The organism is Streptomyces sp. NRRL S-646, assembly GCF_000720765.1.
GTDB lineage: Bacteria > Actinomycetota > Actinomycetes > Streptomycetales > Streptomycetaceae > Streptomyces.
The window spans coordinates 1-57,671 of sequence record NZ_JODC01000030.1; the positions used below are offsets into that span (position 1 = coordinate 1).

A 57,671-nucleotide genomic window follows, 5' to 3' on the forward strand; every position below is an offset into this window, starting at 1 on the left:
GGGGCAGCCTGCCGGTGCGTTGGTGGCCGGGCTATGGCCAACGGTTGCGGGGGCTCACCGGAAGGCGGTCTCGGCCCGGCCCGGGATCTCCGCGAGCGCCACCTGTCTGCGTTCCCGTCGGGAGACCTCGCAGGCCTCGGCGATCCGCAGCGCCTGCAGGGCCTCGCGGCCGTCGCAGGGGTTCGCCCGCTGCCCCAGGACGACCTCGACGAACGCGGCCAGCTCGGCCTCGTAGGCAGGCCCGAAGCGCTCCAGGAAGCCGGACCACGGCTTGTCCGCGGCGGGCGGCCCGGTCGGCTCCGTGGACGCGATCGGCGTACGGTCGTCCAGGCCGACGACGATCTGGTCGAGCTCCCCGGCCAGCTCCATGCGGACGTCGTAGCCGGCGCCGTTCAGCCGCGTCGCCGTGGCCGTGGCGAGGGTGCCGTCGTCGAGCGTGAGCAGCGCGGCACCTGTGTCCACGTCACCCGCCTCCCGGAACATCGGCGGTCCCGCGTCGGACCCGGCCGCGTACACCTCGACGACCTCGTGCCCCGTCACCCAGCGCAGCGCGTCGAAGTCGTGGATCAGCGCGTCCCGGTACAGCCCGCCGGACAGCCGCAGCCACCCGGGCGCGGGAGGAACCTGGTCGGACGTCACCGCCCGTACGGTGTGCAGCCGCCCGAGCCGGCCCGCGAGCACCGCGTCGCGCGCACCCGCGTAGCCCGCGTCGAAGCGGCGCTGGAAGCCCATCTGCAGAATCGTCCCGGCTGCCTCGACCTCGCCGATGGCATGCAGTGTGCCGGGCAGATCCAGCGCAATGGGCTTCTCGCAGAACACCGGGAGCCCCGAACGTGCTGCCCGACCGATCAGTTCGGCGTGGGCCGACGTCGCCGTCGTGATCACCACGGCGTCCACGCCCCACCTGAAGATCTCGTCCACCCCCGGCGCCGCCGTCTCCCCGAGGCGGAGGGCGAGCTCCTGGGCCCGCGCCGGATCCACATCCGTGAGGATCAGCGATCCGACCTCGCGGTTGCGGCTGAGCGTGTTCGCATGAATGGTGCCGATGCGGCCTGTACCGATGACCCCGATGCGCATGAAAACAAAGTGAGGGTTCAGTGCGCACGCTGTCAATGCATATGTCCGGACAATCGAACTACACAACTTCCCGTCAACAACATGTGGAGCTACGCTCGGCCCGTGCCGAAACCAGAAGTGGACCCGACCGCGTCGCTCGAGCTCAGGGTGGACCGGAGCTCTCCCGTGCCGCTGTACTTCCAGCTGTCCCAGCAGCTCGAAGCGGCGATCGAGCACGGAGCGCTCACCCCCGGCAGCCTGCTGGGCAACGAGATCGAGCTGGCCGCACGGCTCGGCCTGTCGCGGCCCACCGTCCGCCAGGCCATCCAGTCGCTCGTCGAGAAGGGTCTCCTGGTGCGCCGCCGCGGTGTGGGCACGCAGGTCGTGCACAGCCAGGTCAAGCGCCCCCTGGAGCTCTCCAGCCTCTACGACGACCTGGAGGCGGCCGGCCAGCGCCCCGCCACCAAGGTGCTCGTCAACACGGTCGTACCCGCGACCGCCGAGGTCGCCGCATCCCTCAACGTCGCCGAGGGCAGCGACGTCCACCGCGTGGAGCGCCTCCGGCTCGCCCACGGTGAGCCGATGGCGTACCTGTGCAACTTCATCCCGCCCGGCCTGCTCGACCTGGACACCGCGCAGCTGGAGGCCACCGGCCTCTACCGCATGATGCGTGCCGCCGGGATCACCTTGCACAGCGCCCGCCAGACGATCGGCGCCCGCGGCGCCAGCGCCGCCGAGGCCGAGCGCCTCGCCGAAGCCGAGGGCGCCCCGCTGCTCACCATGCAGCGCGTCACCTTCGACGACACGGGCCGCGCCGTCGAGTACGGCACCCACACCTACCGGCCGACGCGTTACTCGTTCGAGTTCCAGCTGCTCGTACGGTCCTGAAGATCTGCGTGGGCGGAGTCTGGTTCGTCGCAATGTCAGGACAATTAAGCGGCTGTTCTGCTCGCCTATGAGATGTGACACCGGGTGGATGCGCCCCGCAGGGCGCGCAGAACTGCGCGACCAGGCACAACCCACCCGCTTCCCGGCACACATCGCGTACCCCTCATTGCTCCCCCGCACAGCACCCTCACGCACGGTGAGGCAGAATCGGGCCTTGATGAGCACCTACGGCAACTTCACCGCCCCCATAGGCTCCCGCCGTGCCCCCGCGCTCCGTACGGTCGGCACGAGGGAGCGCCGGTCACACCTGACCGCACCCCGTGTGCCGACGGTCGGCATCGACATCGGCGGCACAAAAGTGATGGCGGGCGTCGTCGACGCCGACGGCAACATCCTGGAGAAGCTCCGCGCGGAGACCCCGGACAAGTCCAAGAGCCCCAAGGTCGTCGAGGACACCATCGTCGAACTCGTCCTGGACCTCTCCGACCGGCACGACGTGCACGCGGTGGGCATCGGCGCGGCCGGCTGGGTCGACGCCGACCGCAACCGCATCCTGTTCGCCCCCCACCTGTCCTGGCGCAACGAGCCCCTCAGGGACCGCCTCGCGGGCCGGCTCGCGGTACCGGTCCTGGTCGACAACGACGCGAACTCCGCCGCCTGGGCCGAGTGGCGCTTCGGCGCCGGCCGCGGCGAGGACCACCTCGTCATGATCACGCTGGGCACCGGTATCGGCGGCGCGATCCTGGAGGACGGCCAGGTCAAGCGCGGCAAGTACGGCGTCGCCGGTGAGTTCGGCCATATGCAGGTCGTGCCCGGCGGCCACCGCTGCCCGTGCGGCAACCGCGGCTGCTGGGAGCAGTACAGCTCCGGCAATGCACTGGTCCGCGAGGCCAAGGAGCTGGCCGCCGCCGACTCGCCGGTGGCGTACGGGATCATCGAGCACGTCAAGGGCAACATCGCCGACATCACCGGCCCGATGATCACCGAGCTGGCCCGCGAGGGCGACGCGATGTGCATCGAACTGCTGCAGGACATCGGGCAGTGGCTCGGCGTCGGCATCGCGAACCTGGCGGCCGCCCTGGACCCGTCCTGCTTCGTCATCGGCGGCGGCGTCTCGGCCGCAGACGACCTGCTGATCGGCCCCGCGCGGGACGCCTTCAAGCGTCAGCTCACCGGCCGCGGCTACCGCCCCGAGGCCCGTATCGCGCGCGCCCAGCTCGGCCCCGAGGCCGGCATGGTCGGCGCCGCCGACCTCGCCCGCCTGGTCGCCCGCCGCTTCCGCCGCGCCAATCGACGCAGGGTCGAGCGGCACGAGCGCTACGAGCGGTACCTGGAGACCCGCCGCTCCACCAGGGACTCCGCATGACCGCCTCGCTGCCGCGCCAGGCCCTGCCCCCGGACGAGCCGCCGAAGCCGGCCGAGGACCGCCGGCACAAGATCCGCCGCAGGGCGCTCACCCTGCTCATCATCGTGCTGCTCATCGGCGTCCCGGCCGGCTATCTGGTGATCTCCGCCAACCAGAGCCGCGACAGCGGCAAGGACAAGGAGGCCAAGTACGCGGCGACCGGCCTGACCAGGGGCTGGCCGTCGAAGGTGCAGCGCCGCCTCTACCAGGTGCCGATGCCGCACCCGTCGGGCAAGGTCGCCAGCTACGAGACGAACAACTGGAAGACCAGCCGCCTCTACGTCCAGTTCCAGACCCCGCTGCGCAACCTCGACGTCTTCCTCCACGACATGGGCGTCACCCGCGCCGACCTGAAGCGGGGCGACATCACCATCAGCGCGCGCGACCAGAAGATCACCGGCTGGGACTTCACCAGCCCGGGCCCCTGGTACGGCCTGGTCCACAAGCAGAAGTCACCCAAGCCCACCCAGTACGTCATGATGAGCCTGGGGAACAGGAACAACCCGTTCTTCTACGTCGTCTCCCGCACCGTTCCGTGACGGGGCGGGCCCCGGGACCGTCACCGGAGCCGATTGTCAGACCCCGCCCGTAGAGTCGAAGACGTCTGATCCGACACACGGGGCGGGAGGTGACAGGTCGTATGAGCGACACGGCTGCGGTGGCCGCGCGAGCGGGGGAGCGGGAGCAGGGCGCGGGGACCTCTGTGCCCGTCCGGCTCGCGGCCGTCTTCCTGCCCGCCCCGCTGCCGCGGGACGGCCGGATCGCCTTCTGGGACCCGGAGGGCGGCCCACTGACCGCCGGGGAGACCGAGCTCACGGTCGTACGACCGCACGGCGCGGGAGTACGGCGCAGGACCGCCCCCGCGCTCTCCATCCCGGTCGGCGAGGCACTGCCCCACCTCGTCCGCGCCCGGCGCGACCCGGCCGCCCACCCCGCCACCGCCTGCTGGGGCGCGGCCGCACTGCACGCGCTGCGGCTCATCGCGCGCGGCCGCCTGCTGCCCGGCCTGACGGCCGACGGCCACGACGCCTGGCGGGCCGGCCCCCTGGACCCGGACGACATCGCGCACATCCGGTCGGTCGCCGCGGCCCTGCCGTACGAGGGCCATGCGGTCCCGCTGCCCGGACCGGGCCCGCTGCGGCTGCCCGAGCCGGAGGCCCTGATGCGCTCCTTCCTGGACGCGGTCGCCGACACCCTGCCGCGCACCCCCGCCGCACCGCACGCCTCCGGCAGGCCCTTCGCCGACCGCCGCCCCCAGCGCCTGCCCGAGGCCCACGACTGGGCCGCCGAGGTCGCCGCCGGCATGGACGCGGGCGTACGCATCTCGCTCCGCCTCGACCTGTCGGCGTACGAGCTGTTCGACCGGGACGAGTCAGTGCGCACCGCGGGCGCGGCGATCGTCCAGGTGCACAGCCTCGCCGACCCCACGCTGATCGCCGACGCGGCGGCCCTGTGGGCGGGCGAGGCGGACGCCGCGTTCGGCCCCCGCGCACGCGTGGACGCGGCCCTCGCCGTGCGGCGCGCGGCCCGGATCTGGCCGCCGCTTGACCGGCTCTCCGAGCAGGACGTGCCCGACGTCCTGGCGCTGTACGACGAGGAGCTGGGCGAACTGCTCGGCGTGGCGGCGACCCGGCTCGCGGCCGCCGGAGTCGCCGTGCACTGGCCCCGGGACCTCGCCCAGGACCTGAGCGCGGCCGCGGTGGTACGGCCCGCGCCGGGCTCCGCGACCGACGGCACCGGCTTCTTCGAGAGCGAGGAACTCCTCCAGTTCCGCTGGCAGTTGGCGCTCGGCGGCGACCCGCTCAGCGAGGCCGAGATGGACGCCCTCGCCGAGGCCCACCGTCCGGTGGTGCGCCTGCGGGACCGCTGGATCCTGGTCGACCCCGCCCTGGTCCGCAAGGCCCGCAAGCGCGAACTGGGCCTGCTCGACCCGGTGGACGCGCTCTCGGTCGCGCTCAGCGGCAGCGCGGAGGTGGACGGCGAGACGGTCGAGGCGGTACCGGTCGGCGCCCTGGCGGCCCTGCGCGACCGTCTGACGGCAGGGGTGCGCCCAGCCGAACCGCCCCCGGGCCTGCGCGCCACCCTCCGCGACTACCAACTGAGGGGCCTGTCCTGGCTGGACCTGATGACTTCCCTCGGCCTGGGCGGCTGCCTCGCCGACGACATGGGGCTCGGCAAGACGATCACCCTCATCGCGCTGCACCTCAAGCGTGCCCGCAGCGAGCCGACCCTGGTCGTCTGCCCGGCCTCGCTGCTGGGCAACTGGCAGCGGGAGATCGCCCGGTTCGCACCCGGCGTCCCCGTCCGCCGCTTCCACGGCCCGGACCGCACCCTGGACGACCTGACCGACGGCTTCGTCCTGACCACCTACGGCACAATGCGCACGACGGCACCGCGACTGGCCGAGCAGCGGTGGGGCATGGTCGTCGCGGACGAGGCGCAGCACGTCAAGAACCCGTACTCGGCGACGGCGAAGGCCCTGCGCACCATCCCGTCCCCGGCGCGTGTGGCCCTCACCGGCACCCCCGTCGAGAACAACCTCTCCGAACTCTGGGCCCTGCTCGACTGGACGACACCCGGACTCCTCGGCCCCCTGAAATCCTTCCGGGCCCGGCACGCGCGCGCCGTGGAGAACGGCGAGGACGAGGAGGCGGTGACCCGCCTGGCCCGTCTGGTCCGTCCCTTCCTCCTGCGCCGCAAGAAGTCCGACCCCGGCATCGTCCCGGAGCTGCCGCCCAAGACGGAGACGGACCACCCGGTGCCGCTCACCCGCGAACAGGCCGCCCTCTACGAAGCGGTGGTGCGCGAGTCCATGCTGGCCATCGAGACCTCGGACGGCATCGCCCGCCGGGGCCTGGTGCTCAAGCTGCTCGGCGCGCTGAAGCAGATCTGCAACCACCCGGCGCTGTATCTCAAGGAGGAGGCCGCCCAGGGCGAACGGCTTCTCGCGCGTTCCGGCAAACTCGCCCTTCTGGACGAGCTGTTGGACACGCTGCTGGCGGAGGACGGTTCGGCACTCGTCTTCACCCAGTACGTGGGAATGGCCCGACTGATCACCGCGCACCTGGCCTCCCGGGCGGTCCCGGTGGACCTGCTCCACGGCGGCACGCCGGTCCCGGAGCGTGAACGGATGGTGGACCGCTTCCAGAGCGGCGCGACCCCCGTACTGGTGCTGTCGTTGAAGGCAGCAGGCACGGGCCTGAACCTCACCCGCGCGGGCCATGTCATCCACTTCGACCGCTGGTGGAACCCGGCGGTCGAGGAACAGGCCACCGACCGTGCCTATCGCATCGGCCAGACCCAGCCGGTCCAGGTGCACCGTCTCATCACCGAGGGCACGGTCGAGGACCGCATCGCCGAAATGCTGGAGTCCAAGCGGGCGTTGGCCGACGCCATCCTCGGCTCCGGCGAGTCGGCCCTCACCGAACTGACCGACCGCGAACTCACCGACCTGGTCACCCTCCGGAGGCCGACATGACCCCGGGCCCGGCCGACGAGGCCCGCCGGGCGCTGAGAGAGGCACGGGAGCACGGCACGGAGAACCGCGAGGGCGGCGCACCGGGGCAGGGGAGGGCCGCTGACGGGAAGCCGGTCGCGGAGAGCGGTGCGGGGGACGAGCCGATGCGGAAGCTGCATCAGCGACCCGAGCAAGTAGAGCCATCCGAGACGCCCGACCCCGGCGAGGCCCGACCCGCAGACGCCGCCCGCGCGGCACTGCGCCGCGCGATCTCGGCAAAGCGCGAAGCGGGCGGCACGGACCGGGCCACGGACGCCGGAACCTCTGGGGCGGCGTCGGGTGGCCCGGGCGGGGACGAATCGGGTGTGGCGTCCGGCGGGAAAGCGAACGCCGAGGGGGCTGCCCGGGCTGCGATCGCCGCGTTGCGCGCTGCGCGGGCGGAGTCGCGGCAGGCTCGGGTGGATGCCGAGCGTGCCGGAGCCGAGGCCCGGCGTCGGCCGCGGCGGGCGGCGGACGGGAGCCGCGGCGAGGCGTCCCGCCGGGCCGCCGGCGTCCAGGGACGGGATCTGGGGGAGTTGCTCGGCGACGCCTTCCGCATGCCTTCCTCAGCGGCCGGGCCGGGACAGAACCAGAACGACGATGACCCTGCACCGAAGAGGAGTTCGGGTTCCCGGACGTCTCCGTCCGTGTCCACACCCACGTCCGGCGAGGGCCCGCAGGCAGCCTGGTCCGCCGAACACCTCGCCGAAGTCCAGCGCCCCGGAACCGCCCACTCCGCCCCGATCCCCTCCTCCGGCGAATCCCCGACCGGCCCCACGGCCCTCCGTCCCCACTCCATGGCCGCCCCCGCCCGCGACAGCGAATTGCGCCGTACCTTCCCCGCATTCCCACCCCGCGCCTCCGGTTTCCCGGCCTCCGCGGCTTCCCCCGTCGACGCCCGCTTCGCGGAGACGTGGTGGGGAAATGCCTGGGTCAGGGCGTTGGAAGAGGGGGCGTTGGACGCCAAGCGGCTCGCGCGTGGCCGTAGTTACGCCCAGCAGGGCCATGTGGACGCCATCACGGTGACGCCCGGACTCGTGCTCGCGTATGTGCAGGGCAGCCGCCCGCGCCCGTACCGCGTGCAGGTGCGGCTGCGCACGCTGGACGACGCCGACTGGGCGCGGTTCCTGGACGCCGCCGCCGAGCGGCCCGGGCACATCGCGGCGCTGCTCGACAAGGAGCTCCCCCAGTCCCTCGTCGACTGCGGAGTGCCGTTGCTGCCGGGCCCGCGCGACCTCGACCCGCACTGCAGCTGCCCCGACCGCGGCCACCCCTGCAAACACGCCGCCGCCCTCTGCTACCAGACGGCACGCCTCCTCGACGCCGACCCCTTCGTACTCCTCCTGCTCCGCGGCCGCGGGGAACGCGAGCTGCTGGACGCCCTCTCCCGCCTGAGCGCCACGCGCGCGGCCCGCGCCGCCCAGGAGCAGGAACCGGCCCCGCTCCCCGGCATGCGCGCGACCGAAGCCCTCCTGCCCCGCCAACTACCGCCGCTCCCGGCCCCGTTGCCTGTCCCGCCGCACCCCGAGCAGCCCCCGGTCTACCCGGCGGCCCCGGGCGGCCCCGACCCCTTCGCGCTGGACCAACTGGCGACCGACGCAGCCGCCCGTGCCCACGCCCTGCTCAGCACGGGTCGTGACCCGGTGGCGGAGCTGACGCTGTGGCAGGACGCCGTCCGGCTCGCCGCCGCCCGTCCCGGCTCCGGCCTCACCGCCGGCACCCGCGCGCTCTACGCCTCGCTCGCCTCGGCCGCCGGCCGCACCACCGCCGAGCTGGCCCGAGCGGTCGCCGCCTGGCGGCAGGGCGGACTCGAAGGCCTCGCCGTCCTCGAGGAACCCTGGGACCCGCCCGCCGGACGCTTCGACCGCGCCCGCCCCCTCCTCCTCGCCGCCGACCTCCCCGCCTTCAGGCCCTGGCGCAACCACCTCACCCACCCCCGCGGCCACGTCCAGCTCCGCCTCGGCCGTGACGGCCTGTGGTACGCCTACGAGTCGGAGCCGGGCCACGACGACTGGTGGCCCCGCGGCACCCCGGACCTCGACCCGGTGGGCGCCCTCACCGGCCTGGGCACACCGAACGACCTCTGAGCGGAGGCGGCACGCGCAGTCGTTCAACTGCGGCCAGGAGTCAGCGGATTGCGCCGGCCGGCAGCGTGTAGTGTCCGGTTGCGTGCTGGCTGAACGACGACACCAACTCATCCTGCAGGTCCTGCGCTCCGGCGGCACCGCCTCGGTGACCGACCTCGCCGAACAGCTTGATGCCAGCGCGGCGACCATCCGCCGTGACCTGCTCAAGCTGGAGACGGACGGGCTGCTCACCCGGGTGCACGGCGGGGCGGTCGTCGAGGAGGACCAACCGGCGTTCAGCGAGGCCGCCGCGGTTCAGGTGGAGGAGAAGGACGCGATCGCCGCCCGTGCGGCAGCAATGATCGAGGACGGCCAGTCGGTCATTCTCGACAGCGGCACGACGGTCCACCGGCTGGCGCTTCAGCTGCGCGGGCGCCGCCTCACCGTGATCACCAACAACCTCGCGGTGTATGACGAGCTCAACGACGACGAGAACATCGACCTGATGTTGCTCGGCGGCATGGTCATCCGGGAATCACGCATGCTGGACGGCTTCATGGCCGAGGACAACCTCCGCCAGGTCCACGCCGACTGGCTGTTCATGGGCGCTTGCGGCCTCCGCCCCGGCGGCCAGGTCATGGACACCACCGTGGCCGAGGTGCCCGCCAGACGAGCCATGATCAACGCCGGCGACAAAGTGGTCCTGTTGGCAGACAGGAGCAAGTTCCCCGGAACCGGCATGGTGAAGATCTGCGGCCCGGAGGACCTGTATGCCCTCGTCACCGACGCATCGGAGGACGACGCGACGTGCATGGCCCTGCGTGAGGCCGGCGTGACCGTGATACCGACGGCTCAGGCCACAGCCGACACCTCACCCAGCGACTTGCACGGCCGGTGAACCGCTCTCCCGTCACAGCGGCCGATGGGACACGGTGAGCAGATAGGTGCCGTAGAAGAGGGAGACGACGGCGAGGGCGGTGAGCAGTATGACGAGGGTGCGCAGGCGGCTGCGCGCCAGATGCCGGGCGAGCGGGAGCAGCAGCGGGAAGGCGGGCAGCAGGAACCTCGGCTTGCTGGTGAAGAAGTGGGCGCCGCCGACGGCCATCACGATGAGGACCGCGCAGTAGGCGAGCAGGGGCAGGGGCATCCTGTTCAGGACGCAGAAGACGAACAGCAGCAGGAAGCCGAGCACGAGCGCGGCGGTCGCATAGACGACGAGGGTGTCGTGCCCGACGATCAGGTGCTTGAACATGCGGGCGGTGTAGCGGCCGAAGTCGAACCGTGAGCCCCACAGACTCTGCACGTGGAAGTAGCCGAGGGGGTCGTGTGTCCGAAGCCCCACCCAGCCTATGTAGCCCAGCCAGCCGAGGGGAGCCACTGCGGCGGCCGCCCAGGCGCGCGGCGCTGTCGGCGCACCGGCGCGGCGCAGCTGCCAGAGATGGATGACGGCGCCGGTGACGACGGCGGCCGCCACTGCGAGGCCGTTGGGACGGCTCAGCCCGGCCAGCACCGCCAGCGTCCCCGCGGTCAGCCAGCGGCGGGTCAGCACCGCGTAGAGCCCCCAGGCGGCGAAGGCGGTCATCAGGGGTTCGGTGTACGCCATCGTCAGGATGATCGCGTGCGGCAGCATCGCCCACAGCGCCACGAGGAGGAGCCCGACGCGTCGTCCGTGCAGCAGCTCGCCGACCGCGTACACGCCCCAGGCCGCCACCAGGGCGGCACTCCATGCGATGAGCAGCGCCACGTTGACCGGGCCGATCGGCAGCACCGTGTCCACTGCGCGGATCAGGCCGGGGAAAAGGGGGAAGAACGCCAGGTCGTTCCAGACGGCGTGACCCCCCTTGGAGTGGACGATCATGCCGTAGCCGTACTGGGAGATATGCCAGTACCAGCGGCCGTCCCATGCCAGGCCGCCCACGGTTCGCGGATGCCTGCCGAGGTGCATCGACCACAAGGTCGCCATGATCACCCCGGTCAGCCGCACGGAGAGGAACAACGTGAGTGCCGGCAGTGCCTTTCCCAACTCGACACGCCACGGCCGCTGCTGAGGCGGTGGATCGAGTCTCGGCGTGAACCGCCGTGTGAGCGCGTTGCTCGTCTTCATGGGGCTGTCGCCCATTTCGACCTCCTTCACTGCCCTGCTTGAGGGAGCGGCCGGAGGCCAGGTTCCATTGATGAGAAATCTCTTACTTCGTGAGAATCAGTGAAATTCTTCGTTAACACGGACGACAACCTTTGGGGCATCTCGCGCATCACATGTGCATGAAAGCCAAGCGCAGTTCGGCGGTCCGTCTGCGAAACCGTCGCCCCTGCCGACGCGGGCGTACGCGACGATCGAGGCTGAATGGCAGCTCAACGTGAGGAGTGTGAGGACTCCTCGTACGGCCAATGCCTGTTCCGGGTCGGCAACACCGGCACTACGTGTGCCCGGTGCCGTTCGGCGTCGCCGCCGGAAGGAGCCAGTTCTTCGAGCTGTGGGTGAAGACGGCCAAGGGGTACGACGGGGCCAAGGGCACGGCGACCGTGCGTCCCGGCCCGGCAGGCCTCGCCCTCCACGACCCGGACGCCTCCAACGACAAGGTCACCTTCACCTTCGGCACCTCGGCCACCCCGACTCATGCGGCACCGTCCGGCGGCATCCTGGCCGCCGCGGGCAGAGACCGCACGCCCCTCATCGCCACCGCGGCCGGCTCTGTCGCTCTGCTGGGCGGTGCGGCACTCGTCGTCCGTCGCCGCCGACGCTCCCCGACGCCCACGCGCCCACCCCTGTCGTAGACGGGCGGGGTTGGCCGAAATCAGCAAAGGATTCGGCCAACCCCGCCCGTTCCAAAAGGAGTTGTACTTCGGATTACGGCCGCTCGGCCGCCAGCAGCGCCGGAAACGCTTCCTGCAGGGCCTCGCGCCACTCGCGGATCGGCTCGATCCCGGCGGCCGCCCACCGGTCGTGGCCGAGGACGCTGTAGGCCGGCCGGGGAGCCGGGCGGACGTACGCGGCGCTGGTGGTGGGGCGGACCCGCTCGGGGTCCGCGCCGAGCAGCCGGAAGATCTCCCGGGTGAGGCCGTACCAGGTGGTCTCGCCGCCGCTGGTGCCGTGGTAGATCCCCGCCGGGGCGGTACCCGCCAGTGCGGAGTGCCCGAGGCGGACCAGCCGGTCGGCGAGGTCGACGGTCCAGGTGGGCTGGCCGCGCTGGTCGTCGACCACGTCGAGGGTGTCCTTGACGCTCTCCAGCTTGATCATCGTGCGGACGAAATTGCCGCCGCCCGCCCCGTACAGCCATGCCGTGCGCACCACGTGGCCCGCGTCCGGCAGTGCGGTCAGTACCGCCTGCTCTCCGGCCAGCTTGGTGCGGCCGTAGGCGCTGCGTGGAGCCGTCGGGTCGTCCTCCGCGTACGGAGAGGCGCCGTCGCCTGCGAAGACGTAGTCCGTGGAGACCTGGAGCAGCTTGGCGCCGGTCTTGGCGCAGGCTGCCGCGAGGTTCCGGGGACCGTCGCCGTTGATGCGCAGCGCCTCGGCCTCCTGCGTCTCCGCGTCGTCGACGGCGGTCCAGGCGGCGCAGTTGACCACCACGTCCGGCTGGTGTTCCGCGACGGCGCCGTACACCGCCTCCGGGTCCGTGATGTCGAGGTCCCCTCGGGTCAGCCCGATGCTCTGCACGTCGTCGCCCGCCAGGCGGGCCAGGAGGTCCTTCCCGAGCATTCCGCCCGCACCGGTGATCAGCCAGGTGGATGTCACAGCGCCGCCCGAGCCTTCAGGGGCTCCCACCAGGCGCGGTTGTCCCGGTACCAGGCGACGGTCTCCGCGAGGCCGGTGGCGAAGTCCTTGCGGGGTTCGTAACCGAGTTCCTCGCGGATCTTCGTGCAGTCGACGGAGTAGCGGCGGTCGTGGCCCTTGCGGTCGGTGACGTACTCGACGCTGGTGTCCCAGTCGGCGCCGCAGGCCTCCAACAACAGCCCGGTGAGCTCCTTGTTGGAGAGTTCGGTGCCGCCGCCGATGTTGTAGACCTCGCCCGGCCGGCCCTTGGTGCGCACCAGCTCGATGCCCTGGACGTGGTCGTCGATGTGCAGCCAGTCGCGGATGTTGCCGCCGTCGCCGTACAACGGGACCTTCTTGCCGTCCAGCAGGTTCGTGATGAACAGCGGGATGACCTTCTCGGGGAAGTGGTGGTGCCCGTAGTTGTTGGAGCAGCGGGTCACCCGCACGTCGAGGTCGTGGGTGCGGTGGTACGACAGCGCGACCAGGTCGCTGGACGCCTTGGCCGAGGAATACGGCGAGTTGGGCTGCAGCGGGTGCGTCTCCGGCCAGGAGCCCTCGTCGATGGAGCCGTAGACCTCGTCGGTGGAGATGTGCACGAAGGTCCTGATGCCCGTCCGGTGCGCGGCGTCGATCAGGGTGTGCGTGCCCACCACGTTCGTCCGGACGAACTCCGCGCCCCCGTCGATGGAGCGGTCGACGTGCGACTCGGCGGCGAAGTGGACCACCTCGTCGTGTTCGGCCATCAACTTCTCGACCAGCTCCGGGTCGCAGATGTCGCCCTGCACGAACTGGAAGCCCGGGTGGGCGCGTACCTCGTCGAGGTTGGCCGGGTTGCCCGCGTAGGTGAGCTTGTCCAGGACGGTTATTGCCACGTTCCCCGGCCCCTGCGGGCCGAGCAGGGTACGGACGTAGTGGGAGCCGATGAAACCGGCACCGCCGGTCACCAGGATTCTCGTAGTCATGAAGAGATCTGTACCTTGCTGTGGTCGCCGAGCACGAGTCGGTGGGCTGCGGGATTGCGGGGAGCGGGGGTGACCTGGACGTTGCGGCCGATGAGCGAGGTCTCGATCCGCCGTACGCCCGTGATGGAGGAGTCGCGCAGGACGATGGAGTACTCGACCTCGCTGTCGTCGATCCGGCAGTCCTCGGAGACCGAGGTGAAGGGGCCGATGTACGAGTCGCTGATCACCGTGCCGGGGCCGATGATCGCGGGGCCGACGATGCGCGATCCGCGGACCTCGGCACCGGCGTCGATCCGCACGCGGCCGATGATCTCGCTCGACTCGTCGACGGTGCCCTCGATGTGGGGTTCGAGGGTCTCCAGGACGGAGCGGTTGACCTCCAGCATGTCGGTGACGTTACCGGTGTCCTTCCAGTAGCCGGAGATGGTCGTCGAGCGGACGTCCTTGCGCTGGTCGATCAGCCACTGGATGGCGTGGGTGATCTCCAGCTCGCCGCGCCAGGAGGGCTCGATGCTGCGGACGGCCTCGTGGATCGCGGGGGTGAAGAGATACACACCGACCAGCGCGAGATCGCTCTTGGGCTGTTTCGGCTTCTCCTCCAGTCCCTTGACCCGGCCGCTCTCGTCGAGCTCGGCGACACCGAACGAGGTCGGGTTGGGCACCTGGGTCAGCAGGATCCGCGCGTCGGGGTGTTCCGTGCGGAACTCGTCGACCAGGCCCGTGATGCCGCCGACGATGAAATTGTCGCCGAGGTACATGACGAAGTCGTCTTCGCCCAGGAAGTCGCGTGCGATGAGCACCGCATGCGCGAGGCCGAGCGGCTTTTCCTGCGGAATGTAGGTGACGTGGATCCCGAGCTTCGAGCCGTCACCCACGGCTTCCCGGATCTCTTCGGCGGTGTCGCCGACGATGATTCCGACATCCGTGATGCCGGCATCGGCGATCGCCTCAAGACCGTAGAAGAGCACGGGCTTGTTGGCGACGGGTACCAGCTGCTTCGCCGATGTGTGGGTTATCGGACGCAGGCGGGTGCCCGAGCCACCGGAGAGTACGAGAGCCTTCATGAGGCGGGATTCTAGCCGGGGTCCTGTTAAACCGACGTACCGTGCGGTCCGGCGCAGTTCCGGAGCACATTCCGAGTGCTTTTTTGATCGATTTATACCAAGGGCTATCCTTTTTCATAACCACGGCTTACCTACTATCTCTAATCTTCGCCGAGCGCTTACCGAGCGGCGTCGCTCGCCGGGAGGTGGCACTGTGGCTCCCAGCAAACGAGGCGGAAGAAGGCGCATGCCGATCAAGGTGAGTGTGGTCATCCCGGTCTACAACCCGGGCAGGTACATCGAGGACTGCATAGCCTCTCTTCTGCGTCAGAGTCTGCCGGACGACGAGTACGAAGCGATCTTCGTCAACGACGGCTCCACCGACGGGACCCCCGAGCGCCTGGACCGGCTCGCCGCCGAGTATCCGCACATGCACGTCATTCACCAGGAGCCGTCGGGCTGGTCGGGCAAGCCCCGCAATGCCGGCATCGCCGCTGCCAGGGGTGAGTTCATCCAGTTCGTGGACAACGACGACTGGCTGGGCGACGAAGCCCTCGAACGTATGTACAACTACGGCGTGGAGAACGGCGCCGACGTGATCGTGGGAAAGATGGCCGGCAAGGGGCGTCCGGTCCCGCGGGAGCTGTTCCGCAAGAACCGGCCGCACGCGAACGTCGAGAATGCCCCGCTGATCGACAGTCTCACCCCGCACAAGATGTTCCGGAAGGCCTTCCTGGACAAGCACAACCTCCGCTACATGGAGGGGCGCCGTCGTCTGGAGGACCACGTCTTTGTCGCCGAGGCCTATCTGCGGGCCGAGAATGTCGCCGTTCTCAGTGACTATCTGTGCTATTACCACGTCAAGCGCGACGATGCCTCCAACGCGGGCTTCCAGCGATTCGACTCGGTGGGCTATTTCAAGAACCTTCGTGAAGCCCTCGACGTCGTCGAGGAGCTCACCGAGCCGGGGCCGCTGCGCGACCGGCTCTTCCGCCGCTGGCTGCGCAACGAGATGGTCGAGCGGATGCGCGGTCAGCGGCTGCTCAAACTGCCCGCCGACTACCGCCAGGAACTGTTCGACGAGATCCACAAGGTGGTCGTCGAACGCTTCGGACCCGGAGTCGCGGCCGGTCTGCCGCCCACGCACCAGATCGTCGCGGGCCTGATCGCGGCCGACCGGCTCGCGGACGTCGAGGAGTTCGCCCGGTGGGAGTCGGGGATCAAGCCCTCCGGGGTCCTCGAGCACCTCGGCTGGGACAACGGCGGGCTGACGATCGGTTTCACCGCCGAGTACAAGTCGGGCGGTGAGCCCGTCGCCTTCCGTGCCGACGGTGAGAAGGACCTGCTCGTTCCGCCGTTGCCGCAGGCCGGCCTGGACGCCATCGCCCTGCTCGGCGCGGACACCTCCGCCCCGCTCGGCAAGTCCAGGGTGGACCTCGTCGTGCGTGAGCGCGCGACGGCCGCGGAGTTCTTCCAGCCTGTCGAGTTCACCCGGGAGAAGGTCGCCGTGGCGGGCCGGGAGGGGTATTTCCGGCAGGTGTTGCACGCCACCTCGCGGGTCGACCCGCTGTCGGCGGCAAACGGCGCCGGACTGGATGCGGGCATCTGGGACGTCCTCATCCGCATCACTTCCTGCGGCTGGACCAAGGAGACCCGCCTCGGTTCCGTGCGCGGCGAGAAGGCCGGAGGCGAACGCGCCGCCGCGGTTGTCGGCTCCCCGGCCCACCTGGTCCTGCCGTATTGGACAGACCCGCACGGCAACCTCTCGCTCGACGTCGACCAGAAGACCAACCGGATCGCGTACGAGTTCGCCGGTCTCACCGCCGCCGACGTCACGGTGACAACCGGCCCCGACCGCCTCACCGTTGCCCTGCCCTTCCACGTCCGGGGCGAGAGCGAGGCAGCCCTGAGGCTGACGAACGCCGCGACCGGCCGTTCGGTCGACCTCTCCGGCACGCTGACCGCCCGGGTGACCGGCGAGGCCGAACTGAGGGCCGGCCTTCCCCTCGGGGAGCTGGTGGGCGGCCAGTGGCGGCTGGAGCTGATTCTGCCGCCGGCCGGCGCCGGCAAGCCGGTGGCACTTCCGCTGGCGCTCGATGTGTCCGCGAGTGGTGGTGCCGTGGTCAAAAGCCTCGCAGCCGCTGCCGCCGACCTGGCAGCCAAGGACCCCGGGCGGCGCAGGCCTGCCTCTCGCCCTGCCAAGCCGACGTTCCTGCGCCGCGTGGCGGGCAGGCTCCGTAGGGCTCTGAAGAAGTAACCGACTCACGCGAACTAGGATCAATACGTGCGACCACTGGGCATTGACGGCGCTTGGGTACTTGAGCCCAAGGTCTTCCCCGACGACCGCGGCAGCTTCCACGAGTGGTTCCGCGGCGCAGAGTTCCGCGAGGCGACCGGCCAGGACCTCAACCTGGCCCAGGCCAACTGCTCCGTCTCCAAGCGGGGCACTCTGCGCGGCATCCACTTCGCGGATGTTCCGCCGAGCCAGGCCAAGTACGTCAAGTGCGTGCGCGGCGCGGTCATCGACATAGTCGTCGACATCCGCGTCGGCTCACCGACGTACAAGAAGTGGGAAGCCGTCCGGCTCGACGACGAGACCCATCACGCCGTCTACCTGTCGGAGGGCCTCGGTCACGCCCTCTTCGCCCTGACGGACGACGCGACGGTGGTCTACCTCTGCTCCGAGGGTTACGCCCCCGAGCGCGAGCACGGAATCCACCCGCTGGACCCCGACCTCGCCATCGAGTGGCCGGCCGGCATGGAGCCGCTGTTGTCCCCCAAGGACGAGCAGGCGCCGACGCTCGCCGAGGCGGAGGCCCAGGGCCTGCTCCCGGCGTATGAGGATTGCATCACATACCGCAGGTCCCTCCGAACGGCTGACGGCTCCTGACCTTTATTGCGGCCCTTCCGCGGAAACAAGGAAGTGGTATGAGCTTTGTCCCATTAGCGTTTCTTGGGGAACGCGGAAGAGGCCGCAACCCTCCTCCTGGGTGACGGAAAAACCACGGGCAAGGAAACCGGGGACTGAGTGGCATGGGCTTGACCAGCGAGACGACTGTGTACGTGATGGCGGCCGTGGCCGCCATTTGTGTGGCGCTGTTGGTCTGGCTGTGGCCACGGCTCGCCAGGCAGGGCGTGTGGCAGGTGCTCGGACGGCTGGCGGCCGTCGGAGTGGCCCAGGTGACGATCCTCGCGGCCTTCGCGTGCTGGCTGAACTCGTCGTACCAGTTCTTCGGATCGTGGGGCGAGCTCTTCGGCAACGTCGACACCGCTCCCGTCGGTGTCACCCAGGCGGGTGGAAACAACGACGGCGGGGCCATTTCCGGCGTCTCCGTGAAGGGCGCCCTCATACAGCCCAACGGCGACGAGCAGTTGAACCGGGTCAGCGGTCTGCCCACCGGCCCCGCGGCGGTGAACGGGCGGGTCGAGTCCGTCAAGGTCATCGGCCGCCGCACCGGCGTGGTCGACCCGGCCTTCGTGTACCTGCCGCCGCAGTACTTCCAGAAGGCGTACCACCGGCAGCGCTTCCCGGTGATCGTCGCGCTCAGCGGTTACCCCGGCAGCATCTTCAACCTCGCGCAGTACCTGCGGGTGTCACAGACCGCCGGAGAGCTGCAGAAGAGCGGCCAGATGCAGCCGACCATCATGGTGATGATCCGGCCGACGATCGCTCCGCCGCGCGACACCGAGTGCGTCAATGTCCCGGGCGGACCGCAGACCGAGACCTTCCTGGCGAAGGACCTGCCGGACGCGCTGAAGTCCACCTACCGGGTGGGCCACGACGCCAACGCCTGGGGTGTCATGGGCTACTCCTCCGGCGGCAGTTGTGCCCTGCAGCTGACGATGCGCAACCCGCACGTGTACACGACGGCAGGCGCCCTCTCGCCCGACTACAAGGTCAAGGACGACCCCACGACCGGCAACCTCTTCGGCAGCGGCCTCGGCCGCGTCAACCGGATCAACGGGCACGACCTGATGTGGCGGCTCAAGCACCTTCCCGTGCCGCAGGTCTCCGTCCTGGTCGCCGACAGCAAGCACGGCGAGAAGGGCTTCCCCCAGACCCTGGCGTTCATCAAGGCCGTCAAGGCGCCCATGCGGGTGGCGTCGATCCTGCCCGAGAACGGCAGCCACAACTTCCCGACCTGGGTACGGGAGATGCCGGCCACCCTGAAGTGGATGAACCAGCAGCTGACCTTCCCCCAGGACGTCGTGCCCCGGCACCTCCACAAACCGGGCCGCACCTCGGTGCGTGCCTCGGGCCCGGAGCCCTCGGAGACCCCCACCAGGCGCAGGTGACGGAAGCCGCTTCTGTCACCCTACGGTTTGCAGGGTGAGAGGAGGATGAGAAGAAGCCTGCCCCTCCACAAGGCCGTACGGCGTCAGACGACGGACGGCCTCTGCTCCTGTGAGACTTGATCGGCGGGGTGCCGGTGCGGCTGCAGGCACCGGCTCCGCAGTTGGCCGGTCCCCGGCAACTGCATCGCGGGTGCGGTGCTGTTGACCGCCGTGGCACTGGTGACCTGCGGCTATCTGCTCGACCACGCGGGCACCGACGAAGGCGTGCTGACGGCCCGGGCCGCGAGCCAGATCCTGCACGGCCATCCGGTCTACGGCCAGTCCTGGCCCTGGCTCTTCGACAGCGCACAGGTCGGCATCACCATCAAGAAGCAGATCGGTACGGCGGTCACCGCGTCGGGCAACCCGGCAACGGTCCTGACCCGGCTCCAGGCGGAAGCGACGGCGGCGGACAGCCGTACGACAACGACGACGACCGGCCGAGCGCCACCGTTCCCCTCATGGACCGGCAGGAACTGGGCGTACGCGAGCAGACGATCCTCGCCCTCGAACGCCTGGGCTTTTCCGAGCCCCGGCGCGAAGAGCGAGCGATACGCGAGGAACTGGGCCTGGCCCCGTCCGCTACTACCAGCGCCTGAACGTCCTGCTGGACGACCCGAGGGCCCTGGAGCACGCCCCGGTGACCAGGTCGGCGATCGAAGTCCGAACGTGCCGGTGCAACGGGACTGGCGTCGGACTGCGTTCGCAGTGTGCCGGTGCGCCGGCGCGTGGCCGATTCGGCGGCAGTGACGTGGCCGGTCGGGGCCTGGGCGAGCGGTTCCCGGGAGCGGTGCAGGAACGCTTGCCCGAGCAGCCGACCCGGCGCACGAAGGCACTCCCCGGTGCGAAATACTCTCCTGATGAGTTCACGCACATCCCCGGTCAGTCAGCCGATCGCGATACGGAGGGCTGTCGCGCGGGATGCCAAACGGCTCACGAGGCTCGTGCGTGGCTCAGGCGCCTACGCGGGGAAGTATGCAGCCGCAGTCGCGGGCTACCGGGTCGGTCCTGATTACATCGAGGCCCATCGCGTCTTCGTGGCCGTCGGCACCGACGAGCACGGCGGCCGAGTCCTCGGGTTCTACTCGCTCGTCCTCGCTCCGCCGGAGCTCGACCTGCTGTTCGTCGCCGACGACGTGCAAGGGCGGGGTATTGGACGGCTGCTCGTCGCGCACATGCAGTCCGAGGCCCGTGCCGCCGGGATCGACCGTCTCAAGGTCGTGTCGCACCTTCCCGCCGAGGACTTCTACCACTGCGTCGGTGCGGTGCGGACCGGGACCGCGTTCGCGAACCCGCCCGCCGTGCCGTGGGACCGTCCCGAATTCGAGTTTCGCATTCCTTCGGGATGACGCGGTGTGCCGGTTCACGGGGCCCAGGCTTCGCCTGCTTGGCGGTCTGTGCTTGGTGGTCTGCTTGCAGGAGCCGCTGGACGCCGCACGCTCCGTGTGTGCAGTCTCCCCTGCCCAGTGTGGTGATCGCCTGCGCCAGGTGCCTCCCCTGTTATAGGGGCTGTGCGATATGGCGTGAGATGTCAGGAACCCCCCGTCGGCTGGCGCCGACGGGAGGCTGCACGAGGTGGCGGGTCGCGCGGTGGACCTCCGGAGCCGCGCGACCCGCCGCGGCAGCCGCCTCTGGCTGAGCGAGCCGGGGGCCGGAGTGGTGGGGATGGAAGTATCGGATGTCCGGACGCGGTCTGATACCTGCTGGCGCCGCATCTGAATCTCATGCCGGTCGCCCAGGCCACCTCAATACGATCGAATGCCGCAAGAGTGCCCCGAGCATGGCCGCTTTTGTGCCGGGGGAGCATCAGTGGCGCAGCCAGGTGCGAATGAGGTGGGCCAGGTCGGGCGGACAGTCGGGGGACTGGGCCGGAGTGAGGACGCGGTGGCCGGGGCTGCGGCGTTCGCGGATCGCGAAGGCTCAGGCGATCGCCCTCTTCGTGCCGGCGCCCGCGGTGGGCCAGGGATCGGCGACCAGCCATTCGGCGATCCGGATCAGGCAGAGTCGCCTGCGCTTCGACCCACGCACCCGGGACTACTGCGAACGCCGCATCAAGGAAGGCAAGACCCGACGCGAAATCGCCCGATGCCTCAAACGCTACGTCGCCCGGGAGGTCTTTCACCTGATCCGGCCCACATCCTCACGGCCCCGTCATAGGGGATCGGTACTGGGCGCATTGTGAGAGGTGAGGAGCCCCCGTCGGTCCATCGGCATCTCGACAGACAGCTACACCTACGACAACGCGGGCAACACCGAAACCCGCACCATCGGCGGCGACAAGCAGACCCTCGTCTGGGACGACGAAGGCCACCTCGCCAAGCTCACCGAACCCGATGGCAGCGGCGGAACCAAGACGACCTCCTACGTCTACGACGCCGACGGCAACCGCCTGCTGCGCCGCACCGACGCCGCCACCACCGTCTAGCTGGGCAACACCGAGCTCACCCTCACCGTACTCAACTGCCCGCCGGGGGTGCGGAATCCGGGCCGACGTGCGTGGGCACGGATCGATACGTCTTGGCCATCTGGAGCAGGAAGGCCCTCTCGCCGGCGAGATCCGTGCTGCCCGCAGAGTTGAAGCCTGACGTGTGGGGCGTCGGGGCAAGGCCCCGAAGCTTCGCCTCCCGGGCACTCTTGACGACGGCGGCCAGGGCGGCGGCGTCCGCGGCCGCCTCGGGGCCCGGCGTACTCCGGGCCGGCGGAGCGAGAGGGGAGCCATGGTCCGTGAGCGCCAGAATCGCATCTCTCGTCTCGATGATCCGGCGGTAGGCGAGCACGTGATAGGGGATCCGAGGCCACACGACGTCCCAGACGCGGTGACGCGGCGTGGCCAGGGCAACGTGCGGAACGGCGATGACGAGATCGCTCCACATCGGCCACAGGCGCCAGGCAGTGGCGATGCCCGCCATGGCACGCCGGAACACGGAGTACGTGGGCACCAGGACGGCCAGGGCGCGCAGCACGCCGTGCAGATCCATGAGCAGGGGAAGCCAGGGCAGGGGCCATCGCTCGCCTGTGGTGACCCGGAGGAGACAGCCCAGCCAGTAGATGCCGACCAGAGCCGTACCGAGGCCGAACAGGCGCAGGCTGAGGGTCAGGGACCGGCTCGCTGAAGTCGCGCTGTAGCGCAGGCACATCAGGACACAGAAGGCGTTGGCCCCCAGATGCGTGCTCATGAGAACGAGCCAGTAGAGGAGAGAGGGAGTCGGCGGCCCGTTGACGGGGACGGCGATCCTCAGGTGCGGCTCCGCCGCGAGATCGAGTGCGAACAGGACGGCCAGTACGGATCCGGTGGCAAGGGCGAGGGCCGCCTTGAGGCCGCGGACGTCGGTGGTGGCCTGGGCGACGAAGTACAGCAGGGCTCCCGCGGACAGCACACCCAGGGCGTTCCTTGCCCCGGCGACGACGTTCGCCTCACTGTGGCGGGCGGCCTCGTGCAGGACCGCCGGCAGATCGAGCGTCATGGCCGCGGCCGCGGTGGCCACGGCCAGCAGCACGCCGCGCTGGGCAGCGGAGCGCAGGCCGGACGGGGCGCGCAGCAGCACGGCGATCCACAGCAGCAGCACGCTGGGCAGTTGGAGCCCGGCGCCGAGCGCGGCGGCGTCGTGGGTCATGCCGTGCCGTGCGGCGAGTCGACCCCCATGGCTGCCTCCAGTCTGCCGAGAACTCCGCCGGTGCGCTGGCGGGAGGGCTCGCTGATACGGGTTCCGAGGAAGCTGGCGAACAGCTCCGCCTCCTGTTCCTGGTCGGTCGCGTAGTTCGTGCGGCGCAGGAGCCGTTGCACCGTGCTCATGTCGAGGTCGGGCAGGATCACGTCCCAGCCGGTCTCGCCGTCGAGGGCCGGCGTTCGGTGGTCGAACAGCAGATGCCCGATCTCGTGGAGGACGATGTGCTCCTGGTGGAGGAGCGCGGTGCGCCGTTCGTAGAAGATGTGGTCCTCGGCGTCGGTGGCCAGCCACATGCCGCAGGCGCCGACAGCGGCTGCCTCAGGCGGCAGCGGATGAAGTCGTATCGGTCTCGCGCGCCGCGCTGCGAGATGGCGGCACAGGACCTCGATGGACAGGGCGTGGGGGAGTTCGAGCCCGTCGATCACCGCTTGGCAGCGACGGCGCAGCTTGAGTGATCCGTTCGACATGGGTGTCCGCGGCGGGGACCTTTCTTCGCGTGGGGGGCGGAGTTCGAAGGGGCCGGAAGTGTGGGGGGATCAGGGTCTCTGGGCCTCGGAGGGGTCCGGCTGGTGATCGGCGTCGTACTGGTCGGTGTCATGGGTGTCCGACGGGGAGCCCTGCTGTTCGCTGACGCGTTCCAGGTTCTCCACCCGGCGGGCTTCGTTGACGATGGTGAGCAGGGCGTCCAGGCTGGCGGACGACAGGCCCTCGGCCCGTAGCGCGAGGCTGCGCACCCTGGCGTCGCGGAGTGCGACGGCGAGTGCCAGCTGCGCGTTGACCCGGCGCGACACCTCGTCGTTGATGAAGTACTCCAGCGGGACGCCGAAGAACTCGGCGAGCACTGCGAGCTGTTCCAGCGTCACATTGTGTTTTCTGCCGGTGGCAAGCTCCCACAGATAGGTTGCTGAGATTGTTCCGCCGGTCCTCTCCCGGATCAGCCGGGCGAGCCGTGCGTATCCCGGACGTTTGCGCTCGTCGGGGTACAGGGCCGCGATCAGACCGCCAAGACGTACGTCGAGGTCGTGCAGCAGAGGCCGACTCGTGTCTCGGGGAGCTGGCCCATCCCGGTCCATAAGCCACCTTTCATCCGTCCGCTGCAGTGGACAGCGCCACCTGAGATCAGTGTGGACCGTCTCGCGACACGGGGTGAGCATGATCCGGCCAACCTCACCACGGTTGAAAACGCGATTATTTCGTCGGCGACGGGCGTCACTCCGCTTGTGCTGACGGCTCGTGAGAGCGGTGACCTGGAAGTAGGCGCCGAACTACGTCGGTTGGAGCCGTGTCCGGAGGGCTTCGCGAAGGGGCGGGCCGTGGTGGCCGGAGTGGGTTCATCCGCTGCAGCGGACGCATTGACGCTCTGCTGTCCGCTGTCTAGCGTCGTGTCGTGTGAACTCGGGGCGATTAGTGAACGACGCCGGGCAGACCGCAGGCCAGGAAGAGTCCGACCCTGGCGGTCGGCCCCTGGCGGAGACCCTGCCGCTCGACGCGCTGCGGTTCTCCGACTCGCCGCGTACCGGGGGCGTGGACACGGGACATGTGCAGAAGCTGGCCCGGACCGCCGGGCCGTTGCCCCCCATCGTCGTGCACCGGTCCACCCTGCGCATCGTCGACGGGGTCCACCGCGTCCAGGCCGCCCGGCTTCGCGGGGAGGGCCAGATCGATGTCTGTTATTTCGACGGCACCGTGGAGGACGTGTTCGTCGAGGCCGTGCGGTTGAACACGTCGCGGGGGCTGCCGCTGACCCAGGCCGATCGCGCGGCCGCCGTCCTGCGGATACTGGGCACGCATCCTCAGTGGTCGGACCGTCTGATCGCCTCGGCGGCTGGAGTCACCGCGGGCACGGTGGCCGCCGTACGCAAGCGTTCAACTGTCCGGAGCGAACAGTTGAACACGCGCGAGGGCAGGGACGGCAGGCTGCGGCCGGTGGACCCCGCTGAAGGGCGCAGGCGTGCCGGCCTGCTGCTGGCTGAGCGGCCCGACGCCTCGCTCCGGCAGATCGCCGCGGACGCCGGTGTCGCTCTGGCCACCGCCCGCGACGTACGGGAGCGGATGCGCCGTGGCGAGGATCCCGTCCCGCGCAGGTTCCGTGGGCCCGTGGCCGGAGCCGACCCGGCCGGAGCAGCCCGGAGCAAGCAGGTGGAGGCGGCGTCCGGTCCCGCGGACGCGGACATGGGTCTGCTGGTGGCAAGGCTGCGCAAGGACCCCTCGCTGCGGCTGACGGAGGCCGGCCGGGCGCTGTTGCAGATGTTGAGCGTTCCGCTGGTCCTGGAGAGCGACAGGGCGCGGCAGTTCGTGGAGGCCGTACCCGGACACCGCACGTCCACGGTGGTCCAGGCGGCCCGTGGATGTGCCCGGCGGTGGCTGGAATTCGCGGAGCAGCTCGAACGCCGCCCCTGACGAGTCGGGTGGCCGCGTCGGCCTACGGGTGGTCGGCGCCCAGATCGTGTGAGATCGCGCGGGCGCAGGTCCTGACGGCGGAGACCAGAGGCTCGCGTGCCCTTGCGTTCTTCCGCACGCATGCGGCGAATCCCGTGACGCTCACGGCGGCGACGGTGACGCCGTGCCGGTCGCGGATCGGTGCGGCGATCGAGACCATGCCGTCCTGCACAGGGTCGGGGGCGCAGGCCCAGCCGCGCTCCCTGACGGCGTGCAGGACCTCTCGAGGAGCCGTCGGCATTCCGGGTGTCCCGGCCCCGTGGGCGTCCAGCACCGCGCCCAACGCTGTCTCCCCGACGGGCTCCACCGATCCGGTCTCCAGCACCTGCCGCGTGGTGTCGCTCCGGAAGACGTGATGGACGATCAGCACGCCCGACCGGTGCGGCACACCGACACGCACCGCTTCCCCTGTGACCCGGCCCAGGTCGTCGGCCCAGGCCAGCGCGCGGGTCCGTAACTCATGTGTTCTGAGATAGCTGCTGCCCAGCCGCACCAGCTCGGGGCCCAGCCGGTATCTGCCGGACTCGACGTCGCGCTCGACCAGGCCCTCCTGCTGAAGCGTGTGCAGGATGCCGTACGCGGTTCCCTTCGGCAGCCCCAGCAAGGAGGCGGTGTCGGAGAGACCGAACTCGCGCTCACCCGTGGCGAGCAGCCGCAGCGCGGCCGCGGCACGGGTCAGGGACTGGATGGGACCTGACATGCAGCCGCCTCCACTGGTCTGGCCCGGCGCCATCGGGCACCGCACTTCGGACCGGCGCTCTCTCATTGCGCCGCGGGCGTGAGTGTGCCATGCATCAAACGTCCTGGGGAGGGGATTCAACGATCGTTCGACCAAAGAATCCTCAAGGAATTCCCCATCTCGGTAATGTCCATTTGGAATGACGCATGGGGGGCTTGTTGTGCGTGTTGAAACCGCTTGCTCACCCGAGTCCGCAGGTGCAGCATCGGAGGAGATCCATTCTTATTCCCTCGCCGGACCAAGTATTGGACGCCCATGCAGCACTCGACGGCTATGCGAAAAATCGAGAGCCTGAACACGATCGTCAGTCAGGACCCGGCCGTACATCTGAATTGCCGGGTGCACCAGATGCTGGCCCTCGTCGCGGCGAAGACTTCCGCGGTCGACCTTCTCTATCACGGTGCTCTGCACGATTCGCACCGAGTGTTCGAACACTGCTACCTGAAGAAGGAGCTGCGCTGGTCGTACCCCTATCCCTACACACGCGACGACGACCTACGGCAGCTGGGCTTCACTGTGCGGCGCAGTGAACATCTCGGTCTGGGCGAGTTCCTGAGCTTGCTCACGGACGGGGTGGCACGGGACGAACCGGTCTCCTTCTTCGCGCCCCGCACGGAATTCGCATACCAGGTGCAATACATGAGCCGCATGGGGCTGCCCCTGTCGGGGATCCTTCCGCACTCCTTTCTCGCCTGCGGTGTGGACGATTCGGTCACCGAACTCCTCATCAGGGACGACGCGACGGACAACCACGAATTTGCCGACTTCGTAGTTCCATGGGAGACGGTACGGTCCGGTTGGGAGACGAACCCCGATGAGTGGTTCACCGACGTCCTGGTGCTGAAGAACTCGGCGGATGAGCCGGATCCGGCCCACTTCGATCGTGCATACACGAAGCATGTGCTCGAACTGGAGGACGCATTCGAGATATACCACCTCCTGCACGACCGTCTGGCCGAGGAACGGGAGGGCTGGCCCACGTTCGCCGCACCTGGCCTCAACAGCCTGTCCATGCTGGCCGGAGCGCACATTCTCTTCTGCCGCTTCCTCAGGCACACGCGGCATTCGGAGCGGGTGAAGGAAACGTTCAGGCGCAACATGAAATTCCTGTGCTCCGTCCTGGACGAGGCGACGCTCAACCACGTGGAGCGAGCGCCATCCTCCGACGCCCGGATCAAGCGGGGCCTTTTCGCGCTCGAGCGGCGGGAGGCGAAGGCTCTGGGGCTGCTGCGTCAGGAGGTCGAGGAGTTCCGGACCGCCGGCGTCGAGGCGGTGCGCTTCCCCGTGCCGTCCATTCGTTGACAAGGAGGAAGACTGTGCGGGCAAGAATATTCCCGGGCCAGGGAGCCCAGCGGAAGGGAATGGGCGACGGTGTCTTCGGAGATTTCCCCGAACTCACCGCCCAAGCAGACGAGTTGCTGGGCTACTCGATCACCGAACTGTGTCTGGAGGACCCGGAGGGAAAACTCCGCCAGACCCGCTACGCACAACCGGCCATCTACTTCACCAACGCACTCCTGCACCTGAGCGAACACGGCGAGCCCGCCGGGTTTGACTACTTCGCCGGACACAGCCTCGGTGAGTACAACGCCCTGGTCGCGGCCGGAATGCTGGACCTGATGGACGGCCTCGACCTCGTTCGTGGGCGGGCCGAGGCCATGGCCGGCGTCACTGGCGGCGCGATGCTGGCCGTCATCGGTCTGTCCCGGAATCAGGTGGAATCCCTGCTCCTCAGCGAGAGCGTGGCTGCCGTGTACATCGCCAACTGGAACTCCGACCAGCAGATCGTGGTGGCGGGCGACCGGAGCGGAATACGCGCGTTCGGCAAGGAGGCCAGGAAGAGTGGAGCGACGAAGGTCGCTCCCCTGAGCGTCAGCGGCCCTTTCCACACCCCGCTCATGAATCCCGCTCGAATCGAATTCGACCGAGCCCTGGCCCGGTGTGCCTTCAAACCGGGCGACGTACCGGTGGTGTCGTCCACGACCGGAGAGCTCGTGGACCCCGTGCACCTGCGCAATCTGCTCAGCACCCAGATCAGCAGCCCCGTCCAGTGGGTCACGACGGTGCGAACCCTCCGGGAGTTCGGTGTCACCCGGTTCAGCGAAGTGAACGGCACCACCCTGACCAAGCTCGACCGCGAGATCGATTGATCCGCGCGATCGCGGACAAGGAGCGCGAATGACACGTGATATCGCCATCATCGGTATGTCGGTGGAACTTCCCCAGGCGAAGAACACCGACGAATTCTGGGACATGGTCGTAAGCGGCAAGAGCGCGAGCAAGCCGTTTCCAGAGGGACGCAGGAAAGACATCCTCGACTACACACGGTATGCGCGGACCGTCGCCGTGAAGCCGCTCACCGACCCGTCGGTCGACTTCCATGACGGCTACTGGTTGGACGACATCGCCCAATTCGACCACGAGTTCTTCGGCATGACTCCCCGCCAGGGCGCAATGGCCGACCCGGTCCAGCGGATGCTCATGAAGAACGCGTATCTGAGTCTTGAGGACGCCGGATATTCCGGCCCCAGGATCCGGGATCTGCGCACCGGTGTCTTCGTCGGATACTCCGTCAACCCGGGCCAGACGTACGCCGACTTCCTGACCCGAGCCGATCCCTCCCTGACCCCGCTCACCCTCACGGGGAACATGGGAACGATGCTGGCGAACCGGATCTCCTACCAGCTGGATCTGCACGGTCCGAGCATGGTCGTCAACTCGGCCTGCTCGGCAACCCTGGTCGCCCTGCACCAGGCCAAGAACGCCCTGCTGACGGGCGACTGCGACATGGCCGTCGTCGCCGGTGCCCGCATCATCCTCTCCCCGGTCAAGAGCACCGAACGCAACATCGGCATCGAGTCCTCCGACGGGCTCACCCGCCCCTTCGACGAACATGCCGACGGCACCGGCTTCGGCGAGGGCTCGGGTGCGGTCGTACTGACCCGGCTCGACCGGGCCCGCGAACGAGGCGACCAGATCTACGCGACGATCAAGGGCAGCGCCGTCAACCACGACGGCCACTCGGAGATGATCACCTCTCCCGACGAGAAGGCCCAGACCCAACTGCTGCTCGACGCCTGGGCCGACGCCGGCCTGGATCCTCGCAGCCTTGAGTACGTGGAGGTGCACGGCACGGCGACGCGCATCGGGGACCCCATTGAGTTCGAGGGGCTGCGGGAGGCGTTCGGCCGGCACACGTCCGACAAGCAGTTCTGCGCGGTAGGCACCGCCAAGGCCAATGTCGGGCACCTCTTCGAAGGGTCCGGGGTCATCGGCGTGATCAAGGCCGCCCTGACCGTGAAGAACAAGACCGTGCCGCCCATGGCGAACTTCGAGAAGCCCAACCCGAAGATCGACTTCGCGAACGGCCCGATCCGTGTCCCCACCACGGCAGAGCCATGGAACCCCGTCGAGGGCGAACGGCACTGCGGCGTCAGCGCCTTCGGTATCGGCGGCACCAACTGCCATGTCGTTCTCGGTGAAGCCCCCCAGCAGTACGAAGCCGCCGCTCCCGAGGCGGCGGACGGCCCACAGATCTTCACGCTGAGTGCCCACAGCGAGCGGTCGCTGCGGCTGCTCGTCGACGCCTACGTCCGCCACCTCGGCACGGAAGCCGCCGAGCAGCTGAACCTCCGCGACGTCTGCTACACCACACGTGTCTCCCGAGGCGCTCACCGGTACCGCCTTGCCCTGCCGGTGTCGAGCCTGGTCGAACTGCGGGACGCGCTCACCGCGCTGTCCCAGGGCAGTGGCGATGACCTTCCGGCGCTCCACTCGAACCTCGACGACTGGTCCCGGCCGGCCCAGCCCGACGACTCGCCGCTCGCCCGCTACGTCCGCGGTGAGGACGTCGTATGGGAGGAGTACGAGGGCGCCGCACCCGGCCGTATCGTCAAGCTGCCGCTCTACGCCTTCGACGAGAGCCGCTGCTGGTCGTCGTTCCCCGAGTCCTGGTCCGAGCGGACCTCCCTCGGCTCCGCACCCAGTGCGCAGAACCACCCCGTCACGCACGACGTCGTCTTCCCGGAAGAGCCTCTGGCGGCGGACTGGCCCGGCGAGGTGCGGGCGCTGGCCCTCGTCGACCCGGCGACCGAGGCCGAGGCCCTGCTGGGCGCACCGCCCTCCGGGGACCTTCATGTCCTGCGGCTCGTGGCGGACGGTGCCGACGTGGCGGCGGGCACTTTCGCGGCCACGGACGAGAGCCTTCAGGAGGTCGCCGAGCACATTCTCAGGGGCGGATACACCCACATCGTCCACGCCCTAGCCCTGGAGGAGACCGAGGCACCCGACGTCCAGACCCTGGACCATCGGGTCACCAAGAACCTCTACAGCCTGTTCCTGCTGAGCAAGGCCCTGATGAACTCCGGGGTGCGGGCCCGGATCGTCGCTCTCACCCGCAACGCCTGCGCGCTGGAGGACGGGGCGTCCGTCACTGCTCCGGAGAACTCCGCGCTGGCCGGTCTCGCCAAGGTGATCGGCCGTGAGTTCCCCTATCTCAAGACCCGCGTCCAGGACGTGGACGAGCACGTCACCCCCGACTTGCTGTGGCGCGAGATGACCCGGCCGGAGCCCGGGCTGCACTTGCTGCGGGAGGGGCGTTCGTACCAGGAGGTCTTCGAGGAGCTCCCGGAGCTGGGCACCGGCGCCGAGGAGGACTACCTCAAGGCGGGCGGCACCTACCTCGTCACCGGCGGCACCGGCGGGATCGGGCTGGCTGTCGCGGACATGTTCGCGACGCTCCAGCCCGACATCGACCTTGTGCTGCTGAGCCGGTCCGGGGCGCCCGACCGGGCGGAGTGGGAGCAGCTGATCGCCGCGCCCGGCGACGCGAAGCCGGCCCGGGTGGCCCGCGCGCTGGCCGGGATCGAGAGCAAGGGCGCACGCGTCCACGTGCACTGCGTCGACGCCGGCGACCCGGATGCCCTCAGGGCCGTCGTCGAGGACGTGCAGCGGACCTTCGGCCGGATCGACGGCATCGTCCACGCCGCCGGGATCCCCGGGCGCAACCGCATAGCCCTGCGCGATCCGCAGGACTTCGCCGACGTGGTCCGGCCGAAGATCCACGGGGCGTACGTCCTCAACAGTGCAACCGCGGACGCGAGTTGCGACTTCATCCTGTACTTCTCGTCGGTGGCCGTCGTCTTCCCCTCGCCGGGACAGGGCGACTACGCGGCCGGCAACTACTACCTGGACACCCTCGCCCGCATGGGCCGCAGCGACGACTGTCACGTCGTGGCCGTCGACTGGGTCGCCTGGCGGGAAGTCGGCATGGCCGTCGACTACGGGAGTAACCTCGACACGACCTTCAAAGCGGTCTACACCGACGCCGGCCTGGACATCATCGACAAGATGCTCCGTTCCCGCCGGCGTCGTGCTTTTGCAGGGGAAGTGAACTACGACGGCAGCCTCGTGCACATCTTCAAGTCGTTCGACACGGTGCTCGGTGACACCGTGAGCACCAAGATGAAGCAGGCCGAGAGCGAACTGCGGGACCGGCTGCGGATCGCGTCGGAGCAGAAGCGCCAGCAGATCGACGCGATCTCCGTGGAAGTGACGGGACGTCCGGACGGCGTCTACCGGGACGAGGAGATCACCGTTGCCCGGTGCTTCGCGGACGCCCTGGGGTACCCCACCGTCGATGTCGAAGCCGACTTCTTCAACATGGGCGGCGACTCCCTCATGGCCACCTCGGTGGCGTCCAACATCGCCACCTGCCTGCAGATCGAGTTCGACGCTGCCGACCTGCTGATGGAGCGCACTGTTTCCGCTGTGGCGGACGCAGTCGAGCTGATGCGGGAGGAAGCCGAAGAGGAAAGCCCCGTGTAGGGCACCGGACGGGCCGGGCGGGCTCGCAGGAGCCCACCCGGCCCCTGGCATGCAGATGGCGGAGATGACCAGAGAAGTGCGGAAACACCCACCAGGACGGAAGCATCGCTCCGAGTTGCGGTCGATTCTCGGATTCAGCATCCCGATGTCGGTCGCCAACTATGTGCAGCAGTCCTATCTGCTGGCCGACAGCATCATCGTGGGCCACTACGTCGGCATCGAGGGACTCGCGTCCGTCGGCGCCGCCCAGCCGATCTTCTATCTGGTCAACGCCGTCTTCCTCGGTCTGGTCAGCGGCTTCGCCATACGGTTCGCGAGGATGACCGGGTCCGGGCACGCGGAGCGGCAGGAGGACGCCGTTATCGGCCTCGCTGCCTTCGCCGTCGTCTGGGCCGGCCTGTGCGTCGTGCTGGTCTTCTGCGCGACGGGCTTCTTCCTGGACGCCATGGGGATCCACGGCACGGTGGCCCACGGAGCCGAAACGTATCTGCGAACGCTGTCCCTCGGGTTCGTCGGCGTCTTCGGTATCGGCGCGCTGGGCGGCTTCCTGCGCGGACTCGGCGACTCCCGCACCGTCATGTACGTCATGGTGTTCAGCAGCCTGCTCAACATCGCCCTGGCCTGGAGCTTCGTGGCTGTCCTGGGACTGGGGGTGCGCGGAGCGGCCCTGGGGACGGTGACGGCAAGTACCGTGGCGTTTCTGGCCGGTCTCGTGCTCGTGGCCCGCAGGCACGGGATCCACCGTTACCGCAGCACTCTGCCTGATCTGGTCCGACAGGCCGGATCGTCCCTGCGGCTGGGCTTCCCGGTGGGCATCCAGCACGTCTTCCTCTCCCTCGGAAGCATGGTCCTGACCTCGCTGATCGCCCCGTTCGGAACGGCCGCAATCGCCGCGTTCAGCATTGCGTCCCGGCTGGAGACCCTGGCCGGGCGGTTCTACCTGGACCTGTCCGGCGCGGTGACGGTCTTCGTGGCCCGGCACGTGGGCGCCGGAGCCCCGGAGCGGGCGCGACGGGTCCTGCTCGAAGCGCTGCGCATCTGCCTGTGGGGGACCCTGGCGGAGTCCGTGCTGGTGATCCTCGTACGACATGACATCGCCGCGGCCTTCACCAGCGACACGGCCGTACGCGCCATCGTCGGCACCTACATCCTCATGGCCTACCCCTTCTTCCTGCTGTACACGGCGATGGCGGTCGTCCACGGCTTCCTGAACGGCATCGGCAGGACCGTCTTCCCGCTGGTGTGCACCATGCTGTCGTTCCTGGTGGTCCGGGTCCCCACGGCGTCGCTCCTGAATGGCCCCCTGGGGTTGCACGGCATCATCTGGGCGGTCCCCATCGGCTGGTTCGTCGGCCTCGCCTACACCGCGTTCGCCGTACGCAGGTACATCCAGGACGCCCGGCGGTTCATACCCGTACCGACATCCGCGCCCGAACAAGGAGACGTCCTTCGATGACCACCGACGCCGGCACCGAGACCGCCCCGACCACCGCCGGCCGGGTGGCCGACCTGCACCGCATCAAGCAGCAGGCGGTGCTGGGCCCCGGCGACGCGGCCACGGCCGCACAGCATGCCAAAGGGAAGCTCACCGCGCGGGAACGACTGGCGCTGTTACTGGACGACGGGTCGTTCCAGGAGGTCGAGCCGCTGCGCAGGCACCGGGCGAGCGGATTCGGTCTGGAGCACCGCAAGCCCTACACCGACGGCGTCATCACCGGCTGGGGCACGGTCCACGGCCGCACCGTGTTCGTCTACGCCCACGACTTCCGGATTTTCGGCGGCGCGCTGGGCGAGGCCCACGCGGCCAAGATCCACAAGATCATGGACATGGCCCTCGCGGCCGGCGCTCCGCTGATCTCGCTCAACGACGGGGCGGGCGCACGCATCCAGGAAGGCGTCACCGCACTGGCGGGCTATGGCGGGATCTTCCTGCGCAACACGCGCGCGAGCGGCGTCATCCCGCAGATCAGCGTGATGCTCGGCCCCTGCGCAGGCGGGGCGGCCTACAGCCCCGCACTGACGGACTTCGTGTTCATGGTGCGCGAGACCTCGCAGATGTTCATCACCGGACCCGACGTCGTTCAGGCCGTCACCGGCGAGAAGATCTCCCAGAACGGCCTCGGCGGAGCCGACGTGCACCATCACACCTCGGGCGTGTGCCACTTCGCCTACGACGACGAGGCGACGTGCCTGGAAGAGGTCCGTTACCTGCTTTCTCTGCTCCCTGCCAACAACCGGACGCCCCCTCCGGTACAGCTCACGGCGGATCCGGCGGACCGCCGCTGCGAGTCGCTGGCCGACCTCGTCCCCGCGGACGGCAGCCGCACCTACGACATGCGCCGGGTCGTCGAGGAGATCACAGACGACGGCGAATACATGGAGATCCAGGAACGCTGGGCGACGAACATCATCGTCGCCCTTGCCCGTATGGACGGTCACACGGTCGGCATCGTCGCCAGCCAGCCGCAGTCCATGGCCGGTGTCCTCGACATCAACGCGGCCGAAAAGGCCGCGCGCTTTGTGCAGATGTGCGACGCCTTCAACATTCCCCTGGTCACCCTGCTGGATGTGCCGGGCTTTCTGCCCGGCGTGGGCCAGGAACACGGCGGCATCATCCGCCACGGTGCCAAATTGCTCTACGCGTATTGCAACGCCACCGTGCCCCGGGTCCAGATGATCCTGCGCAAAGCGTACGGCGGCGCCTACATCGTCATGGATTCACGCTCCGTCGGCGCCGATCTCTCCTTCGCCTGGCCCACCAACGAAATCGCGGTGATGGGAGCGGAAGGGGCGGCGAACGTCATTTTTCGGCGTCGGATCCAAGACGCCGACGATCCTGATGCCATGCGCCGCCGCATGGTCAAGGAATATCAGGCCGAGCTCATGCATCCCTACTACGCGGCTGAACGCGGCCTGATCGACGACGTGATCGACCCGGCCGAGACCCGTGAGGTTCTCGTCGGCGCTCTGCGTGTGCTCCGTGGCAAGCATGCCGATCTGCCCCTGCGCAAGCACGGCAATCCCCCGCAGTAGCAAAGTCGAAGAAGGAGACCCGAACATGGCCGGCCCGACCGCCAAGTCACCGCTCATTCGTATCGAATCCGGAAACCCGGGCGAGGAGGAGTTGGTCGCCCTGACCGCCGTGCTCCTCGCCCGGACCGGTGAGCCGCCAGACGTCGACGCCGACGACCTGCCCGCAGTGCAGTGGCAGCGGCCCGAACGCCGAACTCCCTATCAATCACCCATCAGTTGGCAGCGTTGAGGAGCAGCGGCTCTCCGTGCTCCAGACAGACCGTCGCCCGCGCGTCCCGGGCGGGTACGGCCGCTTCCTCGTGGACGTTCTCACCCGCGGACCTGAGGCACCAGACGCCGCAACGGTTCGCCGACGCCGTGGGCCCCTTCTGGTCTCATGCCCATGATCCGACGCGCACTACCGGGAGGGTCGGGGAGCCGAACCGGAGGCGGCGGTCGGGGGAGTGAGCGTGCACCTCGGAGCCCACTACCTCGCCCTGGCCTGCCAGTTGCTCGGTGAACCGGCTCGGATCGCCCCGCCGGCCAGGAGCGACGCGGCCCCGGCATCGACACCCAGCTGTCCGGTCACGTCACCTTCCGCTCCGGCGCGCACCTCATCGTCGCCGTGACCTGCGGGCGTCGGCACGCCACGAGCAGCTCACAGTGCTGGGCCGGCACGACTGGGTCGAGGTGCGCGGCGGCGCCAACCGCGGAGAACTCGATGGTCGCCCGCTCTCCGTCCCCGCCCGTCCGGCGGCCGAACTGTGCAGGGAGGTCTACCGGGAACGCGCCGACGGGCTGCAGGGTGGTCCCACCCCGACCTGTCCAGCCTCGCCCGCAGCGCGGGCGTACTCGCAGTGCTCGACGGTCTGCTGGGCATCGTGAGCCGGGTGGCTTCGTGAACGGCACCAGCGCCCCCGCGGTCACACGACCGCACCCGCCCTCGGCTCGGCTACTCCTCCACGCCCCTGCCCGAGGCCGGCCCCGAGGAGCGGGCACGGGCCGTGCTGCGCGACGCCCGCCGCGAACTCCCACGCACAGTCATAACCTGCACCGTCGTGGCCGCCGCGTTCGGGCTGGTAAGCACCCAGTCGTTCGCCGCATCGGCCGATACGAGACTCGGCCCTGGCAGGCACGCCACCAGGCCGCGATGGGCCGCCAGCACATCAAGGCGGTGCACGCCGGCCACGGAATGTCCGCCTTCGCCGCCGAGGGCGACGACGACGGCGCCGACGAGGCGGAGAACTCCGCTGAGGCCACCGCCCAGTTCACCGAGGCACGTACCGCGCCCGGTGTGGTCGCACCCGGCGCCTACGGCGCGGCCTGGCAACAGCTGCAGTCGATGAAGCACACGAACTGCAGCTGGAACCACGTCACCAAGAAGGCGTACAACTCGGACGACTCCCGCTACCGGGATGTGAACTCCAACTCCAGCGGCGGCTCGGGCAAGGTGACCGGCCGTGAAGTTGCTGGTCACGGGTCTGGTGTGAGAGTCGGGAAGCTACTCGCGCTGGTCGTCGGCCGGTGTCCATGGCGAAGATCGTCTGACATGTCGTTCAGGGCCGTCTTCGGGTTCTGCTGTGCCGACGGCTGGCCGAGCAGGACCGGGCCGCGGCAGAGGCCGTCGCGGCCGTCGCCCCGGCGCCCGCCCGGGAGGAGGCTGACCGGGACGAAGCCTGCCCGCGGCTGGGCGAAGAAGCCCCGAGTTCCACCGGCCGAGCCTGGACTACGAGGAAGACTCGGGGCTGTCGTCGCCGAACTGCCGGTGCCCGGTTATCGAGCGGCGAGGACGTGCGCCCACGGCTCATCGATGTCGGCCAGGCCCAGCACGGCGACCACGTTGTCGAGCATTCCGGCGCCGAACCAGCGCCGCACGGCCTCGTCGTCGCCCAGCAGTCGCCGGACGGTGTCAACCTGCTTGGCGTAGCACCGGCGCACGGCCTGCGCCACCAGCGGCTCGGCGACGGCGCAGTTCGCGTGCATCAGGAAACGCAGGATGTTCCGGTCCGCGACGAGTGCGGCGTAGGCGCCGCGTGCGGCATCCAACGCCGCCTCGGGCGCCGGCCCGGCCCCACCCGAGGCTGGTGAGTGAGCGAGCAGCGTGTCGGTCATGACGACGGAGACGTGGTCGACCACCGCCGCGAACAGCGCTTCCTTGTTCGGGTACAGGCGGTAGAGATACGGCTGAGAGATGCCGACCCACTCTGCGATCTCGTGTGTCGTCGTGCCGTAGAAACCTTTTTGCGCGAAGCATTCGACCGCGGCGGCCATGAGGGTCCGACGTCGTTCGTCGCTCTTCGTGCTGGTGCCGGGGGCAGGCATGGACGTCAGTCAAACACGGCTCCTCTCAGCTTCCAAAAGTCACGCTGAGGTCGGGGTCGGACGGAACGTCGTTGGGCGTGAGCGCCTCGATCGCCACCAGCGGGTTCCAGTAGTCCAGGTAGTGGGTGATGCGCGCGTCGTCATCGGTCCGGACGACGGAGATGCACGTCTGCTCGTACGGCTTGCCGGTCGGCAGCGCCGTGCCCTTCGAGCGGAATTCGGCGATCACCAGACTCGGGTCGACGGTGTCGTGGAAGACCAGGTCGACGAACTCGACGTCGAAGGTCTCGGGAAAGTTGCTCATGTGCGCGACCAGTGCGTCGCGCCCCGTTACCCGCTGGGGCACGCCGGCCGGCGCGTACGGGAACTCAAGCACCGCGTCCGGGGCGAACAGCTCCACCCATTCGTCGACCCGTCCTGCGGCGGTGAGGCGCAGGTGCTCGGCCAGGGTGTGCTGAGCGGCGGCGCGGCGGGCGGTGTCGTCTTCCTTGACTGTCATCTTCACTCCTACGTTAGTGGTCGACCTATAACCTACCACGGCAGCGACCATTGCAGGCATTCGAGCAGAGGTAACGCCAGGGGGATCCCGGTCCGGTTCACGCACGGGATGGCATCCGGAAAACGCTCCCTCGGCGGCGGGCGCCGGCCCGGTGCCAACGGCGCCCGTCACGCTTCGGCGAAGATCGTCGATCGCCGGGAGGCTTCACGGTTCGTCTGGGGATCGACGGCTGGTCTCGGCTGGAAGCGGCCGCAGCGCGGGGTGGTGCCGCACCTCCGCAGGCCCGAAGCAGTGACTCCGGCGACTTCGTTGCTTCTCGAGCCGGCTCTTCACAGGGCTGCCAGGGGACGCGGCGGCACTTCGCGGGCGGCTGGTGCCGAGGAGCAACTCCTTCGTCCTGGCGGGGACGTCCGCGACGTTCGGCCAAGGGGTGCATGCGGCGTGACACGATCAGGCGAGGGCGAGGGTGTTGAGGCGGGCGCGTGTGAGTACCACGTACAGCGCACGATGGTCCTCTTTTGCAGGGTCGAGGCCGTTCGCCAGGGCCGAAGCTTCCGCAGGGGGCAACTTGATGCCAACCGTGTTCCACTCTCGTCCCTTGGACTGGTGGTAGGTGAGACCAGGTATCAGCTGGTCGTCCGTAAGCCGGAGTTGTAGAAGATTCAGTGCACTGACCGGTTTGCGGGTGAGCTCCGCGGCAGCATCGTCGGAATTCGGTCCGTCAGGCTTGCTGTGAGTTTTTGCCACACCGGCGTCGGCTGGTGGCCGTCTTTGAGGTTGGCGACGGCGGCCTGCAGGCAGGGGTGTGCCGTTGTGGCTACTGAGCTTGAACTCGTGATGTCGTCGGGATGAGTGACAGTCCGGTTCCGGCGAGGCATGCGTCGATGAGATGAGGGCGGTACTGGATCTTCCTCATGTCGTGGCGGACGACGTCCGCCGGCGACGCCCCGCGCCGGCGACCGGTGCGGGGCGCGGACGATGTAGTCGCCGGCGAGGTGGGGACCGCCATGGGGTGAGCGTCGTCCGACACCCACCCCGCCCGGCGCGGTAGGGGGCTCGCCGTGTCACAGAGAGTGGTGGAGAGCCACTGCCAACTGGGCGTCGATGGCCGCCAGCGTCCAGAGGTGGCCGTCGCCGATGCGGTAGTTCGGGGCGGTGTGATTCTGGGTCGCGTTCTGGGCGGCCCTGGAGATGCCGTCCCAGTTGTTCTCGAGGTCAATGCCCGTCACGTCGATGTTGCTGCCGCTCGACCCGTTGCTGCTGACCCTCGACGACGTTCCCGGGTACCACTTGTGGCTGCCTCTGATTGCCTGGCTGATGCGGTAGGAGATGAAGTCGAAGCGGGCGCCTTCGGCGATGGCCTGGGTGAGGATCAGCAGGGACCGCGCCTCGTTCCGGCCGGCTGCCGTGCTGTTACGGCTGCCCAGGTCACTGATCGCGCCCTGGATGGTGCCCATGGAGATGCCCAGGCTGTCCCGGCTGACACCGGCGGCCCTCTCCATGTCGTTGTAGTTGGCCCAGTCGAGGTTCCGGGGGCGCGCACCACCGTAGGTCGCAGGCCCTGTGTTCAGCCGCCAGTACGTGTCCGTGCCGTCATTGCGCCAGCCGACGACGTACAGGTCCCTCGCGTTGATCACCAGGGTGACCTGGCTGCCACCCATGGCCAGGGTGACGGGGAAGTAGTCGTTCACAGGCCTGGTCAGGATGATGTTGCCGTAGAGGTGGGTGCCCCTGAGTCGGCCACGGATGTCGTTGATGATGGCGTCGTAGCGGTTGGCGAAGTCCTTGTGGACGCCGACCGTCATGTCGTAGCTCATACCGTCGGTCGGAACGTTTTCGTCGGCCAGCTGGACCTGCGATCCCAGGGAGGACGGGTGGTTGCCTGACGTGAGCCCGCTCACGCCGGTGACGGCGACGGCGACGAGCGCGGCCGACGCGACGGCCGTGGTGGACAGGTTACGGATGGCTTGGAAGCGGGACATGGCGCTGTTCTCTCCAGGTGTTCGGTGTGCCGGGATCCGGCCTTGCCTCATTGAGATTCGCCACCGGAAAGTTGGCAGGCACCTCCCTTACGTCACGCAAATCAACCCCGTCAGGGCCGAAGGATCGATCGGATTCACCTGGCCGTCACCTGGGGGCAATTCGGGCGTCGCCGGGCCACTCGTATGGTCATCGCTCCTGATGTCCTGATGTCCTGATGTCTCTTTTCACCGGGTGTATGGAGGTACGAGCGCATGGGGCGTCCCGAGAGACCCCTGGACCCGACGGCCGGTCCCGTGCAGCGGCTCGCCTGCGAGCTGCGGGAGCTGCGCAGGGGCGCGGGCAGTCCCTCCTACCGGATGATGGAGAAGACGGCGGGGTTCTCCTCGGCAACGTTGTCCGAAGCCGCCAGGGGCAAGCGGCTGCCCTCGCTCGCCGTCGTCCTCGGGTATGCGCGCGCCTGTGCGGGCGACCCCGGGGAGTGGGAACGCCGGTGGAAGGAGGCCGAGGCGGAGCTGGACCGGGCCCCCACCGAACTTCCCGAGGACGCTCCGTCGCCGTATCGCGGCCTCACCCGGTTCGAGCCGTCCGACCGCCATCTGTTCTTCGGGCGGGACCGGATGGTGACCGAGGTCAGGGACCTGTTGTGCCGGCAACGGTTCGCAGTGCTGTTCGGCCCCTCGGGGAGCGGGAAGTCGTCCCTGCTGCGGGCCGGCCTGATCCCCCGGCTGCAGGAGATGAGCGCGGAGCGCGACCGCCCCGTGAAGCTGCGGATCATGACCCCCGGGCCCACACCCGTCACGACTTACGGACACCTCTTCACCCCGGCCGAGGACGAGCCGGAGAGCTGGGTCGTCGTGGACCAGTTCGAGGAGGTCTTCACCCTCTGCCGCGACCCGCACCAGCGCTCGCGCTTCATCGATCTGCTGCTCGCCGCCCGCGACCCGGGCAACAGACTGCGGGTGCTGGTCGCCGTACGTGCCGACTTCTACGCCCGCTGCGCCGAGCACCGGGGCCTGGCGGACGCCCTACGAGGTGCCGCGCTGCTGCTGGGACCGATGGCGGCCGACGAACTGCGGCAGGCGGTGGTCGGCCCGGCCCAGGCGGTCGGCTGTCTCGTCGAACGGACACTGACCGCCCGTCTGATCGACGAGGTCCAGGGCGAACCCGGCGCCCTGCCGATGCTCTCGCACGCCCTGCTGGAGACCTGGCGCCGCCGCAGGGGACGGACGCTCATGCTCGCCGCCTACGAGGCCGCAGGCGGGGTGCGCGGCGCGATCGCGGCGACCGCAGAGAAGGTGTACGGCGGCCTGTCGCCGGAGCAGGCCCGCACCGCACGGCACCTGATGCTGCGGATGGTCGAGCCCGGCCAGGGCACCCCCGACACCCGCCGCTCCCTTGCCCGCTCCGAACTGGAGGAGTGGGCGACCCCGGACGCGACGGTCGTGGTGGAACGGCTGACCCGTGCCCGGCTGCTGACCGCCGACGAGGACGGCGTCCAACTCGCTCACGAGGCGCTCATCACCTGCTGGCCCCGGCTGCACGAATGGATCGAGCAGGACCGCGAAAGGCTGCGCCACCACCGGATGCTCGCGGACGCGGCCCGCACCTGGCTGGAGCACGACCACGACCCCGGCGCCCTGTACCGAGGCACCCGGCTGACCCGCGCCGAGGAGCTGTTCCCCGACCACGAGCGGGACCAGGCGCTGACCGTGTCGGAGCGGACGTTCCTCACCTGCGCGCTCGAGGCCCGCGCGTCGGAACGCCGGGCAGCCGCCCGCACCAGCCGCAGGTACCGCTTCGTGACCGTGTCACTGTCCGCCGTCCTGGCGGTGGCCCTGCTGACGGGCTTCGCCGTCTGGCGCGAGTACGACGACAACCAGACCCAGCGCACCCAGAACACGGCCCGCCACATGGCTGACGTCGCCGACGCACTGCGCACCACCGACCCGCGTGCCGCGCTGCTGCTCGGCGTGGCCGCCTGGCGGACGGCCGCACTTCCCGAGACCCACCGGTCCCTGCTCGGCTCCCTCGCCCAGCCGGAGACGGATGCCTTCACCGACCCCGAACCCGGTGACGACTCCGATCGCTTCCTCGCCGACTCCGGCTCGACGCTGCTCAGCGTCGAGGGCCGCACCTGGCGCACCTGGAACGTGGCCGCCCACCGCCGCATCGCCTCGGGGCGGCTCCCCGCCGGACAGACGGCGGTCGCGGTTAGTGAGGACGCACGTGTGCTGGCGCTCTCGGCGAGCGACGGCGTACGGCTGTGGGACACGGCCACCGGAGCATGGACCGGCGACCCGGCCCATCCGGAGAAGCCCTACTCCATCGTCGATTTCACCGCTGCCGGCTATCTGGTGACCTCCGTGGACGGCGACGACCGGGTGCTGCTGCGTTCCGTCCGGGACGGCCGCCTGCTGTTCGCCGCACGGTCGGCCGGCGCCGACGTGGCCGCGGGCCGAGGTCCCGGCGGTCCGCTGATGGTGGTCTGCTCCTCCGCCTCGGCCGCACCACGGGTATGGGACACCGCCCGCCATCGCGCTCTGTCCGGAGACTGGACGAATGCCACGGACGTCTGCGGAGACGACGAGGCCGTGCCGGTACTGGGCTCCGGGCGGCTGGCCGCGTTCACCGCGAACGGCGTCCGCGTCTGGGACATCCGGTCGGGACACCAAGTGGCCGAGCTCTCCCAGCCGGGCGTGGACTACGCCTCCTTCAGCAAGGAAGGGGACTTCCTGGCGACGGCCGACAGCACGGAGATCACGGTGTGGCGGCTGTCCTCCCCCGACGCCCCCGTGTTCCGTCACGCCCTCGACGGACAGCACCTGTACCGGGGCCTGTACTGGGATCCCGGTCACCCGACCCTGCGCTACCTCGAGGGCGGCGCCGTCCACTCACTCGACCTCACCCGGGCCGTCACCCCCGCCTGGCTCGGGCACCCCCTGGACGACGCGCTGCTCAGCCCGGACGGCCGTACCCTGGCCACCGCCGAACGCATCGGCGGCGACTACCGCTTCCAGCTCCGCGACACCCGGGACGGCCACGTCGTTCGGACGCTGCCGTCTTCTCCTCTCCCCGTCTCCCGTGATCCCGCACGCCCGGTCGACCCGGGCGACACCACGCCCCTGATGGCGTTCGCCCCGGACAGCGGCACACTCGCCTACGGCATCTACGCCGCCGGCTACGAGGCCGCCCCCCAGCTGATCACGCTCTGGGACGTGTCCCACCACCGCGTGCGTACCACCCTGGACCTGGCGACCGGTGACTCCACCGGGGCCGTCATCGGCCTGGCCCTGGACTCCGGCGGCCGCAGGCTGTACGGCGTCCGCACGCCCGCCGTCGGCGAGCTGCGCGACGAGGTGTGGGACACCGGGCGCCACCGCCGGGTCTCGACCCTGCCCGGTCTGGCCAGCGGCGACCTGGCCGTTCGCCCCGACGGTCGGCTCCTGGTCGGTGACAACCGCCTCGCGTGGCTCCCTGGCAGCTCCGTCACCGGTCGCAATCTCGTCCAGGGAGACCAGGTCGGCGCCTTCGCCTTCGACACCGATGGCTCCCTGCTGGCCGTGGGCGACCAGACCGGCCGGGTCGCGCTGTGGGACGGGGAGGTGCGGCACCGGGCCGGCGTGCTGCGCAACGTCTTCCCCGCCGTGCACGACACCACCCCCGAGGCGGTCAGCGCGCTGGCCCTGAGCCCGGACGGCCGCACCCTCGCCGTCGGCGGCGACGCGGGCAGCCTGCAGCTGTGGGACGTGGTCGCCCGGCAGCCCCTGGGCGGACCGCTGACCACGTCGGGCGAACGTCTCGACTCGCTCGCCTTCGGCCCGGACGGCACGACCCTGTACGCGGGCAGCGCGCATGTCCCGCTCCAGCGGTACGTGGTCGATCCCGAGCAGGTCGTGGCACAGGTGTGCGCGCGGGCGGGCGGCAGCGGGCTGACGCGGGCGCAGTGGCGGACGTACCTTCCAGACGCCCCGTACCGGAGGGTGTGCGGGGGTTGATTTCCCTGCCGGAGGATTGACAGCCCTGATGAAACGGGTGGTCGGTCAACTCCTGGGCTCCGAGGATCGTCCCGTCGCTGCTTCGACCGACCCGATGGGAGAAAGCCCCCCATGCGCCTGAAGAAGACCGGCCGCAGAAAACTGGCCGTCCTCACCTCCGCCCTCGCCGTCCTCCTGATCCCCTTCTCTGCCGGATCGGCCAGTGCCAACACCAGCCCCGGCTGGGGTGACGACCGGCCGGACGTGGTCTGGGACTGCAACCACGGCAAGGCCAAGTGCTGGTACCACGAGGTCAACGCGTGGACCGCGCTGGGCAAGCGCCGGGAGGTGGGAAACCCGATCTACAACTGCTCGGGCAGCCAGACCGTCGACCAGACCCTCACGTGGCGGACCGACCGCACGACGTCGTACTCCTTCGAGCAGTCGACGTCGGTGGAGGTCTCTGCCGGCCTCGAGAAGGAGATCGAGGCGGGCATGTCCGCCAGCTCGACGCAGACCGAGACCTGGCAGGTGGGGACCACCCTCAGCGCCAGCCAGTCGCTCACGAGCCATGTCCCTCCTGGTGAGGCCGGCGGCTGGTGGTTCGCGCCGTACTGGCGGCACTCCCAGGGCTGGATCGAGGCCCACTACGGCAAGCGCAACCACGGCCACTACTACTGGTACTACCCGGGCCGCGGTTCCACGGGCGTCCAGACCACCACGCCCGTGAGGCTGTCGGACGGCCAGATGAAGGGGAAGTGGTACTGGGCCACCTGGAATTGCTGAACGCAGTTCTGAGAGGCCGCCGCCTCCCGTTGTTTTCTCCTGCTTTTCTTCTGGAATGCGGACTTCGCCATGCGGTGTCGGGTTGCGCCAGGAGATGGTGAGCGCGCCGGTGAGGCGGCGGCGGGCCCTCCCGCCGCACCACCGGCCGTCCCTCCCGAGACCGCGAGAATGACGCAATGACGTTGAGTCGCTTGTCGGGGCCTGCCGACCGCAGGGCTCACACCCGCGCTCCCCCCTCACGCCACCGGTCGAGCCCGACTCGCGGCACCGGAACGCAGGAAGGCTTCCCGACGGCGCACCTCGTCCGACCGCCGGCCGACGGGCAGACTTCGGACGAGCCGTTCGAGCCGGCTGCGGGCGCCGATGTCGCTCCGCGGCGACAAGACGGTGGACGAGACCAGGCCGATCCCGTGCCCCCCGGTGTCGTGATGGTTGTGGACGACAGGGAGCTCGATGACACACGACAGGTGGACCGGGCGCCTCGGCTGCCCTACCAACTCACCAGATTCATCCAAGTGCTGGGGCCTACGGTGCCGTCCGGAGTCAGCCCTCTGAACTTCTGGAAGGCGATGACGGTGTCCCGGGTTCCGGCCCCGAACCGGCCGTCCACCGTGACAGCCGCGCCATGGGCCTTCAGCTCGGCCTGGACCGCCCGCACAGCCGCGCCGGTGTTGCCCTGCTGCACGGTGACGACCAGGCGCTGCCAGGTGTTCGGTCCCACGATGCCGTCGGGGGTCAGTCCCTGGGCCCTCTGGAAGGTGATCACGGCGTCCCGGGTTCCGGCCCCGAACCGGCCGTCCGCCGTAAGGGGCGCTCCGTGGGCGGCGAGCAGGTACTGGACGGTGGTCACCTGTCGGCCTGCCTGGCCCTGCTGCACCAGAGGCCAGCTGGGAGACGGCGGCGGAGGCGTGTAGTCACCCAGGGCGAAGGTCTTCAGGTCCTTCAGAGTGCCGTTGAAGACATCCTGGTCCCCCGGGAAGGCCCCCGAGGCGGCGGTCTGCCAGAGCGTGTAGGTGTTCCAGCCGGCGGGCAGCGGGGTGGGTGTACCGGACTGGTTGACGATCCACAGCGGGTCGGTCCTGCCGAAGCCCCGGTAGTTCCCGGTGCAGGCCGCCCACCAGCCGGCGGCGGTGTAGATCACCGGGTGGCGGCCCGTCCGGGCGTGGTACTCGTTCACGAACGCCGCGATCCAGCCGGTCATCGCGGTGCGGCTGAGCCCCCAGCAGGGGTCGCCTTGCGCCTTGGCCTCGATGTCCAGGGCTCCGGGGAGGGTCTTGCCGTCGCGCTTCCATATGCCGCCGTGGGCCAAGAAGTAGTCGGCCTGCGCACGTCCGCCGGAGGCGTCCGGGCGGGCGAAGTGGTAGGCGCCGCGGATCAGACCGGCGCCGGCCGCCCCGCTGTACTGCTGTGCGAAATAGCTGCTGGTGTAGCTGACCCCTTCGGTCGCCTTCACGTAGGCGAAGGCGGCGCCCTTGGCGGCCGTCGCTTTCCAGTCGACATGGGGGTTGTGGCCGCTCACGTCGAGCCCGTGCACCTGGACCGTGGAGCGGGCTGCCCCGGTGGCCGCGGTGGTGTCCGCGTGCGCCACGCCGTGGACTGCGGTGCACAGGGTCGTGAGTCCGGCGGCGAGCACCGCCGCAGCGCGGACCCGCCACCCGGCCCTGCCCACCGCGCCGATGCGGGCGTGGGGATACGTCATCGCTGTCTCTCCGTTCTGGCTTTGTGGTCGGTCATGGCCGGCGTCGCTGGTCCGTCCAGGCCCGGCGACGCCGTGCGCCGGCCCCTGCGGCGCCGGAGGCACCGGGCAGGGACCGGGGGACAGCCGGGCTTCGCCCGTTACGGGCGTACCAGGCCGTAGAAGACCGAGCCGGACAGCGCGTAGCTCTTGTCGTAGACGCCGTACTGGCCGGGGCGGGCGGGGTTGGACGTGTTGCCCGAGACGACGCGGACGGTCCCACCGCTGACCTGGTCGACGACGCCGATGTGGTAGCGGTTGTGGGCGCTGCCGAAGATGATGAGGTCTCCGGGCTTGACGGTGCCCAGGCCGCTGGTGCCGACCCACTTGTGGTGCGCGACGGCCCAGTCGTAGACGCTGGGCACGTACTTGATGAAGGGGATGTCGACACCGGACTGCCGCCAGACCCAGGTGGCGAAGGCCGCACACCACTCGGTGCACACGCTGTACGGCTTGCCGGGAACGCACTCGTGGGAGTCGGCGGTGACTCCGATCTGGCTCTTGGCGGTCTTCACGATCCTGGCCCGGAGCGCGGTCGTGGCGTGGCAGCTCTTGACGAGCCGCTCGATGCCCATGGTCTTCATCGTCTGCTCTCCGGCGATGCCGTCCGCCGAGAGGTGGTGGGCGGCCTGGTAACGCTTCACTGCGTTCGTCGTGGCCGTGCCGTAGTCGCCGCCCGCCGGGGCTCCGGCCTTGGCCTGCACCTGCTTGACCATGGACGTGAGTCCGGCGAGCGTCTGCGGGCCGATGACGCCGTCGGCCCCGAGGCACCGGTCGCTCTGGAAGGACTGCGTCGCCGCCTTGGTCTTGGGGCCGCTGACACCGTCCACACCACCGGCGTCGTAGGCCAGGCCGTTCAGGTCGCGCTGGGCCAGCTTGATCTGCGCTGAGGTGGCGGCCGGCCCGACCGCCGACGAGGCGGCCGCTGAAGCCGGGCCCGGCACGGCCGCCAGCGCACCGGCCGCGACCGCGGCGGTCAGCAGACCGACAACGGCTCGGCGGGAGCGCCGCATCGGGCGCCGGGTTGCAGGAGTGTTCGTCAGCATGTCCGGAACTCCTCACGTTCAGGGAGAAAGGGAAGGTGAAATCCGGATGAGCGTTCACACGGCATTCATTTCGGCTGTACGACCGGTGCTTCGCCCCCGGGACGGCGTCAGCGGCACCCCCGTGTCCGCTGTCGCCACGTCGGTTCTACGGCACCCTGCGTTGTCCGGTGTCGGTCAAGAAGCCCCGGACAACGGGCTCCGGACAATAGGCTCGACGCGTCACTTCACGACCCGGGGGACAAGACAAGTGCCAAGGAAAGAACAGCCGTTGGAGGACGACGGCAGCCCATTGACCGACTTCGCCGCGGGGCTGCGCCTCCTGCGGGACAAAGCGGGGAAGCCCACCTACCGGCAACTCGCGGCGAAGGCGCATTACTCGTCGACCACGCTCGCGGACGCAGCCGGGGGCCGAAGACTGCCCAGTCTGGAGGTCACCCTCGCCTTCGTCCGGGCCTGTGGGGGCGACGAGGAAGAATGGAGAGCGCGCTGGCACGAGGTCGCCGCGGGCCTCACCCCCGCGTCGCCGGACGGGCGGGCCCACGGGGAGCCGGAACAGGACCGGCCATGCCCCTATGTGGGCCTTGCGGCTTTCCAGCCGGAGGACGCCTCCCGGTACTTCGGACGCGAAAGACTCACGGACGACCTGGTCACCCGGGTCCGCACCGATCGGTTCATCGCGGTGTTCGGCGCGTCGGGATCGGGCAAGTCCTCACTGCTGCGGGCCGGTCTGGTCCCGCGCCTGAACGCGGGCGGCCCAGACGGCGGCCCCGGATGGCCGACCCTGCTGTTCACCCCGGGAGCACATCCGCTGGAGGAGTGCGCGGCCCGTCTCGCGGCCTTCGCCGGGGGCAGCGCCCCGGCACTGCACAGGGAGTTGAGCGGCGGTGCCCGGGCCCTGCACCAAGCAGTGCTGCAGGCGCTGGCCACGGCGGACTGTCCCGACGGCACGGATCTGCTGCTGGTCGTGGACCAGTTCGAAGAGGTCTTCACCCTCTGCCGGAGCAAGGAGGAACGCGACCGCTTCGTCACCGCGTTACTCACGGCGGCCCAGGCCGCCAACAGCCGTACCCGCGTGATCATCGGCGTCAGGGCCGACTTCTACGCGAGCTGCTCCGAACACCCCGAACTCGTCACGGCCCTGCAGGACGCTCAGTTACTCGTCGGCCCCATGTCGACAGAGGAACTTCGCCGGGCCGTCAGCCAGCCGGCCGTCCGCTCCGAATGCGCCGTAGAGACAGCCCTGCTGGCCCGCGTCGTGGCAGAGGCCACCGGACAAGCCAACGTCCTGCCGCTGGTCTCCCACGCCCTGCGGGAAACCTGGCTGCGCCGCCGCGGCAACACGCTCACCCTGAGCGGATACGAGGCCGCGGGCGGCATCACACACGCCCTGGCCAACACCGCCGAGACCCTCTACCAGCAGCTGACCGCCGAGCAGCAGCGACTCACCCGTTCCGTCCTGCTGCGGATGGTGGCCCCCGGAGACGGCACCGACGACGTCAAACGGCCCGTAGCGCGTGAGGACCTCGGCCCGGACACCGGCGCCGTGCTGGACCTGCTGGCCGGGGCGAGGCTGGTCACCCTGGACCGGGACGGCGCCGAGATCACCCACGAGGCGCTTCTGCACGCATGGCCCAGACTGCGCCGCTGGATCGACGAGGACCGGGCCGGTCTCCTCATGCACCAGCAGATCACCGAGGCAGCCGCTGTCTGGCAACGGCAGGGACGCGACCCCGGCGCCCTGTACCGGGGCGGCGTCCTGGCCGCGGCGCGTCAGTGGGCCGCCACCCGCGGCGACGCACTGGTCCCCGGCCCCCGCGTCGAGGAGTTCCTCACCGCGTCCGTCCGGCACGCGGGCCGCGCGGCCCGGCTGCGCCGCGCCGCAATCGCCGCCGTGTGCGTCCTCGCACTCGTCGCGTCCGTGGCCGCCGCCGTGGCGTTCAAGAAGAGCGCGACCGCCCAGGCCGAGCGCAACAACGCCATCGCGGGAGAGGCGCAGGCCGAGGCCGGCCAGTTACGGGAGTCCGACCCTTCGCTCGCCGCCCAACTGGACATCGCCGCGTACCACATCCGCCCGCAGCCGCAGCTGCGCACCGACCTGATCAGCGCCGCCGGCACCCCGCTGTCCAGGCCCCTGGCCGCCGGTAGCGGCACCGTGTACGCGGTGGCGTACAGCCCCGACCGCCGTACCCTGGCTGCGGCGGGAGCGGACGGCATGATCCGCCTGTGGAACGTCGCGAACCCGGCCGACCCGGTGCCACTCGGCCGCCCCGTCGCCAGCCACAGCCAGTGGGTCTACTGGCTCGCCTTCAGCCCCGACGGCCACACCCTGGCATCCGCCGGGCGCGACCGCACCGTCCGGCTGTGGAACGTCACCCGCCCGGCACACCCCTCGCCCTGGGGGCCGCCGCTGACCGGCCATGCGAGTTACGTCTTCTCCGTCTCCTTCAGCCGGGACGGACACACGCTCGCCAGCGCGAGCGACGACGGCACTGTCCGGTTGTGGGACGTCGCCGATCCGGCCCGCCCCGAGCGGCTCGGACAACCGCTGAGGGGCCACGACCGCGGTGCCGTGGCCTCGGCCGCGTTCAGTCCCGACGGCCGCACCCTCGCCAGCGCGGGACACGATCACACCATCCGGCTGTGGAACGTCGCCGACCCCGCCCACCCACAACGTCTGAGACGGCTCACCGGCTTCAAGGACACGGTCTACGCCGTCGCCTTCAGCCCCGACAGCCATGTCCTGGCGGGCGTGGGCAACGACCGCACCGTCCGCCTGTGGAACGTCGCGGACCCGGCCGACCCGGTGTCGCTCGGAGCACCTTTGACCGCTCACCACGACACCGTGTACGCGGTCGCCTTCAGCCCCGACGGACACGTCCTGGCCACCGCCGGAGCGGACCACACCGTCCGCCTGTGGAACGTCATGGACCCCTCCGCCCCCGTCCCGATCGGGCAGCCCCTCACCGGTCACACCGAATACGTCTACTGGCTGGCGTTCAGCCCCGACGGGCACAGCCTTGCCTCGGCCGGGGCCGACCACACCGTCAGGCTCTGGCGCCTCCCGGACACCCTTGTCACCGACCCGAGTTACGTCAACACCGTGGCGTTCAGCCCCGCACGGCACATCCTTGCCAGCGGCAGCACCGACAGCACCGTCCGCTTGTGGAACGTCGCCGACCCGGCCCGGCCCACGCCCCTCGGCCGCCCTCTCACCGGGCATCACAACGCCGTTCGGAAACTTGCGTTCAGCCGCGACGGCAGGCTCCTGGCCAGCGCCAGCCGGGACGGCACCATCCGGCTGTGGGACGTCACCGACCCCGCAGGGGCCGTCCTCGTGGGACAGCCGCTCACCGGCCATCAGGGCGAGGTCAACTCGGTCTCCTTCAGCCCGGACGGCCGGACACTGGCGAGCGCGGGCCTGCACGACCGGCAGGTCCGCCTGTGGGACGTCTCGCATCCGGCGAACGCCACCGGCCTGGGCGAGCCGCTCAGCGTTCACACCGGACCGGTCACCGCTGTCGCGTTCAGCCCACGAGGGCACGTGCTGGCCACAGCTTCCGCGGACGACACCACCCGCCTCTGGGACGTGACCCGTCCGGCGAGGCCCGTCCCGCTGGGCCGCCCTCTCGCCGTCCGCAGCGGCGGGGTGTACGGGGTGGCGTTCAGCCCTGACGGCCGGACCCTGGCCACGGCCAACGTCGACCACACGGTACGGCTGTGGGACGTCACCGACCCGGCACGGCCGCTGGCCCTGGCCGAGCCCCTGACCGGTCACACCAGCTTCGTGTACGCGGTCGCCTTCAGCCCCGACGGTCACACCCTGGCCAGCAGCAGCGACGACCACACCGTGGACCTGTGGAACCTCACCGACCCGGACCACCCGTCCCAGCTGGGCACCGCGCTCGTCGGACACACCGGGCCGATCGACGACGTGGCCTTCAGCCCGGACGGCCACACCCTTGCGAGCGCGAGTGACGACCACACCGTGCGGCTGTGGAGGCTGGACCCCGTCCGAGCGATACAGGGGATCTGCGCCGCGACCGGCGATTCCCTGACCGAGGACCAGTGGACTCAATTCGTTCCTGGAGCGCCCTTCCACCGTGTCTGCCCACCTCGGTGAGCATGACGGGAGGGAGAGGAGGAACCGAGGCTGCCGCCGGCCGCCCCACGGCAGCCGGCGGCAGCATCCGACACTCAGTGCGGGACGTAGGACCTGCAGTAGCTGCCGTACCAGCCGTCATCGATGATCATGTAGTACCCGGTTCGGTGCCCTACGACGCTGTCGGAGGGCAGCCCGTGCCGGCCCTGGTACCACGCAACCCAGTCGGCAGTACTGGTGCCGAACTGGCCGTCCTCCGCGATCACTCCGCTGTGCCTGCCGTAGTACGTCTTGTAGTAGCTGTTGACTGCGTGCTGGACACACCAGACCCCGTGGCCACTGTCCCCCTTGCTGATGGAGTCCGGCGGGGTGGCCGCGCCGGCGGAGGGCGCGAAGAGGGCGCCCAGTCCCAGCGCGGCGGTGCCGGCCACCAAGCCCGCACGCATGGTCAGTCGTGTGAGGTTCACCAATCACTCCTTCGGTCGTTCGGCGCGGGCCACCCCGTGCTGCCCGGAGACCTGCGCCCTGTCACGGGAACCTGTCTACGGCGATCCGGATGTCCGGTGTCGGGCCGGTGACGGCGGACAACAACGCGCGGACAACAGCGGCCGTTGTCGTCGACGGTGGGCGAGTTCACTACGTACCTCGCGGCTCTACGCGGCGGTCAGAAGATCGTGCGGCAGACCCGGCGGTCAGTCGGTCAGTGGGTAGTGGCAGGCAACGCGGCGTCCTGCGGGCGTCGGTGCGAGCCGGGGGCGCTCCACGGCGCAGCGTTCGCGTGCGTACGGGCAGCGGGTGCGGAAGGGGCAGCCCGTCGGCTTGTCCACCGGGTTGGGTACCTCGCCGGTGAGGACGATGCGTTCCCTGGGTGGTGCGTCCGGCGCGCTGCCGTCGTCGATGTCCGGCACCGCGGACAGCAGTGCCTGTGTGTAGGGGTGGGCCGGGGCCTCGAACAGGGCTTCCGTACCGGCGAGTTCGACGATCTCGCCGAGGTACATGACGGCGATCCGGTCCGACACATGGCGGACCACGCCGAGGTCGTGCGCGATGAAGACGTAGGTGAGCGCGAACTCCTCCTGGAGGTCGGCGAAGAGGTTCAGCACCTGGGCCTGGATCGACACGTCGAGCGCGGACACCGGCTCGTCGGCGACGATCAGCTTCGGGTTGGTGGCCAACGCCCGGGCGATTCCGATGCGTTGGCGCTGACCGCCGGAGAACTCGTGCGGATAGCGGTCCAGGTGCGCCGCGGCCAGTCCTACGACGTCGAAGAGCTCGGCGACCCGGCGGCGGACGGTGGCGGCGTCGCCGTAGCGGTGCACGAGCAGCGGCTCGGCCACGATGTCGCCGGCGCGGCGGCGGGGGTTGAGCGAGGCCTGCGGGTCCTGGAAGACCAGCTGCATGCCCGGGCGCACGGGCCGCAGTCGGCGCGTGGACAGGGTGCTGATGTCCTGCCCGTCGAACTCGACCCGGCCGCCGGTGAGTTCGGTGAGCCGGACCAGGCAGCGGCCCAGGGTGGACTTGCCGCAGCCCGACTCGCCGACGATGCCGAGGGTTTCGCCGGTGTGGACGTCGAGCGACACTCCGTCCACGGCTCGTAGGACCTTGCGGCGGCGGGTGAGTGGGTAGTGCTTGGTGACGTCCGTGGCGCGCAGCAGGACGTCGCCCGCGGGAGGCGCGTCCTCGTCCACCGCCACGATGTCCTGTGCCGTCACTTCGCCGCCTCCGTGTCGATGTCCGCCGGGCCGGTCGCTCCCGCCTCCGTGTTCGTGTCCGCCGGGCCGGTCGCCGCCACCCGTGCCGTCAGGCGCAGCGCCGCGCGGTCGTCCGGTGGCAGCCAGCAGGCGTCGCGGTGGCTGTCGCCGGACAGCGCGGGGCGCTCCTCGCACCGCTCGTGACGCAGCCGGCAGCGCGGTGCGAACGCGCATCCCTCCGGAAGGCCGCCGGGCGAGACCGGCATGCCCGCGATGGTGGGCAGCCGTCGCAGCCGGGGACCGCCGACGCGGGGCACCGAGTCCAGCAGGCCCCAGGTGTAGGGGTGCCGGGGACCGTGGAACACCGCCCGGCGCGGGCCCTCCTCGGCCGCCCGGCCTCCGTACATCACCAGGACCCGGTCGGCGATCTGGGAGACCACCCCCATGTCGTGCGTGATGAGCACGACGGCCGCGCCGCCGGCGTTCAACTCCCGCATCAGGTCGAGGATCTGGGCCTGGACGGTGACATCCAGCGCAGTCGTCGGTTCGTCGGCGATGAGCAGTGCGGGGCTGCAGGAGAGGGCCATCGCGATGACCGCGCGCTGGCGCATGCCGCCGGAGAACTCGTGCGGGTAGGCGTTCACCCGGGAGGCCGCGTCGGGGATGCCGACGTCGGAGAGCAGCTGGACCGCGCGGGCCTGCGCCGCCTTGCGGGACACCTGCTCGTGCGCACGTATCTGCTCGGCGATCTGCCAGCCGACCGTGTACACGGGGGTCAGCGCGGTCATCGGGTCCTGGAAGACCATGGCGACCTCCCGGCCCCGTATCGCACGCATCTCCTTGTCGGGAAGGGCGAGCAAGTCGCGGCCACGGAAGTGGACTTCGCCCGACACCGTGACGTTGGGATTGGTCAGCAGGCGCAGGACGGCCAGCATCGACACGCTCTTGCCGGAGCCCGACTCGCCCACCACGCCCAGGACTTCGCCGGGTGCGACGGTGAAGGAGAGGCCGTCGACGGCCGTGACCGGGCCGGTGCGGGTGCGGAAGGAGACCCGCAGGTCGCGTACGTCCAGCAGGGGTTCAGGCATGGCGGGCCCTCGGGTCGAGTCGCGCGTACAGGATGTCCACCAGGGCGTTGGCGAGGACCACGAAGAAGGCCGCGTACAGAACGGTCCCCATGATCACGGGCAGGTCGAGGTTCTGCAGGGCGTCGAAGGTGAGCTTGCCGATGCCGGGCAGGCCGAAGACCACCTCGGTGAGCAGCGCCGCGCCGCCCACGAGGGCGCCGAAGTCCAGGCCGAACAGCGACACGATCGGGATCAGCGAGCAGCGCAGGGCGTGGCGCAGCAGGATCCGGCGCTCGGACAGGCCCTTGGCGCGGGCCGTGCGGACGTAGTCCTCGTTCAGGGCGGTGATGACCTCGCCGCGCAGGAGGCGGGCGTAGATCCCGGCGTACAGCAGGGCCAGCGTCAGCCAGGGGAAGAGCATGTGCAGCGCCCACTGGCCCGGGTCCTGACTCAGGCCGACGTAGCCGGGCGGTGGTACCCAGGAGAAGACCGAACTGTGCAGCTGCTTCTGGGTGATGAGGTTGACGACCTCGCCGAGCCAGTAGGCGGGCAGCGAGACGCCGACCACGCCCACGAGCATGATCAGCGGGTCGGCCGCCTTGCCGCGCAGAGTTGCCGCGGCCGTGCCCATGAGGATGCCGGCCACCATCCAGATCACCGCGGCGCCGACGACCAGCGACAGGGTCACGGGGGTGGCCTGCACGATCTGCGGGATGACCCGGGCGCCGCGGTTGACGAAGGACTCCAGGTCGCGGTCGACGAGGAGGTGACGCATCATCAGCAGATAGCGGATCGGCATCGGGCGGTCGAGGCCGAAGGAGTGCCGCACCTGGGCGAGGATGGCGGGGTCGGCGTTGCGGCCCGCGATGCGTGCCGCGGGGTCGACTCCCGGAGTGGCGAAGAAGATCAGGAACACCAGGACGCTGATCGCGAACATCACCAGCAGGGCCGAGCCGAACCGCTTGAGCGCGAAGGACAGCATGGCAGCGTCACACCCCTCCGCGCAGCCGGGCGCTCGGGTCGAGCGCGTCGCGTACCCCGTCGCCCAGGACGTTGAGGGCCGCCGTGGTGAGCGCGATCAGCAGACCGGGGGCGATCGTCACCGTCGGGCGGGTGTAGAGCAGGCCCAGACCGTCCTCGATGATCGTGCCCCAACTGGCGTCGGGCGGCTGCACGCCGACGGACAGGAAGGACAGCGCCGACTCGGTGAGCATGGCCAGCGCGGTCATCAGCGGGACGAACACGATCGCCGTGGGCAGCACGTTCGGCAGCACCTCCCGGCGCAGGATGCGCAGGGTGGGCGCGCCGGAGCCGACGGCCGCGTGGATGAACTCCTTGTTGCGCAGCACCAGCACCTGACCGCGCAACGGCCGTGCGACGTACGGGACATAGATCGCCGCGATGATCGCGACGGGCAGCCACAGGCTCCCCGCGTCGACGGTGAGCGGGCCCAGCTTGAGCCCGTTGGTGAGCAGGACCACCGACAGACAGATGGCCAGCAGGTACACCGGGAAGGCCCAAATGATGTCCAGGATCCGGGAGATGACGGAGTCCACGGCGCCGCCCGCGTACCCGGCGACGACCCCGACGGCCGTACCGACGACGCAGGTGAGCAGAGCCGCGGTGACACCGATGAACAGGCTCGTACGGCCGCCGTAGAGCAGGCGTGCCATGACGTCGCGGCCCTGGTTGTCGGCGCCGAGGAAGTAGTGGGCGGGGTCCCAGGTGGGGCCGATGGGCGTGACGCCGAGGCCGAGGCCGGTGCTGCTCGGGGTGAGCACCGGCACGGTCTTCCCGTCGACCACCGTGGTGCCGGAGACGTGGGACTGGAAGGGGTCGGTGTGGGCGATGTGGGCCGCGTACAGCGGTGCGTACAGCGTGGCCACGACGACGATGAGCAGGACGACGGCCGCGGCCAGCGCCGACCTGTTGCGCACCAGGTCGGCGGCGGCCGTCCGCCACGGGCCCGGCGAGCGCCGGGCCTCAGCGGTCAACAGGGGCTCTGAGGTGGTCATTTGACCCACAGCTGCCCGACGAGCATGTAGAACTGCTTGCTGAACTGGTAGTTGCCGACCCGCTTCGACGTGAAGTCGACGAGCTTGGGGTTGATCAGCGGGACGACCGGCGACTCGGCCATGACTTGCTGGTCGATGGCGCCCCACTGCTGGTTGGCGTTCTTCTGGTCGGTCTGTGCGGTCTTCAGCGCCGTGTGCATCTTCGTGTCGATGCCCTTGTCGCAGAAGCCGGAGATGTTGATGCTCGAGTCGCTGCCGGGGTGGAACGAGGCGCAGGACAGCAGCACATTGAGGAAGTCGGAGGCCGCCGGATAGTCCTGGTACCAGGACGTCAGCGCCAACTGCACCTTGTTCTTGGTGTTCTGGATGTAGGTGAACTGGATGTTCGGCGACAGCGGCTTGAGCTTCGCCTTGTAGCCGAGCTGGGTGAGCAGGCTCTGCAGGTACTGCCCGATCGACTTGTTGACGTCGTCGTCCTGGACGACGATGCCGACCTCCTGCCCGGCCGTACCGGACTTCTTCACCAGCTCCTTGGCCTTGGCGAGATCCGCGGCCTTCCAGGTGGTGCCGCCGCCCTTGGTGTAGTCGCACGAGTCGACGTGCCCGGGGAAGCCCGGCGGCAGGATGGTGCACGCGGGAGAGGCGAGGTTGGTGCCGCCGTACAGCCGGACCACGGCCGCCCGGTCGACGGCGTAGTTGATGGCCTGACGCGCCAACTTGTTGTTGAACGGAGCCATGTTGACGTTCAGCGTCGCGTACCAGAACGCGGTCAGCGGGTTCACATGCGTCTGCGAGGCGTACTTGGTGCCCATCTCGCCCAGCCGGTCGGTGGGCGGCGCGTCGAACATCCAGTCCGCCTGGCCGTTCTCGACGGCGGTGACCTCGGACTCCACCGTCTGCCCGAAGGTGTAGTCGATGACGTCCGGATAGCCCTGCGGCGACGCCTGCCGCGACCACTCCTTGAAGTGCGGGTTGCGCACCAGCTTCAGCTCGCGGTTCGGATCGTAGGAGGCGGCCATGTACGCGCCGGTCGACGGCAGCGGCTTGGTGCCGGCGTCCTTCGTGGGCGAATCCTTCGGTACGACGCTGGCGTGCGGGACGGCCAGTTTGTACGGGAACTCGGAGTCCGCGGCGGTGAGGTTGATGGTGACCGTGTTGCTCTTCGGGTCGCCGATCACGCCCTTGGACAGGGTGCAGGAGGCCGGCTTCTTGATGCAGGCGTCGGCGCCGACGATGCCGTTGTAGAAGGTGCCGGCGGTGGGGCTGGAGACCTTGAAGATGCGCTGGAAGGACGCCACCACGTCATCGGTGGTCAGCGCCTTGCCGTTGGAGAAGGTGATGCCCTTGCGGAGCGTGAAGGTGTACGTCCTGCCGCCGTTGGTCACCTTCGGCATCGCCGCGGCCAGGTCCGGGACGACGGTGAACGACTCCTGGCCGCCGACCTTCTTGAACGCGAGCAGACCGTCGTACATCGACTGGTACAACTGCCAGTACTGGAGCGTGTAGTTGACCTGTGGGTCGAGGGTGCCGGCGGCCGCATGGGCGATCAGCTTCAGGGTGCCGCCCTTGTGCTGCGGCTGGAAGGCGGAGGACCCGGAGCCGGAGGCGGACGCGCTCGGGTTGTCGGAGGAGCCGCCGTCGGAGGACGAACAGGCGGCGGCGGTCAGGGCGAGGGCGACGGTGGCGGCGGCGAGCGCGCCCCGTCTCGTGCTGCGGGACATCGCAATGAACTCCCGTCGGGGGAACGGCCGTTGGGGTCAGTCGG

General features: G+C 69.7%; 43 protein-coding genes and 1 pseudogene (1 of these 44 running past the window's edge). 23 read left to right on the plus strand and 21 right to left on the minus strand.

Annotation, left to right across the window (positions count from 1 at the left end; genetic code table 11):
- Nucleotides 1-54 precede the first annotated feature (54 nt).
- Nucleotides 55-1,077: a Gfo/Idh/MocA family oxidoreductase gene (locus tag IH68_RS0144620; protein WP_030948295.1), complete on the minus strand. Its 1,023-nt coding sequence runs from the start codon at nt 1,075-1,077 to the stop codon at nt 55-57.
- Nucleotides 1,078-1,158: 81 nt separating this feature from the next.
- On the opposite strand from IH68_RS0144620, the gene IH68_RS0144625 reads away from it, so the two are divergent.
- From IH68_RS0144625 to IH68_RS0144650, 6 genes are all read left to right on the plus strand, one after another.
- The gene (locus IH68_RS0144625; protein WP_199931998.1) at nt 1,159-1,944 is read left to right on the plus strand and encodes a GntR family transcriptional regulator; all 786 of its coding nucleotides are present in this window, start codon (nt 1,159-1,161) and stop codon (nt 1,942-1,944) included.
- Between the two features lie 217 nt (nt 1,945-2,161).
- Entirely contained in the window at nt 2,162-3,310 is a 1,149-nt protein-coding gene (locus IH68_RS0144630; protein WP_030948301.1) for an ROK family glucokinase, read from the plus strand.
- Nucleotides 3,307-3,888 carry a hypothetical protein gene (locus IH68_RS0144635; RefSeq protein ID WP_030948304.1) on the plus strand — a complete coding sequence of 194 codons (582 nt, stop codon included), beginning with the start codon at nt 3,307-3,309 and terminating at the stop codon, nt 3,886-3,888. The genes IH68_RS0144630 and IH68_RS0144635 overlap by 4 nt, the downstream gene beginning before the upstream one ends.
- A 101-nt stretch (nt 3,889-3,989) precedes the next feature.
- Nucleotides 3,990-6,827, plus strand: a complete 2,838-nt coding sequence (locus IH68_RS0144640) for a DEAD/DEAH box helicase (RefSeq protein ID WP_030948306.1) — start codon at nt 3,990-3,992, stop codon at nt 6,825-6,827.
- Nucleotides 6,824-8,932 carry an SWIM zinc finger family protein gene (locus IH68_RS54485; RefSeq protein ID WP_030948309.1) on the plus strand — a complete coding sequence of 703 codons (2,109 nt, stop codon included), beginning with the start codon at nt 6,824-6,826 and terminating at the stop codon, nt 8,930-8,932. The genes IH68_RS0144640 and IH68_RS54485 overlap by 4 nt, the downstream gene beginning before the upstream one ends.
- Before the next feature lie 82 nt (nt 8,933-9,014).
- Complete coding sequence (locus IH68_RS0144650) at nt 9,015-9,809, plus strand: DeoR/GlpR family DNA-binding transcription regulator (RefSeq protein ID WP_051834047.1); 795 nt, start codon at nt 9,015-9,017, stop codon at nt 9,807-9,809.
- Between the two features lie 12 nt (nt 9,810-9,821).
- Here the strand turns inward: IH68_RS0144650 and IH68_RS0144655 are convergent, their stop codons facing one another.
- Nucleotides 9,822-11,030 (minus strand): hypothetical protein, encoded by a 1,209-nt coding sequence (locus tag IH68_RS0144655; RefSeq protein ID WP_234341796.1) that lies wholly within the window; start codon nt 11,028-11,030, stop codon nt 9,822-9,824.
- 269 nt (nt 11,031-11,299) lie between these two features.
- Here IH68_RS0144655 and IH68_RS0144660 point away from each other — a divergent pair, with 269 nt between their 5' ends.
- Entirely contained in the window at nt 11,300-11,686 is a 387-nt protein-coding gene (locus tag IH68_RS0144660; RefSeq protein ID WP_107057642.1) for an LPXTG cell wall anchor domain-containing protein, read from the plus strand.
- A 73-nt stretch (nt 11,687-11,759) separates the two neighbouring features.
- Here the strand turns inward: IH68_RS0144660 and rfbD are convergent, their stop codons facing one another.
- From rfbD to IH68_RS0144675, 3 genes are read right to left on the minus strand one after another with little or no spacing between them, the layout of a single operon-like run.
- Nucleotides 11,760-12,644, minus strand: coding sequence for a dTDP-4-dehydrorhamnose reductase (gene rfbD / locus IH68_RS0144665; protein ID WP_030948319.1), 885 nt, complete (start codon nt 12,642-12,644; stop codon nt 11,760-11,762).
- Nucleotides 12,641-13,627, minus strand: a complete 987-nt coding sequence (rfbB, locus tag IH68_RS0144670; RefSeq protein ID WP_030948320.1) for a dTDP-glucose 4,6-dehydratase — start codon at nt 13,625-13,627, stop codon at nt 12,641-12,643. The genes rfbD and rfbB overlap by 4 nt, the downstream gene beginning before the upstream one ends.
- A complete protein-coding gene (locus IH68_RS0144675; RefSeq protein ID WP_030948322.1) occupies nt 13,624-14,691 on the minus strand; it encodes a glucose-1-phosphate thymidylyltransferase in 1,068 nt (355 codons plus the stop codon). The genes rfbB and IH68_RS0144675 overlap by 4 nt, the downstream gene beginning before the upstream one ends.
- Before the next feature lie 226 nt (nt 14,692-14,917).
- Between IH68_RS0144675 and IH68_RS0144680 the strand changes: the two genes are divergently transcribed.
- The 6 genes and pseudogenes from IH68_RS0144680 (at nt 14,918) to IH68_RS0144710 (ending at nt 21,430) form a co-directional block, all read left to right on the plus strand.
- Nucleotides 14,918-16,927: a glycosyltransferase family 2 protein gene (locus IH68_RS0144680; RefSeq protein ID WP_030948325.1), complete on the plus strand. Its 2,010-nt coding sequence runs from the start codon at nt 14,918-14,920 to the stop codon at nt 16,925-16,927.
- A gap of 27 nt (nt 16,928-16,954) precedes the next feature.
- Nucleotides 16,955-17,560 (plus strand): dTDP-4-dehydrorhamnose 3,5-epimerase, encoded by a 606-nt coding sequence (gene rfbC / locus IH68_RS0144685; protein ID WP_030948330.1) that lies wholly within the window; start codon nt 16,955-16,957, stop codon nt 17,558-17,560.
- A gap of 143 nt (nt 17,561-17,703) precedes the next feature.
- Nucleotides 17,704-18,966 carry an alpha/beta hydrolase gene (locus IH68_RS0144690; protein WP_030948331.1) on the plus strand — a complete coding sequence of 421 codons (1,263 nt, stop codon included), beginning with the start codon at nt 17,704-17,706 and terminating at the stop codon, nt 18,964-18,966.
- A gap of 500 nt (nt 18,967-19,466) precedes the next feature.
- Nucleotides 19,467-19,651 (plus strand): annotated as a pseudogene (locus IH68_RS50890) (DUF3263 domain-containing protein); the annotation flags it as partial.
- A gap of 214 nt (nt 19,652-19,865) precedes the next feature.
- Nucleotides 19,866-20,354 carry a GNAT family N-acetyltransferase gene (locus IH68_RS0144705; protein WP_030948335.1) on the plus strand — a complete coding sequence of 163 codons (489 nt, stop codon included), beginning with the start codon at nt 19,866-19,868 and terminating at the stop codon, nt 20,352-20,354.
- 836 nt (nt 20,355-21,190) lie between these two features.
- Nucleotides 21,191-21,430, plus strand: a complete 240-nt coding sequence (locus tag IH68_RS0144710) for a hypothetical protein (protein WP_030948337.1) — start codon at nt 21,191-21,193, stop codon at nt 21,428-21,430.
- Nucleotides 21,431-21,461: 31 nt separating this feature from the next.
- On the opposite strand, the gene IH68_RS0144715 is transcribed toward IH68_RS0144710, so the two are convergent.
- The 3 genes from IH68_RS0144715 to IH68_RS58775 form a co-directional block, all read right to left on the minus strand.
- Nucleotides 21,462-22,619, minus strand: coding sequence for an MAB_1171c family putative transporter (locus IH68_RS0144715; RefSeq protein ID WP_051834044.1), 1,158 nt, complete (start codon nt 22,617-22,619; stop codon nt 21,462-21,464).
- Nucleotides 22,616-23,140, minus strand: a complete 525-nt coding sequence (locus IH68_RS0144720; protein WP_030948342.1) for a hypothetical protein — start codon at nt 23,138-23,140, stop codon at nt 22,616-22,618. Before IH68_RS0144720 ends, IH68_RS0144715 begins: the two co-directional genes overlap by 4 nt.
- 69 nt (nt 23,141-23,209) lie before the next feature.
- Nucleotides 23,210-23,536, minus strand: a complete 327-nt coding sequence (locus IH68_RS58775; protein ID WP_234341797.1) for a hypothetical protein — start codon at nt 23,534-23,536, stop codon at nt 23,210-23,212.
- Between the two features lie 526 nt (nt 23,537-24,062).
- Here IH68_RS58775 and IH68_RS0144730 point away from each other — a divergent pair.
- Nucleotides 24,063-25,073: a cell cycle transcriptional regulator TrcR gene (locus IH68_RS0144730; protein ID WP_199931999.1), complete on the plus strand. Its 1,011-nt coding sequence runs from the start codon at nt 24,063-24,065 to the stop codon at nt 25,071-25,073.
- A gap of 22 nt (nt 25,074-25,095) precedes the next feature.
- Here the strand turns inward: IH68_RS0144730 and IH68_RS0144735 are convergent, their stop codons facing one another.
- Entirely contained in the window at nt 25,096-25,812 is a 717-nt protein-coding gene (locus tag IH68_RS0144735) for an IclR family transcriptional regulator (RefSeq protein ID WP_030948351.1), read from the minus strand.
- A 294-nt stretch (nt 25,813-26,106) separates the two neighbouring features.
- On the opposite strand from IH68_RS0144735, the gene IH68_RS0144740 reads away from it, so the two are divergent.
- The 6 genes from IH68_RS0144740 to IH68_RS0144765 all read left to right on the plus strand — a co-directional run bounded on the left by IH68_RS0144740 (nt 26,107) and on the right by IH68_RS0144765 (nt 34,939).
- Nucleotides 26,107-27,153: a hypothetical protein gene (locus IH68_RS0144740; protein ID WP_159403844.1), complete on the plus strand. Its 1,047-nt coding sequence runs from the start codon at nt 26,107-26,109 to the stop codon at nt 27,151-27,153.
- Between the two features lie 14 nt (nt 27,154-27,167).
- Nucleotides 27,168-28,001, plus strand: a complete 834-nt coding sequence (locus tag IH68_RS0144745) for an ACP S-malonyltransferase (protein WP_030948354.1) — start codon at nt 27,168-27,170, stop codon at nt 27,999-28,001.
- A gap of 28 nt (nt 28,002-28,029) precedes the next feature.
- Nucleotides 28,030-31,677 (plus strand): SDR family NAD(P)-dependent oxidoreductase, encoded by a 3,648-nt coding sequence (locus IH68_RS52165; RefSeq protein ID WP_030948356.1) that lies wholly within the window; start codon nt 28,030-28,032, stop codon nt 31,675-31,677.
- Between the two features lie 145 nt (nt 31,678-31,822).
- Entirely contained in the window at nt 31,823-33,133 is a 1,311-nt protein-coding gene (locus IH68_RS0144755; RefSeq protein ID WP_159403845.1) for an MATE family efflux transporter, read from the plus strand.
- Nucleotides 33,130-34,710 carry an acyl-CoA carboxylase subunit beta gene (locus IH68_RS0144760; RefSeq protein WP_030948361.1) on the plus strand — a complete coding sequence of 527 codons (1,581 nt, stop codon included), beginning with the start codon at nt 33,130-33,132 and terminating at the stop codon, nt 34,708-34,710. Before IH68_RS0144755 ends, IH68_RS0144760 begins: the two co-directional genes overlap by 4 nt.
- A gap of 25 nt (nt 34,711-34,735) precedes the next feature.
- Nucleotides 34,736-34,939 (plus strand): acyl-CoA carboxylase subunit epsilon, encoded by a 204-nt coding sequence (locus IH68_RS0144765; protein ID WP_030948364.1) that lies wholly within the window; start codon nt 34,736-34,738, stop codon nt 34,937-34,939.
- 1,523 nt (nt 34,940-36,462) lie between these two features.
- On the opposite strand, the gene IH68_RS0144775 is transcribed toward IH68_RS0144765, so the two are convergent.
- The 3 genes from IH68_RS0144775 to IH68_RS0144785 all read right to left on the minus strand — a co-directional run bounded on the left by IH68_RS0144775 (nt 36,463) and on the right by IH68_RS0144785 (nt 39,492).
- Nucleotides 36,463-36,960 carry a TetR/AcrR family transcriptional regulator gene (locus IH68_RS0144775; RefSeq protein ID WP_234341798.1) on the minus strand — a complete coding sequence of 166 codons (498 nt, stop codon included), beginning with the start codon at nt 36,958-36,960 and terminating at the stop codon, nt 36,463-36,465.
- Nucleotides 36,961-37,036: 76 nt separating this feature from the next.
- Complete coding sequence (locus IH68_RS0144780; RefSeq protein WP_030948368.1) at nt 37,037-37,510, minus strand: nuclear transport factor 2 family protein; 474 nt, start codon at nt 37,508-37,510, stop codon at nt 37,037-37,039.
- Nucleotides 37,511-38,574: 1,064 nt separating this feature from the next.
- Nucleotides 38,575-39,492, minus strand: coding sequence for a ribosome-inactivating family protein (locus tag IH68_RS0144785; protein WP_030948371.1), 918 nt, complete (start codon nt 39,490-39,492; stop codon nt 38,575-38,577).
- Between the two features lie 252 nt (nt 39,493-39,744).
- Here IH68_RS0144785 and IH68_RS0144790 point away from each other — a divergent pair, with 252 nt between their 5' ends.
- Nucleotides 39,745-43,488 carry a hypothetical protein gene (locus IH68_RS0144790; protein ID WP_030948375.1) on the plus strand — a complete coding sequence of 1,248 codons (3,744 nt, stop codon included), beginning with the start codon at nt 39,745-39,747 and terminating at the stop codon, nt 43,486-43,488.
- A 111-nt stretch (nt 43,489-43,599) separates the two neighbouring features.
- Nucleotides 43,600-44,253 carry a hypothetical protein gene (locus tag IH68_RS0144795; RefSeq protein ID WP_030948378.1) on the plus strand — a complete coding sequence of 218 codons (654 nt, stop codon included), beginning with the start codon at nt 43,600-43,602 and terminating at the stop codon, nt 44,251-44,253.
- 490 nt (nt 44,254-44,743) lie between these two features.
- On the opposite strand, the gene IH68_RS52465 is transcribed toward IH68_RS0144795, so the two are convergent.
- Nucleotides 44,744-45,952, minus strand: coding sequence for a GH25 family lysozyme (locus tag IH68_RS52465; protein ID WP_063763599.1), 1,209 nt, complete (start codon nt 45,950-45,952; stop codon nt 44,744-44,746).
- A gap of 137 nt (nt 45,953-46,089) precedes the next feature.
- Nucleotides 46,090-47,034, minus strand: coding sequence for a peptidoglycan-binding protein (locus tag IH68_RS0144805; RefSeq protein WP_234341799.1), 945 nt, complete (start codon nt 47,032-47,034; stop codon nt 46,090-46,092).
- Nucleotides 47,035-47,281: 247 nt separating this feature from the next.
- Between IH68_RS0144805 and IH68_RS0144810 the strand changes: the two genes are divergently transcribed.
- Nucleotides 47,282-51,154: a helix-turn-helix domain-containing protein gene (locus IH68_RS0144810; RefSeq protein WP_030948383.1), complete on the plus strand. Its 3,873-nt coding sequence runs from the start codon at nt 47,282-47,284 to the stop codon at nt 51,152-51,154.
- Between the two features lie 74 nt (nt 51,155-51,228).
- Here the strand turns inward: IH68_RS0144810 and IH68_RS0144815 are convergent, their stop codons facing one another.
- The 7 genes from IH68_RS0144815 to IH68_RS0144845 form a co-directional block, all read right to left on the minus strand.
- A complete protein-coding gene (locus tag IH68_RS0144815) occupies nt 51,229-51,600 on the minus strand; it encodes a peptidoglycan-binding domain-containing protein (protein ID WP_051834046.1) in 372 nt (123 codons plus the stop codon).
- A 225-nt stretch (nt 51,601-51,825) separates the two neighbouring features.
- Entirely contained in the window at nt 51,826-52,845 is a 1,020-nt protein-coding gene (locus tag IH68_RS0144820; protein ID WP_078912899.1) for an ABC transporter ATP-binding protein, read from the minus strand.
- Nucleotides 52,842-53,912 (minus strand): ABC transporter ATP-binding protein, encoded by a 1,071-nt coding sequence (locus tag IH68_RS0144825; protein ID WP_078912900.1) that lies wholly within the window; start codon nt 53,910-53,912, stop codon nt 52,842-52,844. The genes IH68_RS0144820 and IH68_RS0144825 overlap by 4 nt, the downstream gene beginning before the upstream one ends.
- On the minus strand, nt 53,905-54,873 hold the full coding sequence (locus tag IH68_RS0144830; RefSeq protein ID WP_030948394.1) for an ABC transporter permease: 969 nt from the start codon (nt 54,871-54,873) through the stop codon (nt 53,905-53,907). Before IH68_RS0144830 ends, IH68_RS0144825 begins: the two co-directional genes overlap by 8 nt.
- A 7-nt stretch (nt 54,874-54,880) precedes the next feature.
- Nucleotides 54,881-55,906 (minus strand): ABC transporter permease, encoded by a 1,026-nt coding sequence (locus IH68_RS0144835; protein WP_030948397.1) that lies wholly within the window; start codon nt 55,904-55,906, stop codon nt 54,881-54,883.
- Nucleotides 55,903-57,627, minus strand: coding sequence for an ABC transporter substrate-binding protein (locus IH68_RS0144840; protein WP_030948400.1), 1,725 nt, complete (start codon nt 57,625-57,627; stop codon nt 55,903-55,905). Before IH68_RS0144840 ends, IH68_RS0144835 begins: the two co-directional genes overlap by 4 nt.
- A 36-nt stretch (nt 57,628-57,663) precedes the next feature.
- Nucleotides 57,664-57,671, minus strand: the final stretch of a protein-coding gene (locus IH68_RS0144845) for a proline iminopeptidase-family hydrolase (protein ID WP_030948402.1). 889 nt of this gene lie beyond the right edge of the window; the window shows 8 of its 897 coding nt (coding positions 890-897); its start codon lies beyond the right edge, outside the window — the gene reads right to left on this strand; the stop codon is at nt 57,664-57,666.

Bases quoted from the DNA above. Each gene is read 5' to 3' on its own strand.
- IH68_RS0144620 (WP_030948295.1), bottom strand. From the start codon at position 1,077: ATGCGCATCGGGGTCATCGGTACAGGCCGCATCGGCACCATTCATGCG.
- IH68_RS0144625 (WP_199931998.1), top strand. From the start codon at position 1,159: ATGTGGAGCTACGCTCGGCCCGTGCCGAAACCAGAAGTGGACCCGACC.
- IH68_RS0144630 (WP_030948301.1), top strand. From the start codon at position 2,162: ATGAGCACCTACGGCAACTTCACCGCCCCCATAGGCTCCCGCCGTGCC.
- IH68_RS0144635 (WP_030948304.1), top strand. From the start codon at position 3,307: ATGACCGCCTCGCTGCCGCGCCAGGCCCTGCCCCCGGACGAGCCGCCG.
- IH68_RS0144640 (WP_030948306.1), top strand. From the start codon at position 3,990: ATGAGCGACACGGCTGCGGTGGCCGCGCGAGCGGGGGAGCGGGAGCAG.
- IH68_RS54485 (WP_030948309.1), top strand. From the start codon at position 6,824: ATGACCCCGGGCCCGGCCGACGAGGCCCGCCGGGCGCTGAGAGAGGCA.
- IH68_RS0144655 (WP_234341796.1), bottom strand. From the start codon at position 11,030: ATGGGCGACAGCCCCATGAAGACGAGCAACGCGCTCACACGGCGGTTC.
- IH68_RS0144660 (WP_107057642.1), top strand. From the start codon at position 11,300: ATGCCTGTTCCGGGTCGGCAACACCGGCACTACGTGTGCCCGGTGCCG.
- rfbB (WP_030948320.1), bottom strand. From the start codon at position 13,627: ATGACTACGAGAATCCTGGTGACCGGCGGTGCCGGTTTCATCGGCTCC.
- IH68_RS0144675 (WP_030948322.1), bottom strand. From the start codon at position 14,691: ATGAAGGCTCTCGTACTCTCCGGTGGCTCGGGCACCCGCCTGCGTCCG.
- IH68_RS0144680 (WP_030948325.1), top strand. From the start codon at position 14,918: ATGCCGATCAAGGTGAGTGTGGTCATCCCGGTCTACAACCCGGGCAGG.
- IH68_RS0144690 (WP_030948331.1), top strand. From the start codon at position 17,704: ATGGGCTTGACCAGCGAGACGACTGTGTACGTGATGGCGGCCGTGGCC.
- IH68_RS0144705 (WP_030948335.1), top strand. From the start codon at position 19,866: ATGAGTTCACGCACATCCCCGGTCAGTCAGCCGATCGCGATACGGAGG.
- IH68_RS0144715 (WP_051834044.1), bottom strand. From the start codon at position 22,619: ATGACCCACGACGCCGCCGCGCTCGGCGCCGGGCTCCAACTGCCCAGC.
- IH68_RS0144720 (WP_030948342.1), bottom strand. From the start codon at position 23,140: ATGTCGAACGGATCACTCAAGCTGCGCCGTCGCTGCCAAGCGGTGATC.
- IH68_RS0144735 (WP_030948351.1), bottom strand. From the start codon at position 25,812: ATGTCAGGTCCCATCCAGTCCCTGACCCGTGCCGCGGCCGCGCTGCGG.
- IH68_RS0144740 (WP_159403844.1), top strand. From the start codon at position 26,107: ATGCAGCACTCGACGGCTATGCGAAAAATCGAGAGCCTGAACACGATC.
- IH68_RS52165 (WP_030948356.1), top strand. From the start codon at position 28,030: ATGACACGTGATATCGCCATCATCGGTATGTCGGTGGAACTTCCCCAG.
- IH68_RS0144755 (WP_159403845.1), top strand. From the start codon at position 31,823: ATGTCGGTCGCCAACTATGTGCAGCAGTCCTATCTGCTGGCCGACAGC.
- IH68_RS0144760 (WP_030948361.1), top strand. From the start codon at position 33,130: ATGACCACCGACGCCGGCACCGAGACCGCCCCGACCACCGCCGGCCGG.
- IH68_RS0144765 (WP_030948364.1), top strand. From the start codon at position 34,736: ATGGCCGGCCCGACCGCCAAGTCACCGCTCATTCGTATCGAATCCGGA.
- IH68_RS0144775 (WP_234341798.1), bottom strand. From the start codon at position 36,960: ATGGCCGCCGCGGTCGAATGCTTCGCGCAAAAAGGTTTCTACGGCACG.
- IH68_RS0144780 (WP_030948368.1), bottom strand. From the start codon at position 37,510: ATGACAGTCAAGGAAGACGACACCGCCCGCCGCGCCGCCGCTCAGCAC.
- IH68_RS0144785 (WP_030948371.1), bottom strand. From the start codon at position 39,492: ATGTCCCGCTTCCAAGCCATCCGTAACCTGTCCACCACGGCCGTCGCG.
- IH68_RS0144790 (WP_030948375.1), top strand. From the start codon at position 39,745: ATGGGGCGTCCCGAGAGACCCCTGGACCCGACGGCCGGTCCCGTGCAG.
- IH68_RS0144795 (WP_030948378.1), top strand. From the start codon at position 43,600: ATGCGCCTGAAGAAGACCGGCCGCAGAAAACTGGCCGTCCTCACCTCC.
- IH68_RS52465 (WP_063763599.1), bottom strand. From the start codon at position 45,952: ATGACGTATCCCCACGCCCGCATCGGCGCGGTGGGCAGGGCCGGGTGG.
- IH68_RS0144805 (WP_234341799.1), bottom strand. From the start codon at position 47,034: ATGCTGACGAACACTCCTGCAACCCGGCGCCCGATGCGGCGCTCCCGC.
- IH68_RS0144825 (WP_078912900.1), bottom strand. From the start codon at position 53,912: ATGCCTGAACCCCTGCTGGACGTACGCGACCTGCGGGTCTCCTTCCGC.
- IH68_RS0144830 (WP_030948394.1), bottom strand. From the start codon at position 54,873: ATGCTGTCCTTCGCGCTCAAGCGGTTCGGCTCGGCCCTGCTGGTGATG.
- IH68_RS0144835 (WP_030948397.1), bottom strand. From the start codon at position 55,906: ATGACCACCTCAGAGCCCCTGTTGACCGCTGAGGCCCGGCGCTCGCCG.
- IH68_RS0144840 (WP_030948400.1), bottom strand. From the start codon at position 57,627: ATGTCCCGCAGCACGAGACGGGGCGCGCTCGCCGCCGCCACCGTCGCC.